This window comes from Rhizobium sp. 01L419 (assembly GCF_056400025.1).
This window is the reverse complement of the sequence record NZ_JBFTSM010000001.1, coordinates 501956-559626: the sequence shown is the minus strand read 5'-3', so window position 1 is coordinate 559626 and position 57671 is coordinate 501956. Positions and strand designations below refer to the sequence as shown.

At 60.4% G+C, this 57671-nt stretch carries 52 protein-coding genes and 1 other RNA gene (2 of these 53 running past the window's edge); 21 read left to right on the top strand and 32 right to left on the bottom strand.

What is annotated here, in order from left to right:
* A protein-coding gene (locus AC1DUP_RS02780) for a UDP-glucose 4-epimerase family protein (RefSeq protein ID WP_477832019.1) crosses the window boundary here: on the top strand, positions 1-895 show its 3' portion. It extends 56 nt beyond the left edge of the window; 895 of the gene's 951 nt are visible here — the last part of the coding sequence; the start codon falls outside the window, past its left edge; it ends in the stop codon at positions 893-895.
* Positions 896-974: 79 nt separating this feature from the next.
* Here the strand turns inward: AC1DUP_RS02780 and murB are convergent, their stop codons facing one another.
* From murB to AC1DUP_RS02695, 17 genes are all read right to left on the bottom strand, one after another.
* The gene (gene murB, locus AC1DUP_RS02775; protein WP_477832018.1) at positions 975-1949 is read right to left on the bottom strand and encodes a UDP-N-acetylmuramate dehydrogenase; all 975 of its coding nucleotides are present in this window, start codon (positions 1947-1949) and stop codon (positions 975-977) included.
* Positions 1946-3361, bottom strand: a complete 1416-nt coding sequence (murC, locus tag AC1DUP_RS02770; RefSeq protein WP_113300105.1) for a UDP-N-acetylmuramate--L-alanine ligase — start codon at positions 3359-3361, stop codon at positions 1946-1948. Before murC ends, murB begins: the two co-directional genes overlap by 4 nt.
* Positions 3358-4482: an undecaprenyldiphospho-muramoylpentapeptide beta-N-acetylglucosaminyltransferase gene (gene murG, locus AC1DUP_RS02765; protein WP_113300104.1), complete on the bottom strand. Its 1125-nt coding sequence runs from the start codon at positions 4480-4482 to the stop codon at positions 3358-3360. The genes murC and murG overlap by 4 nt, the downstream gene beginning before the upstream one ends.
* Before the next feature lie 7 nt (positions 4483-4489).
* On the bottom strand, positions 4490-5644 hold the full coding sequence (gene ftsW / locus AC1DUP_RS02760) for a putative lipid II flippase FtsW (protein ID WP_113300103.1): 1155 nt from the start codon (positions 5642-5644) through the stop codon (positions 4490-4492).
* A 1-nt stretch (position 5645) separates the two neighbouring features.
* Positions 5646-7058 (bottom strand): UDP-N-acetylmuramoyl-L-alanine--D-glutamate ligase, encoded by a 1413-nt coding sequence (murD, locus tag AC1DUP_RS02755; protein WP_477832017.1) that lies wholly within the window; start codon positions 7056-7058, stop codon positions 5646-5648.
* Between the two features lie 7 nt (positions 7059-7065).
* Positions 7066-8166: a phospho-N-acetylmuramoyl-pentapeptide-transferase gene (gene mraY / locus AC1DUP_RS02750; RefSeq protein ID WP_113300101.1), complete on the bottom strand. Its 1101-nt coding sequence runs from the start codon at positions 8164-8166 to the stop codon at positions 7066-7068.
* Between the two features lie 20 nt (positions 8167-8186).
* Positions 8187-9620: a UDP-N-acetylmuramoylalanyl-D-glutamyl-2,6-diaminopimelate--D-alanyl-D-alanine ligase gene (locus tag AC1DUP_RS02745; protein ID WP_477832016.1), complete on the bottom strand. Its 1434-nt coding sequence runs from the start codon at positions 9618-9620 to the stop codon at positions 8187-8189.
* Positions 9617-11077, bottom strand: coding sequence for a UDP-N-acetylmuramoyl-L-alanyl-D-glutamate--2,6-diaminopimelate ligase (locus AC1DUP_RS02740; protein ID WP_477832015.1), 1461 nt, complete (start codon positions 11075-11077; stop codon positions 9617-9619). The genes AC1DUP_RS02745 and AC1DUP_RS02740 overlap by 4 nt, the downstream gene beginning before the upstream one ends.
* Positions 11078-11141: 64 nt before the next feature.
* Entirely contained in the window at positions 11142-12890 is a 1749-nt protein-coding gene (locus AC1DUP_RS02735) for a peptidoglycan D,D-transpeptidase FtsI family protein (protein ID WP_113300098.1), read from the bottom strand.
* Positions 12890-13345: a cell division protein FtsL gene (gene ftsL / locus AC1DUP_RS02730; protein WP_113308064.1), complete on the bottom strand. Its 456-nt coding sequence runs from the start codon at positions 13343-13345 to the stop codon at positions 12890-12892. Before ftsL ends, AC1DUP_RS02735 begins: the two co-directional genes overlap by 1 nt.
* Before the next feature lies 1 nt (position 13346).
* Positions 13347-14372, bottom strand: coding sequence for a 16S rRNA (cytosine(1402)-N(4))-methyltransferase RsmH (rsmH, locus tag AC1DUP_RS02725; RefSeq protein ID WP_477832014.1), 1026 nt, complete (start codon positions 14370-14372; stop codon positions 13347-13349).
* A 17-nt stretch (positions 14373-14389) separates the two neighbouring features.
* Complete coding sequence (gene mraZ / locus AC1DUP_RS02720) at positions 14390-14827, bottom strand: division/cell wall cluster transcriptional repressor MraZ (RefSeq protein WP_113300170.1); 438 nt, start codon at positions 14825-14827, stop codon at positions 14390-14392.
* Positions 14828-15258: 431 nt separating this feature from the next.
* Positions 15259-15652, bottom strand: an RNA gene (rnpB, locus tag AC1DUP_RS02715) — RNase P RNA component class A.
* 57 nt (positions 15653-15709) lie between these two features.
* The gene (locus AC1DUP_RS02710; RefSeq protein ID WP_477832013.1) at positions 15710-16885 is read right to left on the bottom strand and encodes an NAD(P)/FAD-dependent oxidoreductase; all 1176 of its coding nucleotides are present in this window, start codon (positions 16883-16885) and stop codon (positions 15710-15712) included.
* Positions 16886-16966: 81 nt separating this feature from the next.
* A complete protein-coding gene (locus AC1DUP_RS02705) occupies positions 16967-17584 on the bottom strand; it encodes a lytic transglycosylase domain-containing protein (RefSeq protein ID WP_113300094.1) in 618 nt (205 codons plus the stop codon).
* Between the two features lie 262 nt (positions 17585-17846).
* Positions 17847-18608 (bottom strand): N-acetylmuramoyl-L-alanine amidase, encoded by a 762-nt coding sequence (locus tag AC1DUP_RS02700; protein ID WP_113300093.1) that lies wholly within the window; start codon positions 18606-18608, stop codon positions 17847-17849.
* Complete coding sequence (locus tag AC1DUP_RS02695) at positions 18605-19312, bottom strand: J domain-containing protein (protein ID WP_113300092.1); 708 nt, start codon at positions 19310-19312, stop codon at positions 18605-18607. Before AC1DUP_RS02695 ends, AC1DUP_RS02700 begins: the two co-directional genes overlap by 4 nt.
* A 470-nt stretch (positions 19313-19782) precedes the next feature.
* On the opposite strand from AC1DUP_RS02695, the gene AC1DUP_RS02690 reads away from it, so the two are divergent.
* From AC1DUP_RS02690 to AC1DUP_RS02680, 3 genes are all read left to right on the top strand, one after another.
* A complete protein-coding gene (locus AC1DUP_RS02690) occupies positions 19783-20994 on the top strand; it encodes a pyrophosphate--fructose-6-phosphate 1-phosphotransferase (RefSeq protein WP_477832012.1) in 1212 nt (403 codons plus the stop codon).
* Between the two features lie 58 nt (positions 20995-21052).
* The gene (locus AC1DUP_RS02685; RefSeq protein ID WP_477832011.1) at positions 21053-21688 is read left to right on the top strand and encodes a LysE family translocator; all 636 of its coding nucleotides are present in this window, start codon (positions 21053-21055) and stop codon (positions 21686-21688) included.
* 114 nt (positions 21689-21802) lie between these two features.
* Positions 21803-22771, top strand: coding sequence for a transglycosylase SLT domain-containing protein (locus AC1DUP_RS02680; RefSeq protein ID WP_477832010.1), 969 nt, complete (start codon positions 21803-21805; stop codon positions 22769-22771).
* 37 nt (positions 22772-22808) lie between these two features.
* Here AC1DUP_RS02680 and AC1DUP_RS02675 read toward each other — a convergent pair whose 3' ends face one another.
* Positions 22809-24203 carry a serine hydrolase domain-containing protein gene (locus tag AC1DUP_RS02675; protein WP_477832009.1) on the bottom strand — a complete coding sequence of 465 codons (1395 nt, stop codon included), beginning with the start codon at positions 24201-24203 and terminating at the stop codon, positions 22809-22811.
* A 196-nt stretch (positions 24204-24399) separates the two neighbouring features.
* Between AC1DUP_RS02675 and AC1DUP_RS02670 the strand changes: the two genes are divergently transcribed.
* From AC1DUP_RS02670 to AC1DUP_RS02650, 5 genes are all read left to right on the top strand, one after another.
* Positions 24400-25644: a BtaA family protein gene (locus AC1DUP_RS02670; protein ID WP_477832008.1), complete on the top strand. Its 1245-nt coding sequence runs from the start codon at positions 24400-24402 to the stop codon at positions 25642-25644.
* 14 nt (positions 25645-25658) lie between these two features.
* Entirely contained in the window at positions 25659-26312 is a 654-nt protein-coding gene (locus tag AC1DUP_RS02665; protein ID WP_477832137.1) for a class I SAM-dependent methyltransferase, read from the top strand.
* A 120-nt stretch (positions 26313-26432) separates the two neighbouring features.
* Positions 26433-27230 carry a glycoside hydrolase family 25 protein gene (locus AC1DUP_RS02660; RefSeq protein ID WP_113300085.1) on the top strand — a complete coding sequence of 266 codons (798 nt, stop codon included), beginning with the start codon at positions 26433-26435 and terminating at the stop codon, positions 27228-27230.
* Positions 27231-27313: 83 nt separating this feature from the next.
* A complete protein-coding gene (locus AC1DUP_RS02655) occupies positions 27314-28540 on the top strand; it encodes a lytic murein transglycosylase (RefSeq protein ID WP_113308096.1) in 1227 nt (408 codons plus the stop codon).
* Between the two features lie 96 nt (positions 28541-28636).
* Entirely contained in the window at positions 28637-29542 is a 906-nt protein-coding gene (locus tag AC1DUP_RS02650) for a DMT family transporter (protein ID WP_477832007.1), read from the top strand.
* A 425-nt stretch (positions 29543-29967) separates the two neighbouring features.
* On the opposite strand, the gene metF is transcribed toward AC1DUP_RS02650, so the two are convergent.
* From metF to AC1DUP_RS02630, 4 genes are all read right to left on the bottom strand, one after another.
* Complete coding sequence (gene metF, locus AC1DUP_RS02645; protein WP_113300083.1) at positions 29968-30870, bottom strand: methylenetetrahydrofolate reductase [NAD(P)H]; 903 nt, start codon at positions 30868-30870, stop codon at positions 29968-29970.
* Positions 30871-31896, bottom strand: coding sequence for a metalloregulator ArsR/SmtB family transcription factor (locus AC1DUP_RS02640; protein ID WP_113506934.1), 1026 nt, complete (start codon positions 31894-31896; stop codon positions 30871-30873).
* 160 nt (positions 31897-32056) lie between these two features.
* Positions 32057-33706 carry an energy-dependent translational throttle protein EttA gene (ettA, locus tag AC1DUP_RS02635; protein WP_113300081.1) on the bottom strand — a complete coding sequence of 550 codons (1650 nt, stop codon included), beginning with the start codon at positions 33704-33706 and terminating at the stop codon, positions 32057-32059.
* 108 nt (positions 33707-33814) lie between these two features.
* Entirely contained in the window at positions 33815-34552 is a 738-nt protein-coding gene (locus AC1DUP_RS02630; RefSeq protein WP_115034385.1) for a ribonuclease T2 family protein, read from the bottom strand.
* Positions 34553-34710: 158 nt separating this feature from the next.
* Between AC1DUP_RS02630 and AC1DUP_RS02625 the strand changes: the two genes are divergently transcribed.
* The 4 genes from AC1DUP_RS02625 to AC1DUP_RS02610 are packed head-to-tail and all read left to right on the top strand — an operon-like array spanning position 34711 to position 39530.
* Complete coding sequence (locus AC1DUP_RS02625; RefSeq protein ID WP_477832006.1) at positions 34711-35655, top strand: alpha/beta fold hydrolase; 945 nt, start codon at positions 34711-34713, stop codon at positions 35653-35655.
* Between the two features lies 1 nt (position 35656).
* Positions 35657-36613: a DMT family transporter gene (locus tag AC1DUP_RS02620; protein ID WP_477832005.1), complete on the top strand. Its 957-nt coding sequence runs from the start codon at positions 35657-35659 to the stop codon at positions 36611-36613.
* A gap of 45 nt (positions 36614-36658) precedes the next feature.
* The gene (gene caiB, locus AC1DUP_RS02615) at positions 36659-37858 is read left to right on the top strand and encodes a succinate--glutarate CoA-transferase (protein WP_113308050.1); all 1200 of its coding nucleotides are present in this window, start codon (positions 36659-36661) and stop codon (positions 37856-37858) included.
* Positions 37859-37871: 13 nt separating this feature from the next.
* On the top strand, positions 37872-39530 hold the full coding sequence (locus AC1DUP_RS02610; protein WP_477832004.1) for a thiamine pyrophosphate-binding protein: 1659 nt from the start codon (positions 37872-37874) through the stop codon (positions 39528-39530).
* 59 nt (positions 39531-39589) lie between these two features.
* Here AC1DUP_RS02610 and AC1DUP_RS02605 read toward each other — a convergent pair whose 3' ends face one another.
* From AC1DUP_RS02605 to AC1DUP_RS02595, 3 genes are all read right to left on the bottom strand, one after another.
* Entirely contained in the window at positions 39590-39934 is a 345-nt protein-coding gene (locus AC1DUP_RS02605; protein WP_477832003.1) for a RidA family protein, read from the bottom strand.
* Between the two features lie 70 nt (positions 39935-40004).
* Positions 40005-40343 carry a protein tyrosine phosphatase family protein gene (locus AC1DUP_RS02600; protein WP_477832002.1) on the bottom strand — a complete coding sequence of 113 codons (339 nt, stop codon included), beginning with the start codon at positions 40341-40343 and terminating at the stop codon, positions 40005-40007.
* Positions 40344-40429: 86 nt separating this feature from the next.
* A complete protein-coding gene (locus AC1DUP_RS02595; protein WP_477832001.1) occupies positions 40430-41266 on the bottom strand; it encodes a DUF4432 family protein in 837 nt (278 codons plus the stop codon).
* Between the two features lie 255 nt (positions 41267-41521).
* On the opposite strand from AC1DUP_RS02595, the gene AC1DUP_RS02590 reads away from it, so the two are divergent.
* The gene (locus tag AC1DUP_RS02590) at positions 41522-42904 is read left to right on the top strand and encodes a L,D-transpeptidase (RefSeq protein WP_477832000.1); all 1383 of its coding nucleotides are present in this window, start codon (positions 41522-41524) and stop codon (positions 42902-42904) included.
* A 6-nt stretch (positions 42905-42910) separates the two neighbouring features.
* Here the strand turns inward: AC1DUP_RS02590 and AC1DUP_RS02585 are convergent, their stop codons facing one another.
* The 7 genes from AC1DUP_RS02585 to AC1DUP_RS02555 all read right to left on the bottom strand — a co-directional run bounded on the left by AC1DUP_RS02585 (position 42911) and on the right by AC1DUP_RS02555 (position 51693).
* Positions 42911-44026 (bottom strand): helix-turn-helix transcriptional regulator, encoded by a 1116-nt coding sequence (locus tag AC1DUP_RS02585; RefSeq protein ID WP_477831999.1) that lies wholly within the window; start codon positions 44024-44026, stop codon positions 42911-42913.
* Positions 44027-44153: 127 nt separating this feature from the next.
* Positions 44154-44864, bottom strand: coding sequence for a ParA family protein (locus AC1DUP_RS02580; RefSeq protein WP_113300070.1), 711 nt, complete (start codon positions 44862-44864; stop codon positions 44154-44156).
* 247 nt (positions 44865-45111) lie between these two features.
* Positions 45112-46266, bottom strand: coding sequence for an iron-containing alcohol dehydrogenase (locus AC1DUP_RS02575; RefSeq protein ID WP_113506942.1), 1155 nt, complete (start codon positions 46264-46266; stop codon positions 45112-45114).
* Positions 46263-47648, bottom strand: a complete 1386-nt coding sequence (locus tag AC1DUP_RS02570; RefSeq protein ID WP_477831998.1) for an aldehyde dehydrogenase family protein — start codon at positions 47646-47648, stop codon at positions 46263-46265. Before AC1DUP_RS02570 ends, AC1DUP_RS02575 begins: the two co-directional genes overlap by 4 nt.
* Positions 47649-47746: 98 nt before the next feature.
* On the bottom strand, positions 47747-49111 hold the full coding sequence (locus tag AC1DUP_RS02565) for a glutamine synthetase family protein (protein WP_477831997.1): 1365 nt from the start codon (positions 49109-49111) through the stop codon (positions 47747-47749).
* Between the two features lie 146 nt (positions 49112-49257).
* The gene (locus AC1DUP_RS02560; protein WP_113308044.1) at positions 49258-50805 is read right to left on the bottom strand and encodes an amino acid permease; all 1548 of its coding nucleotides are present in this window, start codon (positions 50803-50805) and stop codon (positions 49258-49260) included.
* 117 nt (positions 50806-50922) lie between these two features.
* Positions 50923-51693: an N-formylglutamate amidohydrolase gene (locus tag AC1DUP_RS02555; RefSeq protein ID WP_113506944.1), complete on the bottom strand. Its 771-nt coding sequence runs from the start codon at positions 51691-51693 to the stop codon at positions 50923-50925.
* A gap of 176 nt (positions 51694-51869) precedes the next feature.
* Between AC1DUP_RS02555 and AC1DUP_RS02550 the strand changes: the two genes are divergently transcribed.
* The 7 genes from AC1DUP_RS02550 to AC1DUP_RS02520 all read left to right on the top strand — a co-directional run.
* Positions 51870-52742 (top strand): MurR/RpiR family transcriptional regulator, encoded by an 873-nt coding sequence (locus AC1DUP_RS02550; protein ID WP_113300065.1) that lies wholly within the window; start codon positions 51870-51872, stop codon positions 52740-52742.
* Between the two features lie 188 nt (positions 52743-52930).
* A complete protein-coding gene (locus tag AC1DUP_RS02545; RefSeq protein WP_113300064.1) occupies positions 52931-54034 on the top strand; it encodes an ABC transporter substrate-binding protein in 1104 nt (367 codons plus the stop codon).
* Positions 54035-54108: 74 nt separating this feature from the next.
* The gene (locus AC1DUP_RS02540; protein ID WP_113300063.1) at positions 54109-55002 is read left to right on the top strand and encodes an ABC transporter permease; all 894 of its coding nucleotides are present in this window, start codon (positions 54109-54111) and stop codon (positions 55000-55002) included.
* Positions 54999-55787, top strand: coding sequence for an ABC transporter permease (locus AC1DUP_RS02535; RefSeq protein ID WP_113300062.1), 789 nt, complete (start codon positions 54999-55001; stop codon positions 55785-55787). The genes AC1DUP_RS02540 and AC1DUP_RS02535 overlap by 4 nt, the downstream gene beginning before the upstream one ends.
* 12 nt (positions 55788-55799) lie before the next feature.
* A complete protein-coding gene (locus tag AC1DUP_RS02530; protein WP_113300061.1) occupies positions 55800-56861 on the top strand; it encodes an ABC transporter ATP-binding protein in 1062 nt (353 codons plus the stop codon).
* 224 nt (positions 56862-57085) lie between these two features.
* Positions 57086-57391, top strand: a complete 306-nt coding sequence (locus AC1DUP_RS02525) for an NIPSNAP family protein (RefSeq protein ID WP_477831996.1) — start codon at positions 57086-57088, stop codon at positions 57389-57391.
* 186 nt (positions 57392-57577) lie between these two features.
* Positions 57578-57671, top strand: partial view of a DMT family transporter gene (locus AC1DUP_RS02520; RefSeq protein ID WP_477831995.1) — the 5' end (the start) only. It continues 785 nt past the right edge of the window; only the first 94 of its 879 coding nucleotides appear in the window; it begins with the start codon at positions 57578-57580; its stop codon lies off the right edge, out of view.

Here is a 57671-nt window from a genome sequence, read left to right as displayed (position 1 = left end):
GCTGCACAGGGAGCGGATTTGCGACGTAACGGTTACGACACGATCCGCGACATCAGCCTTCCCGCCGGATATCAGGCATTTCCCTGTTGATATCACCGAGACGACCGACTGGACGTCAGCACTCGAAGGCGTCGATGTCATCGTTCATCTCGCCGCCCGCGTTCACATCATGAACGATCGCTCGACCGATCCGCTGGCGGATTTCCGTCGGGCCAACACCGCCTCGACGCTCAATCTTGCCGAACAGGCAGCCCGCGTGGGCGTCAAGAGGTTCGTCTTCGTCAGCACCATCAAGGTCAACGGCGAAGAGAACGACCGGCCATTTCGGCACGACGACGCACCGAACCCGATCGATCCCTACGGCATCTCCAAGATGGAAAGTGAAATCGGCCTTCGGGAGATCGCAGCCCGCACCGGCATGGATGTTGTCATCATCCGCCCGCCCCTGGTCTACGGTCCCGGCGCGCGCGGCAACTTCGCGCTGCTTGTCGGGCTCGTGCGCAGGAAACTGCCGCTGCCTTTCGCCTCGCTAAAAAACCGCCGCACGCTGGTCGCGGTGCAAAACCTCATCGACCTAATCATCACCTGCATGCAGCATCCTGCCGCCGCAGGCGAAACCTTCCTTGCAGGAGATGGTGAGGATCTTTCAACGCCCGCGCTGATCGAGGGCATCGCCGCAGGCGTCGGCGTCAAACCGATGCTTCTGCCCTTCCCGCCGTCCCTCATGCATATGGCAGCGAGGATCACCGGAAAGGAAGCCGTCTATCAGCGCCTTTGCGGCTCGCTGCGGGTCGATATATCCCACGCCCGCGACGTACTGGGCTGGTCGCCCGTTGTCACGCCGCGCGAAGGCCTGAGGCTTGCGGTAAATAGAGCAATTCCAGCAAAAGTGTGAAGCGGTTTTGCGTCCGGAACTGCGTAAAGCAGAGATAAGGCATTTCCGGAATTCGAAGAAAACGGAAATGCCTTAGCATTTACTCGGTGGTCACACCCTGAAAGGGGCGAACGTCGCGGTCGGGCATGAAAAGGCCGAGACGCTTGATTTCCCATTCGAGCTTGATGCCTGCCATTTCGAAAACCTTTCGGCGCACTTCCTCGCCGAGATATTCGAGATCGTAGCCCGTCGCCTGCCCCATGTTGATCATGAAATTACAGTGAAGCGACGACATCTGCGCGCTGCCGATGACGAGACCGCGGCAATCCGCTTCATCGATCAGCTTCCAGGCCGAATGACCCTCGGGATTCTTGAAAGTCGAGCCGCCGGTCTTTTCGCGGATCGGCTGTACCGTCTCGCGGTGATTGCGCACGGCATCCATCTCCGCGCGGATCTTGGCGCGGTCGTCGGCATAGCCCTCGAAAAGCACCGAGGTGAAGATCAGATCGTCGGCGGCATCGGAGTGGCGATAGGAATAGCCCATCTCGGCATTCGACAGCACATGCTTGTTGCCCTTGCGGTCGATCGCTCGCACCTCGACGACACGGTCCTTGGTCTCGGCGCCATTGGCGCCGGCATTCATGCGGGCCGCGCCGCCAACACCGCCCGGAATGCCGTAATAGAAGGCGAAACCGCCGATACCGTTATCCATCGCCATGGCGGCCACATGCTTGTCCGGGCAGATGGCTCCGGCGAGGATGCGGTTTTCACCGGCGAGTTCGACAAAGCCGAACCCCTTGGCCGACAGACGCAGCACGACGCCTGGAATGCCACCGTCGCGCACCAGGATGTTCGAGCCGACGCCAACGACGGTCAGCGGCACCTCGTCCGGCAGGATCTTCAGGAAGGCGATGAGGTCGTCTTCGTCATGCGGCTGGAACATCAACTCGGCAAGACCGCCGGCGCGAAACCAGGTGACGCGATCCATGGGGGCATCCGGCGTCAGTCGGCCGCGAATGTCCTTTACGCCTTCTCCGAGAGAGGCAAGAAGCTTTTCCCCATTAACCTGTTTCATGCCGACTTTCCTGAAAGGTCTTGCAACTGCTTCGGCAGCGCTGCTGCCCAATATGTAATGCTACCAGCACCCAACAGAACCACAAAGTCCCCGGGTTTTGCAATCTCTGCTACCATCTGCGGTAGAACTTCCGCTGATGGCAGGAAACGCGCATCGCGATGACCGCCGGATTTGATGCGCGAAATGAGCGATTCCGAATCCGCTCCCTCGATGGCATCCTCGCCCGCGGCATAAACAGGTGCGATGAAGATGCTGTCGGCATCGTTGAAGCAGGCTGCGAATTCCTCGAACAGGCTCGACAGACGCGTGTAGCGGTGCGGCTGATGCACCGCGATGATACGGCCCTTGCAGGACTCGCGGGCAGCACGCAACACCGCCTTGATCTCGACCGGGTGGTGACCGTAATCGTCGAAGATCTGCACGCCGTTCCATTCGCCGGTCAGCGTGAAGCGGCGCTTGACGCCGCCGAAGGAGGCGAGCCCCTTGGCGATATCCTCGCGGGACATACCGAGCCGGTTAGCGACGGCAACGGCCGCCGTGGCGTTCGAAATATTGTGACGGCCGGGCATCGGCAGGACGAGATCGTCGAGCCTGATAACCTCACCCGTGCGGCGGCGGCGAATTTCGACGTCGAAGATCGAACGCGTGCCGTCAATGCGCACATTCATGAAGCGCACATCGGCCTGCGGGTTTTCGCCGTATGTAATGACCTTGCGGTCCTCGATGCGGGCGACCAGCGATTGAACCTCGGGATGGTCGAGGCACATGACGCCAAAGCCGTAGAAGGGCACGTTCTCGACGAACTGCCGGAAGGCGGCGCGAACCGCATCGAAATTGCCGTAGTGATCCAGATGCTCAGGATCGATATTGGTGACGACTGCCACATCGGCCGGCAGCTTCAGGAAGGTGCCGTCGGATTCGTCCGCCTCGACCACCATCCACTCGCCCTCGCCCATGCGGGCATTCGTGCCGTAGGCATTGATGATGCCGCCATTGATGACGGTCGGGTCCAGCCCGCCGGCTTCGAGCAGCGTGGCGACGAGCGAGGTGGTCGTTGTCTTGCCGTGCGTGCCGCCGATGGCGATCGCATTGCGGAAGCGCATCAGCTCGGCCAGCATTTCGGCGCGGCGCACCACCGGCAGCAGCTTTTCCCGCGCGGCGATGAGCTCCGGATTGCTCTTCTTGATCGCGGTCGAAACGACGACGACCTCGGCATCGCCGAGGTTTTCCGCCTTGTGGCCGACGAAGACCTCGATGCCCTTGTCGCGCAGGCGCTGGACATTGGCGCTGTCGGACTGGTCCGATCCCTGCACCCTGTGGCCGAGATTATGCAGCACCTCTGCGATACCGCTCATGCCGATACCGCCAATGCCGATGAAATGGACGAGGCCGATCGCCTTCGGCAGCTTCATGCGCGTGCCCCCTTGAATTCTGCAACTGTCTGACCGGCGGCAATAGCCTCAACCATGTCGGCAAGCAAGTTCGCAGCATCAGGTTTTCCCGCAAGCTTGGCTGCGGCTGCCATGCCGGCAAGCTTTTCGGGGTCGTTCATCACATGCGTCAGGATGGAGGCAATACGCTCAGGCGAAAGCTCCGACTGGGCAATCACCTTGGCTCCGCCAGTCGCCTCAAGTGCCGCGGCATTGGCCGCCTGATCATGGTCGAGCGCATGCGGATAAGGCACCAGCACCGCCGGGCGGCCGATGACGGATATTTCCGACACCGTCGAGGCGCCGGAGCGGCAGATCACCAGATGTGCCTTGGCAAGACGCTCTGCCATGTCATTGAAAAACGGCGCGATATCGGCGCCCATCTGCAGCTGCACCACACAGTCGCGCACCATCTCCATATCCTCGGAGCGAACCTGCTGCGTCACCCTGAGCCGGGCGCGCAGCCCATCGTCCAGCAGGCTGATCGCCGTGGGCATTGCCTTGGAGAAATATTGCGCGCCCTGGCTACCGCCGAACACCACGAGATTGAAGTCCTCGCCGGGATGCGAGGGCACGTAAGGCTGCTCGGCCGCAGCAAGGATAGCCGGCCGCACGGGATTGCCGGTCGCAATGGTCTTGTCGGAAAAAGGTCCGCCGCTCTCGGGCAGGAAGCCACCGGCAATCGCCCGCACGCGCGGCGCCAGCGCCTTGTTGGCGCGGCCCATCACCGCATTCTGTTCGTGCAGCATCGAGGGTACGCCGAGGCGCGTGGCGGCAAGCAGCGGCGGCACGGTCGGATAACCGCCGAAGCCGACGACGATGACAGGCTTCAGTCGCTGGATCAGCCGCTTTGCGGCGCGCATGCCGGTCCAGAGCTTCCAGAGCGAACGGCCGACCGCGACCGGATTTTTGGACGCGATCGTTGCCGACGGCACGACATGGATTTCGTCGGCCGGAAACTTGCCGGCATAACGCTCGGCGCGGCTATCGGTAACGAGGTGCACGGAATAGCCGCGTTCCCTCAGCTTGAAGGCGAGCGCCTCTGCCGGAAAGACGTGGCCGCCGGTTCCGCCGGCGGCAAGAAGGACGATGCCCTTGCTCATAATTCCCCTACTCCGCCGGCATGCCGTGCGGCACGCGGAAGAGGCTCCGGTCCTGCGCACGTTTTTCCGGGCGATGGCGCGTCAGCGCCAGAATGAAGCCGGCCGTCACGCAGATCGCCACCATCGACGAACCGCCGTAGGAAATCAGCGGCAGCGTCATGCCCTTGGCCGGCAGCAGTTCGAGATTGACGCCGATATTGATGATCGACTGGATGCCCATCTGCAGCACGAGGCCGGCGACGGCAAAACGGTTGAAGTCGTTGCGTTCGCGATAGGCATGCGACAACCCGCGCAGCACCAGAACGGTGAAGATGGCGACGAGCGCGATACAGAAGACGATGCCGAATTCCTCGGCTGCAACGGAGAAGATGAAGTCGGTATGGGCGTCCGGAATGATGCGCTTGACGATGCCTTCGCCCGGCCCTTGTCCGAACCAGTCACCACGGATGATCGCTTCGCGGGCGGTATCGATCTGGAACGTATCGCCCTCGCCGGTCAGGAACTTGTCTATTCGGCCCGCTACGTGCGGGAAGACGTAATAGGCGCTCACCAGGCCACCCGCACCACCGGCACCGAGCACGATGATCCAGAGCCACGGCATGCCGGCCATGAAGAACATGCCGCCCCAGACCGCCGTCGTCAGGATGGTCTGGCCAAGGTCCGGCTGTGCGACGAGAAGGGCAGCGACAATGCCGAACAGGATGATGGCAAAGAGATTGCCTGGAATTTCCGGCTGGCGCGCATGTTCGGCAAAGAGCCAGGCGCAGACCACGACGAAGGCCGGCTTCATGAATTCCGACGGCTGGATCGAAACACCCGCAAGCGTGACCCAGCGGCGGGAACCCTTGACCTCGATGCCGAAGAACAACGCCAGCAGCATCATGGCAAGAGCCACGATCAGCAGGATGATTGCGGTGCGTCGCACCTGACGTGGCGTCAGGAAGGAAAGGCCGAGCATAACGCCGATCGACGGGATCATGAAGGCCGCGTGGCGCTTGACGAAGTGGAAGGGCTCCAGGCCGATACGCTCGGCGACCGCCGGCGAGGCAGCAAACGAGAGCATGAAGCCGATGCCCATCAGGAACAGGAACAAGGCCAGGAAAAAGCGGTCGATGGTCCAGAACCAATCGGCCAATGCTCCACGTTCCGCGCGGCTCACCATGTCATTTGCCTCCTGTTGCCGAATTGATCAGCATCGTCACGCCGTCAAGGGCAGCCACATGGCCGACAAAGGCATCGCCCCTGACTTCAAAATTCTTGTATTGGTCGAAGCTTGCGCAAGCCGGGGACAACATCACGGCCAGAGGGCCGGTCTCATCCTTTTCGGCATCGACAGCAGCATGCGCCACGGCCCGATCCAGCGTACCGGAAATTTCGTAAGGCACCGCCTCGCCGAGCGCCGCGGCAAATTCCGCCGCCGCCTCGCCGATCAGATAGGCCCTGGCGATGCGCGGGAAATAGGGTGCAAGCGTCGTGATGCCACCCGCCTTCGGCAGTCCGCCGGCAATCCAGTATATGCGATCGTAGCTCGAAAGCGCCGGTGCTGCGGCATCCGCGTTCGTCGCCTTGGAATCGTTGACGAAGACGACATTGCCGCGCCGGCCGACCGGCTGCATGCGGTGTTTCAAGCCGGGGAAGGATGCAAGACCCGCACGAATTTCCTCGGCGGAGACGCCGACGGCAAGGCAGGCTGCGACCGCCGCAGCGGCATTCTGCGCATTGTGACTGCCGCGCAGTGTCTGGATACCATCGAGATCGACAAAGGGCAGCATCGCCCCGCTTGTCGCCTGGATGAGCTTCGTGCCTTCGGCATAGATGCCGTCGGCCAACACGTTGCGGCGGGAAATCCTGGTCACCTTCACCCCTGCCCGCTCGATGCGGTCGGCGATCAGCACGGAAAAGCTGTCATCGACGCCGACAACAGCGACATCACTGCCGGCGACCAGCCGTTCCTTGACGTCGGCATAATGCTGCATCGTGCCATGGCGATCGAGGTGATCGGGTGTCAGGTTGAGCAGTATCCCGGCCGACGGATTGAGCGTCGGCGCAAGGTCGATCTGGTAGGACGAGCATTCGACGACGAAATAGCGCTCGCTCTTCGGCGGATCGAGCGTCAGCACCGCCGTGCCGATATTGCCACCGAGCTGCGTATCGCGGCCGCTCGATTTCAGGATATGGGCAATCAGCGCCGTCGTGGTGGATTTGCCGTTGGTTCCGGTGATCGCGATGAAGGGGCAATCGGGAGCATGGGCCCGGCGCTCGCGAACAAAGAGTTCGACATCACCGACGATATCGACGCCGGCCGCACGCGCCAGATCCACCGACCAGTGAGGCTTCGGATGCGTCAGCGGCACACCGGGCGAAAGCACGAAGAGCGCCTGCGCGCTCCAGTCGATTGTATGCAGGTCGGCGGTAGTGATGCCTTCAGATGCAGCCTTGGCGACGCTGTCAGGATTGTCGTCCCAGGCCGTGATCTCCGCACCGCCGGCGACAAGCGCTTTGGCGGTGGCCAAACCGGAGCCGCCGAGACCGAAGAGGGCAACCTTCTTTCCTGCGAGCGTCGTGACCGGGATCATGACCGCCTCACCGCAGCTTCAGGGTGGAAAGGCCGAGCATGGCAAGGCCGACGGCAACGATCCAGAAGCGGATCACGACCTGGCTTTCTGTCCAGCCCTTCTTTTCGAAGTGATGGTGGATCGGCGCCATGAGGAAGACGCGCCGGCCTGTCATCTTGAAGAAGCCGACCTGAATGATGACCGACAGCGTCTCGATGACGAAGAGACCACCGACGATCGCCATGACGATTTCATGCTTGGTGGCAACGGCAACGGTGCCGATCGTGCCGCCGAGTGCCAGCGACCCGGTATCGCCCATGAAGATTGCAGCCGGCGGCGCGTTGAACCAGAGGAAACCGAGGCCCGCCCCGATGACGGCGCCGAGCACCACGGCAAGCTCGCCGGTACCCAGCACGAAATTGATCTGCAGATAGTTTGCAAACACGGCATTACCGGCAAGATAGGCGATGATGCCGAAGGCGGCAGCGGCAATCATGACCGGCACGATGGCAAGACCGTCGAGACCGTCGGTGAGGTTTACCGCATTGCCGGCGCCGACGATGACGAAACCGCCGAAGACGACGAACAGGATGCCGATATTGATCAGGAAGTCCTTGAAGAAGGGGAATGCTATTGAGGAACCGAAGGTCGAGCCGGCAGGACCCGAGGCAAGCGCCGTGCGCATCATGAAATAGACGGCGATGCCGGCGATGATGAACTCGATGCCAAGGCGCGCCTTGCCCGAGAAGCCCTTGTGGCTCTGCTTGGTGACCTTGAGATAATCGTCATAGAAGCCGATGGCGCCGAAGCCGAGCGTCACCAGCAGCGTCGCCACGACGTAGACGTTGGAAAGATCGGCCCAAAGCAACGATGCGCCGACGATGCCGGCGAGTATCATCAGGCCGCCCATGGTCGGCGTACCGGCCTTCTTGAAATGCGTCTGCGGTCCATCGGCACGGATCGGCTGGCCCTTGCCCTGCCGGATGCGCAGCGAGTTGATGATGGCAGGCCCGAAGAGGAAGACGATAAGAGCGGAGGTGAAAAGAGCAGCACCCGCCCGGAAGGTAATATATCTGAACAGATTCAGAAATTTGAAATATTCCGACAGTTCGACTAGCCAAATCAGCATTCAGGGCCCCTTTTACCCGATCATAGTTCGCGTTGCGTGTCTGAAACTGGCGGGTACTTGTCAAGGAGCGCGGCGACAATCTTGCCAAAACCGATCCCCAGAGACGACTTCACCATCAACACGTCGCCAAGTGCGACCGAGTTCAATACGAATTCCAACAATTCTTCCGTCGTCTCGCGATGCTCGACCGTGACGCTGTCGGGAAGCGATTCCTTCAGCGCCACCATCTCGGGCCCCGCGAGCCAGACATGTTCGAGACCGGCCGCCAGCAGCGAACCGGCAAGGTCCGCATGGACCTGCTCGGCAAATTCGCCCATTTCCAGCATGTCGCCGAGCACGGCGACGCGGCGTCCGCGTCCGGTCGGCTCGGCCGCCGCCAGCAGCGCGATCGCCGCGCGCATGGAGGCCGGATTGGCGTTATAGCTTTCATCGATCAGCGTGAAGCTGCCATTGCCGATCGGCAGCTTGTGGCGCTTGCCCCTGCCCTTCTCCGGCTTCAGGGTCGCAAGCCCCTCGATCGCCTTGTCGAGATTGGCCCCGACGATCGTTACCACGCCGAGCGCGGCCAGCGCATTTTCGGCAATGTGGCGGCCCGGCGCACCGATAGCCACTTCCTTGGTGTCGCCTCCAACAGTCATCCAGAGCGTCGAGCTTTCATCCGAGCCGTTGAATTCGGCAAGACGGAATTCCGCCTTGGCATGTTGGCCGAAGGAATGGATCCGCGTGATACCGAGCGCCTGGGCGGCCTGCTCCAGGAAATTGAACTGCTCATTGTCGCGGTTGAGAACGACATCCCCGCCCGGCTCCAGACCTTCGAAGATCTCCGCTTTGGCGGCAGCGATTTCCTGGAGGTTCTGGAAATTGCCGAGATGGGCCGGTGCGATCGTCGTGATGACGGCAACATGCGGGCGGATCATCTTCACCAGCGGCCGGATTTCATCCGGATGGTTCATGCCGACTTCGAAGACGCCGAAATAGGTATCGATCGGCATGCGCGCCAAGGTCAGCGGCACGCCCCAGTGATTGTTGAAGGATGCAACTGACGCATGCACCTTGCCCGAGGGCGACAGCACATGGCGCAACATCTCCTTGGTCGTCGTCTTGCCGACCGAGCCGGTAACGGCGATGATCTTCGCCCGCGAACGCTCACGCGAAGCAAGTCCCAGACGGGCGAGCGCGGCAAGCACATCCTCGACCACGATCATCGGCACTGTCAGCCGTCCCATGGCCGGCAGGCGCGCCTCGCTGACAACCAGCAGAGACGCGCCGTTTGCCATCGCCATCGAAGCATAATCGTGACCATCCACGCGGTCGCCCTTGATCGCGAAGAAGGCTTCACCGGCCGCGATCGAGCGGCTGTCGATGGAAATGCCGGTAATGCCCTGTGGCAGCGAGCCGAACGGACGGCCCGCCATCGCAGCGATCATGTCTTCGGTGGTCCAGAGCCAGTTCATGGTACCCGCTCCTCCAAAGCCTTGCGCACTTCGGCATGATCGGAAAACGGCAGCGTGACGCTACCGACCGTCTGCCCTTCTTCATGTCCCTTGCCGGCAACGATCAGCGTATCGCCGGATTTCAGCTGCAGAACCGCCTCGCGGATCGCCTGGGCGCGGTCGCCGATCTCCGAGGCGCACTTGGCAGCCGCCATGATCTCGGCACGGATCGCGGAAGGCTCCTCCGAGCGCGGATTGTCATCGGTGACGATAACGACATCGGCCAGCCGGCAGGCGATCTCGCCCATGATCGGCCGTTTACCGCGGTCACGATCGCCGCCGCAGCCGAACACGACGATGACACGGCCAGTCGTGAACGGACGCACCGAGTTTAACACATTTTCCAGCGCATCCGGCTTATGGGCATAATCGACATAGGCAAGCGCGCCATCCTTTGTATGGCCGACCAGTTCCAGGCGGCCGGATGCGCCCTGCAGCTTTTCGAGCGCGGCCATCGCAACCTTCACCGGAACGCCTGTCGACGTGGCGAGCGCTGCGGCAACCAGCGCGTTGGCAATCTGGAAATCGCCGGCAAGCGGAATATCGACCTCGAAGATCTCACCTTCCGCATGGATTTCCGCGACCTGCTTGTGACGGAAATGTTCGACGCGCTTCAGCGTCAGATAATTACCTTTGCGCCCGACAGTGCGCACATCATGGCCCGCAGCCGTCGCCGCCTTGATCGCCTGCTCCGACCACGGATCGTCGGCGAAGATGATGGCTGGCGAGCCCTTCGGCAGCACCCGGTCGAAGAGATGCATCTTGGCAGCCATATAGTCTTCGACCGTCGGATGGTAATCCATGTGGTCGCGGCCGAGATTGGTGAAGGCGGCGGCCGCGAGCTTCACGCCGTCGAGGCGATACTGGTCGAGGCCGTGGCTGGAAGCCTCCATCGAGGCATGCGTGACGCCTTCATCGGCGAGTTCGGCGAGCAGCTTGTGCAGCGATACGGTATCGGGGGTCGTCAGCGAGCCATACTCATTGCGAGTCGGCGAAACGACGCCGGTCGTGCCGATCATCGCGGCCGCATGGCCGGCATGCGCCCAGATCTGCCTGACGAAGGAAGCAACCGAGGTCTTGCCGGCCGTACCGGTCACCGCAACCATCGTCGTCGGCTGGCGGCCATAGAAATGCGAAGCGGCAACTGAGAGGAAACGACGCGGTTCGGAAACGACCAGAACCGGTACGGAAGTCTCAACTGCATGCGATGCGATGACGACGGCAGTGCCCTTGGCAACAGCATCGGCGATGAAACCCGCGCCGTCGGCCTTGGTGCCGGCAACCGCCACGAAAGCCATGCCGGGCACGATCTTGCGGCTGTCGGAAGACAGGCCGGAAATCTCCAGCGCGCCGGCCGGCCCTTCGAGTTCAGCTTTGAGTTCCGGAAACGCATTTCCGGCAAGTTCCCGCAATTTCATCGACTGCACTTTTCTGATTCAGGTCGACCGCCCCTTACGAATCGACACCGACATTGATTCACACTCAATAAGACACCAACAAGGCCGAGCCGTCTTCGCCGAATTCCGGTTCGACACCGAGGATGGGTGCTGCACGGCGCACGATGTTCTTGACCATGGGTGCTGCCGTATAGGCAGCGATGCGCTGATGCTGCTCGCCATCAAGCGGCTCGTCGCAGAAGGTCAGCACCACATAGCGCGGATTGTCGATCGGGAAAGCGGCAAGGAAAGCATTGAAATTCAAGTTGCTGGCATAGCGGCCGTTGACGACCTTGTCAGCCGTACCGGTCTTGCCGCCGACATTGAAGCCCGGCACGTCGGCGTTGCGGCCGGAGCCCTTTTTGCCGTTGAGCTTGAATAGATAGCGAATATCGTCGCTCGTGCTCTTCTTGACGACGACCTCGGCCGCTTCATCGGCCTGCTCGCGGCTGCGCGGCAGAAAAGTCGGCTCGATCAACTTGCCGCCATTGATGAGAGCGGCACCGGCAACCGCCGTCTGCAGCGGCGTCGTGGCGACACCATGGCCGAAGGAGATCGTGATAGAGTTGATCTTCTTCCATACACGCGGCTGGCTCGGCATCTTCACCTCGGGCAGTTCGGTCTGCATTCGGGTGAGCAGGCCAAGGCGCGTCAGATAGTCCTTCTGCAGATCCATACCGACGATATCGATCATTTTCGCCGTGCCGATATTCGAGGAATATTCGAAGATTTCCGGAACCGTCAGCCAGCGGCGCTGGCCGTGGAAGTCGTGAATGGTGAAGCCCCCGATACGGATCGGGTTGGTGGCGTCGAAACTGTCCTTCAGGGAAACCTTGCCGCTGTCGATCGCCATGGCGGTCGTGAAGGTCTTGAAGGTCGAACCCATCTCGAACGTGCCGTTCGACATGCGGTTCAGCCAGCCGTCCTTGGAACCTTCTTGCGGGTTGTTCGGATCGAAATCCGGCGCAGACGCCATGGCAAGCACTTCGCCGGTATGGGCATCGAGCACGACGGCCCCGGCGCCCTTGGCCTTGTAGTTGACGACGGCATTGGCAACGACATCGCGCACGATCGCCTGCACGCGCACATCGATTGAAAGGCGCACCGGCTCCAGCGACTGGTTGCTCGTCATGCCGACTGAGGCAAGATCGGCAAGCCCCTGATCGTCTATATATTTCTCCATGCCGGCAACGCCGCGGTTGTCGATATTGACGTAGCCGAGAATATGCGCGGCCGTCGCGCCGCCCGGATAGAAGCGGCGCTTTTCAGGGCGAAAGCCAACACCGGGAATGCCGAGCGCCAGGATCTGGCTCTGCTGCTTCGGCGTCAGCTGACGGCGCAGCCAGGCGAAATGCGAGGTGCGGCTGGAGAGCTTCTTATAAGTGTCCTTGACGTCGAGATCCGAAAGCACCGTCTGCAGCTTCTCGACGGCTTCGTCGGTATCGACGATCTTGTTGGGCTCGGCAAACAGCGAAACGGTGCGGATATCTGTCGCCAGCACTTCGCCGTTGCGGTCGATAATATCGGGGCGCGACGCCATCAGCCGATCGGGCGGCAGGATGGACGAGACCGATTCCGGCTCTTTCATCGCATATTCGACCATACGGCCGCCGATGATGGCGTAGACAGCGGTGAAGCCGATGATGAGCAGGCCGACGCGGCTCTTGGCCTGCCCCGCCTTGCGCTTGCGCGAACCTTCGATCGCCATGCCAGAGGGGGCACCGAAACGGTTATAGACGCCGGCGGAAAAGTGCGCCTGGCTTTTCAGAACCATGATGCGGGAAAGAAAGGACATTATTCCACCGCTCCCGTTTCGATGTCGTCCGGCTCCTCAGCTTCGCGCGGCGCCCGCATCGGGATCGGTTGGACCTTGGCTGCAGCAATCGACTTGGCGCCAGCCTTGACGGCCCCAACCTTGGCGTCCCCGGCCTTGGCTTCAGTAACATCAGGTTGAGGAACCTGCGATTTCAGCATCGGAAGCTCGCGCGCATGGGCAAGTGCGGTCGAATCCGTCGGCTGCAGCTGCAGCTCGCCATTATAGGTCGTGACCAGACGCTCAAGCCGGTTCGGCTGCGATTGCAGCGCCCAGTCGGCCTTCAGCAGATCGATCGTGTCTTTTTCCAGCTTGATCTCCGCTTCAAGGCGGTGAACCTCCTCGAGCTTCAGCTCAGCGCGGTGCTTGATCGTATAGGTGACGGCGGCTGCCGCCGTCATGATGCCGATGAGTACAAGATCGAACGTTCTCAGCATATCAAGCTCCAAGCTTTCCGAGGCTGGCAAGATTGGGGAACCCGAAGAGCGACATGTCTTCGGATTCAGCGGGAGCGGTGGTACGCTGGCCGGCGCGCAGCTTGGCGGACCGAGCGCGCGGATTGGCCTGAGCTTCTTCTTCGCTGGCAGAAACCATCGACTTGCCGACAGGCTCGAAGGTCGCGGCTCGCTCATGCGCAACAGGCAGATGGCGGGAACCCGCTGCCTTGCCGGCACGATCGGAGAAGAATTTCTTGACGATGCGGTCTTCCAGCGAATGGAAGGTGACGACGACGAGGCGACCGCCTGGCTTCAGCGCCCGCTCAGCGGCAAACAGCGCCTGCGCGAGCTCGCCGAGTTCGTCATTGACGAAGATACGCAGCGCCTGGAAGACGCGCGTCGCAGGATGGATCTTGTCTTTCATCTTGCGCGGCGTCACCAGCTCGATCAGGCCGGCGAGATCGCGCGTCGTCTCGAAGGGCTTTTCGACGCGGCGCTTTTCGATGGCATGGGCAATGCGCGGCGCCTGGCTCTCTTCGCCGAGATAATGGAAGATGCGGATGAGATCGGCCACTTTGGCGCGATTGACGACATCGGCGGCAGAAACGCCCGCGGCCGACATACGCATGTCGAGCGGGCCGCTCTTCTGGAAGGAGAAGCCGCGCTCGGCCTCATCGATCTGCATGGAGGAAACGCCGATATCCAGCACCACGCCATCAAGCCCGCCATCAGGTACATGATCGGCAAGCTGCGAAAACTGCGAATGGATGAGCTTGAGATGACCGCCATGCGCCGCAACGAGCGCCTGGCCGGCCGCGATCGCCGTCGGATCGCGATCAAGCGCGATCACATCGGCACCAGCACCGAGAATGGCGGAGGCATAGCCACCCGCACCAAAGGTACCGTCGAGGATGACCTTGCCGGAAAAAGGCTCCAGCGCCGCAAGCACCTCGTCGAGAAGAACCGGAATGTGGCGAACCGGTCCGCCACCGGCTTCAGTTGAACCTCCGCCAGGATTCGCCGCCATTCCGTTCCCTCGTTCGTTCAGGAACGCTTGCCCGCCAGCTTGCGCTCCCCTCGTGCCTGCGCCTGTGCGGCCGCGAATGCTTGCGGCTGCCAGAGCTGAAAGTGATCCGCCCGACCCACGAAGGTCACTTCGTCCGAAATACCGGTGAAGTCGCGAATGAAATCCGTGACCATCAACCGCCCCTCGGCGTCGAGCTTCATGAAGACCCCGCCCCCATGAATGAGAAGCGACATCTCGTTTGCCTCCGGCGAAAACGGATCTTCCGCCGCAATCTGCCGCTCGAACCTTTCCAGAAGATCCGGGCCGCCGATGCTGATCGCCGGAAACACAAAGTCCTGAAAGCAGTAAAGCTCCTGGACGTTGCGCTGCGCCAGCACGGAACGAAACGCCGCAGGCACGGAAACCCGGCCCTTGGTGTCGATCCTGTTGGTCGCATTCGAAAGGAAGCGGCTCATGACACGAAACATCCGTTTCCGAAAGAGCCCGGAAAGCATTTTGCCGCCCGAAACCCTCAAAGTCAGGCACAGCTTCGCAAGCCGAAAGAACCAAGGTCCTCCCGACGCTTCCGATCCGGAAGGCGTCTTTGCTTTGCGATTGATGGGCAGATGATTGCCCTGATGCAGTGCGCATTTGGGATAGCATGGGACCATATGGGCGTCAATGGGATGAGCCCATTTTGAGGCGGGCGCAGTATCAAACATTTATAAGCTGTTAAGTTTAACAAAGGGTTAGGAAAGCGATTCTCAAACGCCACCTGAAGCACCCGCGGGGAACAGGAAATCCGGCCGGGCAAGATCCGTGGGACCTTGCCTCGATTTCAGTTATTTCAATGACTTGACAGGAAGAAAATCGGGCTTTGCAGCAAAGCGTATGCTGCAGGAGGTTAATCGCCAGTTGGCCTGTAAGCCGGGTTCTGTATGGCTCCGGCGAACCGGAACGTGGCAGCCATTCATCTGGGACAGCGCTTGCACGCTGCCTCACGCAACCCACCCGGATGACTGACCCAGAAACAGGCCGGAAGGCTTTCGCCAACCGCGTCATCCCTATTCGGTTTTGCTCCCGGTGGGGTTTACCGTGCCATATCCGTTGCCGGAGATGCGGTGGGCTCTTACCCCACCCTTTCACCCTTACCTGTCAAGACAGGCGGTTTGCTTTCTGTGGCACTTTCCCTGAGGTCGCCCTCGCCGGACGTTATCCGGCACCGTGTTTCCGTGGAGCCCGGACTTTCCTCACCCTACCGCCTTTCGGCATTGGTAAAGCGCGGCTGCCCGGCCAACTGGCAGGGGCTCCCTTAAACGAGGAAGCCCGCAAAAGCCAACGAAATATGGGGGACAGGCTTAACGGAAATAAGGTGCGAAATCCGTGGCGTAGCCCTGATCCTTGATTCTGCCTGCAAGAAGCAGTTCGGCCCCCAGCCTGCCGATTTCATCGGAGCTCTTGGCGGACGTTCCCATGCAGCCGGTCAGAACAGCGATATGCGGCGAGGACGTATAGCCGATCATCGGATAACGGCTCTTCGTATAGGAGACGGCGCAGGATGCGGAGGAAATGGACTGCGCCTCCAGATCCGGCACAATACGATCAACGATGCCCTTTAGATGCTCGCGCGCAACCTCGCGTCCATCCGTACGAAACCAGGCGCGCATGTCCGCATCGTTGCTCAGCACCAGATTGTCGGGATCGCCACCGATCTTCAGATAGAGCTTGCCGTCGGGATAACGGATCGGCGGCAGTAGGTAGATGTCGATGCCGGGCGCTTCGAGGATGAGCGACGGCATATCGGCAAGGCGCGGAGCATCCTCGTCCGCCACCTCGAACAGGTTCACGGTGCGGCCGTAAACCGTCATGTCAACGGATTGCCGCAAGAGATTCTGCGAAATGGAAAAACCGCCGGCCGCCAGCAGCACCTTCTCGGAGCGATAAACCCTGCCGCCCGCCGTGGTGACGACGGCCGCCCCGCCCTCCTCGCGGATGGAAGTGGCATGGTCGCGGATCACGCTCGCACCCGCCTTTCCGGCGAGCAGCGACTGCGCCTTCACGAGCTTCCGCGGGCTGATATGCCCTGCTCCCTTCGCTTCGAAAATGCCGGCACCGCCGGCAGGAAAAGCGAAATAGGGAAACCGTCGTTTCAGTTCAGCCTGATCGAAAGATGTCGTTTCGACGCCGAGCGAAACCGCGGCCTGCCTTGTACCGGCGAGGTAAGCACTCTCGGGCGGCGCGACTGCGAGGCAGCCCACTTCCGTGTAGAAATCGACACCGCTCTCTTTTGCGATCTCGCCATAGCGTGCGATCGAGCGATTGGCGAGCAATGCCCAGTCGCAATCGGGATCGATGGTACGCGTGATGCGGCCTTCATCGTAATGGCTGGCGAAAACGCCCTCATGCGCCTTGCGATCAGCCGGCTCGTCCGGACCGATGACGGCAACGCCATCCGTCTGGCGTGCCAGATATTTAGCGGCCGCGGCACCCATCATGCCGCGACCGATGACGATGAACCTGAAATCGACTGCCATACCACACCTCGCTAAAGGCTAGCGATAACATGGCAATCGCGCTGAATCATCCGACGTTTGCCAGAGAAAAGCGCTTCCGGCTCAGAGCATCGCAAGAACCTTGCCGCAATAGGACTTGGAGACCGGGTTCATGCGTGTGGCGCCATGGCCGGCATTGTATTTGAGGATCGTATTGCAGGTCTGCCCGCCGCCGAGATCGTGGGCGGCCGCCAGGTACTTCATGCCATACTTGATGTTGGTTTCCGGATCGAACAGGCCCTTGGCACCGCCGGAATAACCCATCATGCGGGCCGTCGCCGGCTTGATCTGCATCAGGCCGATTTCGCCATGGCTGCCGCGCGCCATCGGATTGAAATTGCTTTCAACACGGATGACAGCAGTCGCAAGAGCCACCGGCACATCATATTGATTGGCATATTTGCTAATCAATGCGGAATAGGAATTGCCGGAAACATCGGCGACGGGATAGCCACTCTGGCGCTCGACCGTCTTCAGCGGACGCTCCGTTTTCTTCTGCGCACGCTGCGCCGTCCTCTGCGGGCGTTCCTTCTTATTCACGCGCTCCGCTGTCTTCTGCGGACGCTCCACTTTCTTCACGGGCGCATCGGCTCGCACGCCCCAGTCATTCGCAAAGGCAAAGTTATTTCCCGCCAGCACCATGCCAACGCATGCTGCAGCAACAACAATCAGTTTTCTCATGTAGTCTTGATCACTCCGACCCAAAGAATTACCGGACTGCGCGCCTCGCCGTCATGGAGAATTCTGACCAAATACTGATCAGGTTTCGCAGCAATTCTTATCGTTTCACATGACGCCTCAGATTTAACTTGGGAATACCCTTAGGCGCCGCTTAGCGGAAGTTCTTAGACCATCGCAATGAGGAGATAATAGGGAAATGATGTGGCAGTCCGAATTTCGCATCCGAACATGGAAAATCGGTAATGTCGAAAATTATGTACGATCAGGAATAACGCGGCAGCGATGACAGCAGCCGGTGCAGCGTATCGATCGTCGAAAAATCGGCGATTCCGTCCACTCGCTCGGGGCGAAAATGCCGCTGGAAGGCTTCCACGTCGCCTGCCGTCTTGTCGCTGAATTCGCCTGTGATCTCAGTGCCGTAACCATAGAGCGACAGCATGGATTGCAGCGCTTCGATAGGCTGTCCGCGGTCGCCGCGCTGGAAGAAGCGCCCGCCGGTGATGGCGGCCGGTTCCACCCAGTGGCCAACGCCGGCCTGATGCAGTTCGTGCCACGGGAATTTCTCGCCTGGATCGACCTTGCGCACGGGGGCGACATCGGAGTGGCCGAGCACTCTTTCAGGCGCGATCGACCAACGAACGCCGCAATCGCGACATAATTCGATCACCGCAGCGACCTGCTCTCTCGGATAGTCGGGAAGCCCGCCCGGATGGCCGGCATTGGCGATCTCGATGCCGATCGACAGCGAATTGATATCCGTTTCGCCATGCCAGAAGCTCTTGCCAGCATGCCATGCGCGGCGGATCTCCTGCACGAGCTGCACGACCTCGCCGTTCGGCTGCACGAAATAATGGCTGGAAACCTGGCTTTCGTCCCGACAGAGCCAGTCGAGCGCGCCCTCGGCGCTCGGCATGCCTGTATAATGCAGCAGGATCATATCGGGCTTGCGGCCATCAGCCCGTTCGCCATGGTTCGGCGAGGGCTGGACGCGCGCCTTGCCGTAGTCTGCCTCGAATGAGGTCATGCGGCGCGACGTTCCTTTTCGATCGCCGCATAGGCGTCGTTCAGCGCCGCCATACGTTCATTGGCGATCGCATGGAACTCTTCCGGCACGCCGCGCGAGATCAGCCGGTCCGGATGATGCTCGCTGACGAGCACATGGTAATGGCGGCGGATCGTCGGGAAATCATCCGCCGGCGAAACCCCGAGAATCTTGTAGGGGTCGCGGCCAGCAGAGACGTGACGCGCAGCAATCTGATCGAAGCGGGCCTCGCTCATCTGGAAGATTTCGGCGACATGGCGCAGGAAATTCATTTCCTTCTCGTGGATCAGCCCATCCGCCTTGGCGATATGGAACAGACCGTCGAGCACATCTTCCAGAACCGGGCAATTGGCGGCGCAGGTCGAGCAAAGCGTGGACAGCTTTGCTGCGTAGGCCTCGTAACCCGCAACGTCCTGGCGGGCGAGATTATAGAGGCGCGCGACATTCTTCGCCTCGCTCGGAGGAAACTCGAAGATGTCGCGGAAGGCTTGCACTTCCTTCTCGCTCACAATACCGTCGGCCTTGGCCATCTTGGCAGACAGCGCAATGACGGCCACCGAAAAGGCAACCTTGCGGCGCGTCTCCGGATCGCCTTCGAAAACCGTGCGAATAGCCTCGACCACCGCGGAGAGCGCATTGCCCGCGGTATTGCCAATGGCATTCACCAGTTTTTCCCAGAAAGACATCGTAATCTTCTCGCAATGCAGCAAGTTCTAGAAGAAACACCTTGACCAAATAATCGTTGCCATTGCAAGGCGGCTATTGGTCGTAGATTTGAAAACAGTTTTCACGATTTGGTAATTGTCGCGGCAGCCGCCATCACCAACCGTGTCAGCCATTTCCCGCATTATCGGCACAACGGCCGGCGATTTCCACAACACTTATGGATAGGTCGATCGGCATTGAACCGATTATATCGGCGCTTCCCGCACCCAGCTTGCACAAAGCCGCGTTTTTCGTAAATTCTTTACTTTACAGGCCACTTTCCCTGTCGCATCCATGCGTTACCTAGAGCGTGTCGAGCAAAAGTGTGCCGCGGTTTTGCGATAACGACATGCGGAAAACGAAGGCTTAAAACGTAGCAAGCGGATCTGAAAAGAACGCAATACGCTTTAGGCTGCACGCCGTCGCGCACCAATGCGCCCAAGGAGGGATTATGGCCAAACAGAAAGTCGCAATGCTGACCGCCGGAGGCCTGGCGCCCTGCCTTTCGTCCGCCGTCGGCGGCCTTATCGAGCGCTATAGCGATGTCGCTCCCGATATCGAGCTGATCGCCTACAAGTCCGGCTATCAGGGCGTGCTGCTCGGCGACAGCGTTCAGATCAATACCCAGATGCGCGAGAAGGCGCCGCTCCTGCACCGCTATGGCGGTTCGCCGATCGGCAATAGCCGCGTCAAGCTCACCAATGCCGCCGACTGCGTGAAGCGAGGCCTCGTCAAGGAAGGCGAAAATCCGCTGCGGGTCGCCGCCGAACGCCTCGCCAATGACGGCGTCACCATCCTGCACACGATCGGCGGCGATGACACGAATACGACGGCTGCCGACCTCGCCGCTTATCTTGCGGCAAACGGTTATGACCTCACGGTCGTCGGCCTGCCGAAGACTGTAGATAACGACGTTGTGCCGATCCGCCAGTCGCTGGGCGCCTGGACGGCTGCCGAGGTCGGCGCGCACTTCTTCGACAATGTCAGCAACGAACAGACCGCCGCCCCGCGCACCCTCGTCATCCACGAGGTCATGGGCCGCCATTGCGGCTGGCTGACGGCTGCCACCGCCCGCGCCTATCTCCAGCGCACCAAAGGCAATGAATATGTCGATGGCCTGATGATGAATGAGCATATGAAGAGCATCGACGCAGTCTACCTGCCGGAAATGGCCTTCGACCTCGATGCCGAAGCCGCCCGACTCAAGGAGATCATGGACCGCACCGGCCATGCCACGGTCTTCGTATCGGAAGGCGCCTGCCTCGACGCCATTGTTGCCGAGCGCGAAGCCGCGGGCGAGAAGGTCAAGCGCGATGCTTTCGGCCATGTGAAGATCGACACGATCAATGTCGGCGCATGGTTCCAGAAGCAGTTCGCAAGCCTGCTCGACGCCGAGCGCTCGCTTGTCCAGAAATCCGGGTATTTCGCCCGGTCCGCACCGGCAAACGGCGAAGATCTGCGCCTGATCCACAGCATGGTCGACCTCGCGGTCGAAAGCGCCCTCAACAAGGTTTCGGGCGTAACCGGCCACGACGAAGCGCAGAATGGCAAGTTGCGCACAATAGAATTCCCCCGCATCAAGGGTGGTAAGCCGTTTGATCTTTCAACCGTATGGTTTGGCGAAGTAATGAACCAGATCGGGCAAAAATACAGGTCCGCATGATTGACGGATGGCTAATATGGTGTCTTTGCTGGTTCTCTAAGGAATAGGAGGAGATTCCATGTCGCTCGAAGCCTGGCTCGCTTTTGCTGCCGCGTCCGCCATCATGCTCGCCATACCGGGGCCGACCATTCTTCTGGTTGTCTCCTATGCGCTTGGTCATGGCCGGAAAACGGCGCTTGCGACCGTTTCGGGTGTGGCCCTCGGCGATTTCACCGCCATGACAGCCTCACTGTTCGGCCTTGGCGCCCTGCTTGCCGCATCGGCGACGTTGTTCACCGTGCTGAAGTGGGTCGGCGGCGCCTATCTGATATGGCTGGGAATCAAGCTCTGGCGGGCTCCGATCGTCGGCGAACACATTGCTGACAATGATAATCTGCCGGAAGAAAGGTCTCTGCAGATCTTCCTGCATGCCTATGTCGTGACGGCGCTGAACCCGAAGAGCATCGTCTTCTTCGTCGCCTTCGTGCCGCAGTTCCTCAACCCAGCCCGTCCCTTCCTCGATCAGATGCTGATCATGGAAGCGACATTCCTCGTGCTCGCCACCATCAACGCCTCCTGCTACGCCTTGGCCGCACACACCGCCCGCGGCTTGATTCGCAAGGCCAGCGTGCAGCGCGCGGTCAACCGCTCCGGCGGCACCCTGCTCATCGCAGCAGGCGCCGTAACGGCCGGGTATCGCCGTATTGCAGCCTAGTAATATTCCGTGGTTGCTGGAAAGACACGAATAGGTTAATGCCTTCCCCCACGCTTAAGGTATTTGATAACTTTTAGACGCTGCCGGCGCGGCGTGATTCACGAAAGTGACAGAATGGTAGCGATCGGATTTTCCGGCCTGAAACGCAGTCTCGTGGTCTCGACCATGCTCTGCGGCGTCATGTCAGGATGCGCGAGCGTCGAATATACCTCTCAGGCGGAACTGACCGCCGCACAGACCGTGATTCCCATGCCGAAGCCCGGCGAAGATGCAACGCTGGCTGCCGTGCCGACCGCTGAAGGCGCAACCGGCCAGACCGTCGCCACACTCAATCCACAGGTATCGACCACAGCACCCGCCCTCACCGCAACGGCGATGCCGAATGTGGTTTCGCCCGTCCAGCAGCAGGCCGGCGATTTCGCCATGCAGGGCGGCGTCCAGCCGGTAGCCGTCAACGGCTATGCTCCCATTCCGCTGACGCCCGAGATGACGGCGATCCAGTCCGTCGTTCCGACGCCGCGGCCGGGCTCGCCTGCCAGTCCCTCGACGCAGCTCGCCTTCGCGGCCACGACGCCGCAGAACGGCGCGCTCGCGGCTCTTGCCGCTGTCGGTACCACACCGCGCTTCACCATGGATTACGGCTTCGACGAGTCCGGCCCGATCGACCCGCCGGCAGCCCCGCCGATGTTCAGCGACGACGACAGCGATGATGCGCCGACTGTCGAAAAGAGCCTCGTCAGCAAGCTCATCAGTAAATATTCCAAGCTCTATGAAATCCCGGAATCACTGCTCCACCGCGTCGTTCATCGCGAGAGCCGCTACAATTCCAAGGCCTACAACAAGCGCGGCTACTTCGGTCTCATGCAGATCAAGTACAATACCGCAAAGTCGATGGGTTACGACGGCAACGCTGCCGGCCTTTTCGATGCTGAAACCAATATCAAATATGCGGGCAAATACCTGCAGGGCGCCTGGCAGGTTGCCGACAGGAAGGAAGACGATGCCGTTCGTCTCTATGCCCGCGGCTACTATTACGACGCCAAGCGCAAGGGCATGACTGACATCGCCCAAGGCAATTACTGATATCAACGACCGATACCAGACATCTCGGTGACGACGTTCAGTCGGCTTTTGCCGACTGAAGCGTATTGAGAATTTCCTTCAGCACGACCTGCGGCCTGTAGCGCAGCCAGCTCGGCGTCAATCCCATGCGGACGAAGACGAGATTGGCTGACGGCACGATCGCGACCGCCTGGCCGTCATGACCCTGCAACCAGAATGTGTCCTGCGGCAGCCCGAACTCGGCGCTCGTGCCGCCGCCGCCCGGTCCCGCAAGCCACGCTTGGCCTTGCGTATATTTGCCGCCGGAACTTGATGTCGGCGTCCGCATCATCGCTACGAATCCCTCCGGCAGAAGCCTCTGCCCGTTCCATACGCCATCCTGCAGCAGGAATTGGCCGAAGCGCGCCCAGTCATGTCCCGTCGCATAGAGATAGGAGCTGCCGGCAAATGTGCCGCGCTCATCGGCCTCGAAAACGGCGCTCGTCATTCCGAGCGGACCGAATAGCGCATCGCGCGGATAGTCGAAGGCCGCGCGCGGATCGCCGACCTTGTTCATCCAGATGCGAGACAGGAGCAAGGCCGTGCCACTCGAATAATGGAAATCCGTGCCCGGAGCAGCCATGAGAGACGCATTCGCCGGCAGGGAAACCATATCAGGATCGAGATAGAGCATGCGCGTCACATCGGCGACGGCACCGTAATCCTCATTGAAGGCGAGCCCGCTTTCCATGCCCATCAGGTCGGAAAGCTTGATGTCGCCGCGCGTATCATTCGCCCATTGCGGCAAAAGATGTGTGTCGTCATAGGAGATCTTGCCTGACAGCATCAACCGGCCGATCAGCGCCGCGTTGACCGTCTTCGTCATCGACCAGCCGACGAGCGGCGTGCTGACGCTGAAGCCCGGCCCGTAGCTTTCAGCAATGATGCGGCCATCCTGCACGACGACCATCGCCCGCATCGCCGGCCCGGCCAGCTTGGCATCGGCCAGAAGCGCCGCGATTTTCGCATTTCCGGCCGCGGCATCGACGCCCTCGCCGTCCGGCCAGACTGCGTCGTTTTCAGCTGTCCGCGGCGCCGGTACGAGCGGCGTAGCCTTGGAGGCGGCATCGAAATCACCGTCGGGCACGCTCGTGCAGCCGAAGGCGCCACGATAAAGCGCGTAGTTCGGCGCAAACAGGCCCATGAAGCGCGAGGTCACCCGCCCGGCGTCACGATCGACCTCGACGCGCATCAGCCGCAGCAGCGGGTTTCCAGGCGCCTGCACGTCGTCATAAAGCACGGCGTCGGGATCGCGGCCGGCGATGAAGACATTGGAACAGACGATCTTGGCGGCGTAGCCATTGCCCACTTTCAGAAGCTCCGGCGGGCTTAAGGAGAGCCACGCGGCTGCGCCTGCGACAGCGAGAATGACAAGCAGGCCCAAGCCCTTGACGATACGCGGAACAACTCGCATGCAATCCTCCACGGAACGGAGAGAAGCAGGAAACTTGGCTCACGGAAAGAGAGAAGCGAAAAGAAGCGCTTCAATCGACTTCAAATTTCGAGGAGGTCTTCACAGAGCTTCACGGAAGCCTTGGCCCACAGGGCTCGTCATCAAACTGTAGCAGAGGCGCGTTACACGCCCTGAACGCTAAAAAGGTGACAGACTCATGTCGGAATTTGCACCGGATACCGGCTTCCGCAAGAACCGGAAACTCAAGGCAGCGCTTCTCCGCCACAAGGCTTTTTCCAAGGACGGCTTCTCCGAGCGACTCTTCGGCCTTCTCTTTTCCGGCCTCGTTTATCCGCAGATCTGGGAAGACCCGGATCTCGATATGCAGGCGATGGAGCTGAAGCCTAATCACCGTATCGTCACGATCGGTTCCGGTGGCTGCAACATGCTCGCCTACCTTTCCAAGGCGCCGGCTTCGATCGACGTGGTGGATCTCAATCCGCACCATATCGCGCTGAACAGGCTGAAGCTTGCCGCTTTCAAGAACCTGCCGAACCATTCCGATCTCGTCCGTTTCCTGGCGATGCCGAACGAGAAATCGAACAGCCGGGTTTTCGACAGTGTCCTGTCGTCCAATCTCGATGAGACCACCCGCGCTTACTGGAACAGCCGCAAGTTCGGCCGTCGTCGCGTCACCGTCTTTAATCGTAATATCTATGAAACCGGCCTGCTCGGGCGCTTCATCGGCGCCGCTCACCTGCTCGCCCGCCTGCACGGCGTGAAGCTGCAGGAAATGACCAAGACCCGGTCGATCCGGGAGCAGCGCCAGTTCTTCGAAGACCAGATCGCTCCCCTCTTCGAAAAGCCCGTCGTACGCTGGATCACCAACCGCAAGAGCTCGCTCTTCGGCCTTGGCATCCCGCCACAGCAATATGACGAGCTGGCAAGCCTTGCCGCCGACAATTCCATCGCACCGGTTCTCAAGCACCGCCTCGAAAAGCTCGCCTGTCATTTCCCGATGCGCGACAACTATTTCGCCTGGCAGGCTTTCGCACGCCGCTATGCCGATGGCGAGGAAGGCCCGCTGCCGACCTATCTGAAGCCGGAGCATTACGAAGTGATCCGCGCCAATGTCGAACGCGTCAACGTCCATCACGCAAGCTTCACGGAGCTTCTGGCGGGCGAGCCCGCCGCCTCGCGCGACCGCTACATCCTGCTCGATGCACAGGACTGGATGACCGATCAGCAGCTCAACGATGTCTGGCGCGAGATCACCCGCACGGCGCGCGAAGGCGCCCGGGTGATTTTCCGCACGGCAGCCGAAAAGAGCATTATCGAAGGCCGCCTCGCCCCTGAAATTCGCGACCAGTGGCACTATTTCGAAGAGCAGTCGCGTGAGATGACCACCCAGGACCGTTCGGCGATTTACGGCGGTTTCCACATCTACGGGAAAAAGGCGTGAGCAAAGTCGACGAGATGACCGTCAAGAGCGAGGAACATGCCGACCTGATGGACGGCATGTATCGCTACCAGCGCCATTTCTACGACCTGACCCGCAAATACTATCTTCTCGGCCGCGACCGCACGATCCGCAATCTCGACGTTCCCGAGGGCGGCACGCTCTTGGAAGTCGGCTGCGGCACCGGCCGCAACATGGCCTTTGCCCACAAGCACTTCCCGACGGCCAAACTCTACGGTCTCGACATCTCCCAGGAAATGCTGATCTCGGCGCGCAAGACCTTTGCCACCAAGGCGACGATCCCTGACTTTCGCGTGGCGGACGCCACCGCCTATACGCCGCGCGAATTCGGCACTGTCGGGTTCGACCGCATCCTCATTTCCTATGCGCTGTCGATGATCCCGGATTGGGAACGCGCGGTGGATGCATCGATTGCCGCGCTCAATCCCGGCGGCGAGCTCCACATCGTCGATTTCGGCCAACAGGAAGGCCTGCCGACTTGGTTCCGCAGCCTGCTGCAGGCCTGGCTCGCCAAATTCCATGTCACCCCACGCGCCAATCTGCGCGAGGTTCTGGAAGCGCAAGCTGCTGAAAATAACGCGAGATTGTCGTTCGAGGCGATCGGCGGCGGTTATGCCTGGCGAGCCGCGATTATCAGCAAGCGCTCATAATTCGCTTGTAAATAACCATTTTTTTACGTTGATATTAGAAAAGAGGGTTATACCCTCTGCTAGGCGCGTGTTTTCGAAGGTCAAGCTGTGGGGCAGATCCATCATCACGACGGAACATTCATGCGTCGGCTTCTGTTTTGCGTCCTGCCGCTTGCCCTGCTGCTCGCCGGTTGCAGCTCCACGGGTTACGATTATCTCGAAACCGCTTCCATAAAGCCGAAGATCCGCTTTCAGGATACCGATCCCCAGGATTTCGGCACCAAGCACCCGCAGCAAAATGCGGTCCACGGCATCGATATCTCCAAATGGCAGGGTGATATCGACTGGCAGACGGTGCGCAAGTCCGGCGTCGCCTTCGCGTTCATCAAGGCAACCGAAGGCAAGGACAGAGTTGACTCGCGCTTTGACGAATACTGGCGCGAAGCGGCCGCTGCCGGCATTCCGCATGCGCCTTACCACTTCTATTACTTCTGCTCTTCCGCCGATGATCAGGCCGACTGGTTCATCCGCAACGTTCCCAGGGAATCCATGCGCCTGCCGCCGGTGCTGGATGTGGAATGGAATGCAGAATCGAAGACCTGTCGCTTGCGCCCCGACGCGGCCACGGTGCGCTCCGAAATGAAGCGTTTCATGGATCGCCTGGAAGCCTATTACGGCAAGCGGCCGATCATCTACACCTCAGTCGACTTCCACCGCGACAATCTCGACGGCTATTTCCAAGACTACCATTTCTGGGTCCGCTCGACCGCTAAACATCCAGACGTAACCTATGCCGACCGCCGCTGGGCCTTTTGGCAATATACGTCGACGGGCGTCATTCCCGGCATTCGGGGGCCGACTGATATCAATGTCTTCGCGGGCTCCGCAAAAAACTGGAACAACTGGGTTGCCGACGTTTCCAAGGATAGAAATTCTTAGTAACGTGCCCTAATCTTTCTTGCTTCCGTCACATTCATCTGTGAAGTCGGCGGAATTCTATGTCATTTTACGAGGATCGTTTCATGCACCGCTCGCTCAAAAGCTGCTCTGCACTTGCCCTTCTGTTTGCCTGCGTCCTAGCAACAGGGGCCGCCGCCCAGCAAGCGCCTGATGCGGCGGCTTCGACCCCGGCAGCACCCTGCGGCGGCGATCTCTCCACCTTCCTTCAGGGCGTCAAGAAAGAGGCGATTGCTGCGGGCGCGAGCGCCGAAGCAGCAGACCAGGCGCTGGCCGGCGCTGAGATCGACCCCAAGGTACTGAGCCGCGACCGCGCCCAGGGCGTCTTCCGCCAGACCTTCCTCGAGTTCTCGCAGCGCACCGTTAGCCAGGCTCGTCTCGATATCGGCCGCCAGAAGATGAAGCAGTATGCCGATGTCTTCGCCCGCGCCGAACAGGACTACGGCGTTCCCGCCGGCATCATTACTGCCTTCTGGGCGATGGAAACGGATTTCGGCGCTGTGCAGGGTGATTTCAACACGCGCAATGCGCTGGTGACGCTCTCGCATGACTGCCGCCGCCCGGAACTCTTCCGCCCGCAGCTGATCGCCCTCATCGAGATGGTCCAGCATGGCGATCTCGATCCGCAGACCAATACCGGCGCCTGGGCCGGAGAAATCGGCCAGGTTCAGATGCTGCCGCGCGATATCATAGCCTATGGCATGGATGGCGATGGTGACGGCCATGTGCGCCTCAAGCAGAGCAGCCCGGACGCGATCCTGACGGCCGCCAAGTTTATCCAGCATCTCGGTTTCGAGCGCGGCCAGCCCTGGCTGCAGGAAGTCACCCTGCCCGACACCCTCCCCTGGGACAAATCCGGCCTCGGCGGCACGATGACGGCAGGCGAATGGTTCAACCTCGGCGTCAAGCCGCGCGACGGCAATACCGGTTTTGCCAACCTCGAAGGCGATCTCGTGCTGCCGCAGGGCCGGCTCGGACCGGCCTTCATCGCCTACCCGAACTTCAAGATCTATCTGGAATGGAACAAGTCGTTCATCTACACAACTTCTGCCGCCTATTTCGCGACCCGCCTTTCGGGCGCCCAGACCTATCTCAAGGGTACGCCTGAACAGGGCCTTTCCAACGACCAGATGAAGCAGCTGCAGACGAAGCTGGATTCACTCGGCCACGATGTCGGCGAAATCGACGGCATCCTTGGTTCCGGCACCCGTGTCGCGATCCAGAAGGAACAGCTCCGCCTCGGTATGCCGGCTGACGGCTGGGCGACGCCGACCCTGCTCAACGCGCTCTGATCCGTCACCATTGCCTCTCGCCACCCGGCTGCATGAATCGGGTGGCGGCTCCTTGTCGATAGGATAGAACTTTCGTCTGGAGCGGGAGGAATCGGCATGGAACAGAGAATGAGCGCATTGACCTGGGGGCTCCTTGCCCTGCTTGGTCTGATCTGGGGCGGCTCCTTCTTCTTCGCGCGCATCGCTGTTTCCGAAGTGCCGCCGCTTACCCTCGTCTTCCTGCGCCTATCCATCGCGGCCCTTGCGCTTCATGTCTATATCGGCGGCCGCTTCGGCATCTATCCGCTCCTGAAGAGACGCTGGCGCGAATTCCTCGTTCTCGGCATCCTCAACAACGCCTTGCCCCATGCGCTGATCTTCTTCGGCCAGACGCGCATCGGCGCCGGCCTGGCCTCCATCCTCAACGCCACGACGCCGATCTGGACGGTGCTGATCGCCAATTACCTGACATCGGACGAGAAGCTCTCCTCGGCCAAGATCATCGGCTGCCTCACCGGCCTGCTGGGCACGGTCGTCCTCATCGGCCCGAGCGTCGCTGATGGCAGTGACCTGCCCCTCTGGGCGCTCCTTCTGCCTGTGATCGCCGCGGTCTCCTACGGATTTGCCGCCACCTACAGCAAGCGCTTCAAGGGCGTCGCGCCGCCGGTCATTGCGGCCGGCCAGATGACGGCATCCTCGCTCGTGGCCCTGCCGCTATCGCTCGCCCTGGACCACCCCTGGGCGCTTGCCATGCCTTCAATCAATTCCATCGCCGCCATTCTGGCGATTGCCCTGGTGTCCACCGCCTTCGGCTATATCCTCTATTTTCGCATCATGGCGGCGGCAGGCGCCACCAATACCTCGCTGGTGACGCTGCTCGTACCGCCGAGCGCGATACTGCTCGGCTTCCTCTTCCTCGGCGAGCGGCTGGAAATGACCGACATTGCCGGCATGGCGCTGATCGGCGCTGGGCTCGTCATACTCGACGGCCGCGTCTACCGGCGCTCAGGCGCGGTAGCCTGAAAGTATTATGCTGCAGCGCGCCATTCTTCCGCCAAAAGTATGAATCGAGACTACCGAATTGTAACGGATCGTTAAATTTTGAGAGCGGAATTTTCCGATTAAATATCAGCAACTTGCAGAATGGTGGTTAGACTTATCCACTGCCTTCTTCGGCAGTGCAGCACAAGAAGCGCTTTCCAATCGACACTTTTCCGACATATTATTAGCCTGTTAACGCGAGGAGGCAGACATGGGACTTACGCAATCCTTGAATGTCCTGTTGGTCAGTGCAGCGTTCGCATTCGTCGTATCCATGCTCTTCATTTGAGCCGATGCGAAGCGTCAGAAACTGAAATACCTACACTCCTGAAGAACAAACAACACCGAAAAGCGCATGCCCCGCCCGGCCATGCGCTTTTCCTTTGTCTGCAAAAGCGTGTGTCGGTTTAAGCTGCCGCGCCCGCGCTTCTTGCCGTCTGGCGCGAGAGGCCGAGATTGTCGAGAACGGCCGAAACCAGCGGCGCACGGTTCATCGTGTAGAGATGGAACTCGTGCAGCCCGCGACGGATAAGATCCTCGATCTGTTCCGCGGCAACCTCGGCTGCGACCTTGGCACGCTCTTCCGGCTTGTCATCATATCCGGCAAAACGCGCATCGAGGAAATCAGGGATGACCGTGCCGCAGGCACCGGCAAAACGCTTCAGCTGCGTCAGATTCTGGATCGGCATGATACCAGGCACAACGGGGATCTTGACGCCGGCGGCGCGCACCTTCTCGAGATAGCGCTCGAAATTGTCGTTGTCGAAGAAGAACTGCGTCAGCGCGCGGTCGGCGCCATTCTCGGCCTTCTGCCTCAGCATGTCGATGTCGGCCACCTGGTCGCGGCTTTCGGGATGCTTTTCCGGGTAGGCAGAGACGGAAATCTCGAAATCGCCGATCTGCTTGAGGCCGGCCACCAGTTCCGCCGCATTGGCATAACCGCCCGGATGCGGCTGATAGGGCGCACCGACGCCGCCGGGCGCATCGCCGCGCAACGCCACGAAATGCGTCACACCCGCCTTGCGGAAGCTGTCGACGACCTGATGCGTCTCTTCCTTCGTAGCGCTGACGCAGGTGAGGTGCGAGGCGGTTGCGAGCGGAGTGTCAGCCAGAAACCGCGTGACGGTCGAGAGCGTCGGCGCCTTGGTGGTGCCACCGGCACCATAAGTCACGGAGACGAATTCCGGGTTCCAGTCCTGCAAATCGCGGACGGTGTTCCACAGCTGACCTTCCATCTCCTCGGACTTCGGCGGGAAAAACTCGAAGGAGATCGCAATATCGCGGCGGCGGGCGTCGTTTTTCTGGGTCATTTATTCTCTCCCGGCAAATGTAGGTACGGCGCCTTCGCTCTCCAGCGAGGCCATGAGGCGCCTCGGGTCACGCGCGAGCCAGATCGTGACCGTAAGGCCCTGCCCACCCTGCTGACCCGGATGAAGATCGACGACCTGCTCGACATCGAGCCCGGCTTTACGCACCCATTCCGACATGGCCTGATGCGAAAAGCCGAGACGGACATGGGCATGTTCATCGCGAAGGTATTCGAGATTGTGCGGCGCCAGATCGATGATGACGAGACGTCCGCCCGGCCGCAGCATGCGCGCGGCTTCGGTGATCGCGATATCAGGCTGATCGAAGAAATGCAGCACTTGATGGATGGTCACCAGATCGAAATCCTGTCCCTCGAAAGGCAGGTTCAGGATATCGGCATGGCGCACCGAAGCCGTCGTGATACGTGACTTGTCGAGATTGGCGCGCGCCACGCTCAGCATGTCACGGCTGGCATCGACGCCGATTGCGTGGCGATAACGACCGGACAGAAGCTCCAGCATCCGGCCGGTGCCGGTGCCGAGATCGAGCAGGGAATCGATCGGATTGCCGCCGAGCAACTTGATGACGGCCGCATCCACCTCTTCGTCAGCGGCGTGCAGACGGCGAAGCTCGTCCCATTCGGCGGCGTTGCGGCTGAAATAGGCCTGTGCCCGCTCGGCGCGCTGCCGCTTGACGGTGGCGAGACGCTCGCCGTCGCGCTGGACGACGGGGTCGTTTTCGGAGACATGCTTCAGCAAAGCCCGCACCAACGCGGCAGCCTTGCCCTCATGCGCCAGCCGGAAATAGGCCCAGGCACCCTCCTGATAGCGGTCGATCAGTTCCGCCTCACCGAGCAGCTTCAGATGCCGTGAGATACGAGGCTGGGATTGGCCGAGAATTTCCGTAAGATCGGTCACGGTCAGGTCACCCGCCGCCAGCAGCGCCAGCAGTCGCAGGCGCGTCGGTTCGCCGGCCGCCTTCAAGACGTCCACCAGCGCATCCAGTCCAAGCCTTAGGGGTTCGCTCATATTCTACCCAATCAAGATATAAAGATATCTTTATGTGATTTGGGTAGCTGAGGCAAGCGGCATTTCACCGATTTGCGAAATTGCCTTTGGTGATAACGACAATAAAAACAAGAAAGCCCCGGCCAAACCGGGGCTTTCCGAAAGCGTAAATGATCGCTGATCAGCGGGTCAGGCGCTTGTGAGCCTGGCTGCCGGGGTTGAGGGCATCGGGGCCGAGACGACGGACCTTGTCCTGCTCGTAATCCTCGAAGTTGCCTTCGAACCATTCAACATGGCCATCGCCTTCGAAGGCGAGGATATGCGTCGCCAGACGGTCGAGGAACATGCGATCGTGGCTGATGATGATCGCGCAGCCTGCAAATGCTTCCAGCGCGCTTTCCAGAGCGCCGAGCGTTTCCGTATCGAGGTCGTTGGTCGGTTCGTCGAGCAGCAGAACATTGCCGCCGGCCTTCAGCATCTTGGCAAGGTGAACGCGGTTGCGCTGGCCGCCCGAGAGATTGCCGACCTTCTGCTGCTGGTCGCCGCCCTTGAAGTTGAAGGCGCCGCAATAGGCACGCGAGTTCATGTCGAACTTGCCGAGCTTGATGATTTCCGCGCCGCCCGAGATTTCTTCCCAGACCGTCTTGTTGCCGTCGAGCGCGTCGCGGCTCTGGTCGACATAACCGAGATGCACAGTCTCGCCGACGCGGACCGATCCCGCATCCGGCTTTTCCTGGCCGGTGATCATCTTGAACAGCGTCGTCTTGCCGGCGCCGTTCGGGCCGATAATGCCGACGATGCCGCCCGGCGGCAGCTTGATCGACAGATCGCTGATCAGCGTGCGGCCCTCGAAGCCCTTGGTGATGCCTTCCATCTCGATGACCACCTGGCCGAGACGCTCGCTGACCGGGATGATGATCTGCGCGTCACCGGGACGCTGCTTCTCGGCGGCTTCCACCAGCTGTTCGTAAGACTTGATACGCGCCTTGGACTTCGCCTGACGGGCCTTCGGGCTGGAAGCGATCCATTCCTGTTCGCGGCTGATCGCCTTCTGGCGGCCTGCCTCTTCGCGGTTTTCCTGCAGCATGCGCTTGGCCTTGGCGAGCAGGTAAGCCGAGTAGTTGCCTTCGTAGGGGATGCCACGGCCGCGATCGAGTTCGAGGATCCAGCCGGTGACGTTGTCCAGGAAGTAACGATCGTGGGTGATCATCATCACGGCGCCCGGATAGTCGCGCAGATGCTTTTCAAGCCAGGCGATCGTCTCGGCGTCCAGGTGGTTGGTCGGTTCGTCGAGCAGCAGCAGATCCGGCTGCGACAGCAGCAGGCGGCAAAGTGCGATACGGCGGCGCTCACCACCCGAAAGGCTGGTGACTTCGGCATCGCGCGGCGGGCAACGCAGGGCTTCCATTGCCATCTCGACCTGGCTTTCCAGATCCCAGAGGTTCTGGCTGTCGATGATGTCCTGGAGCTTCGCACCCTCATCCGCCGTCTCGTCGGAATAGTTCATCATCAATTCGTTGTAGCGCTCGAGCACAGCCGTCTTGGAGGCGACGCCTTCCATGACATTCTCAAACACTGTCTTGTTCGGATCGAGTTTCGGTTCCTGTTCCAGGTATCCGACCGTCGCGCCTTCGGCGAGCCAGGCTTCACCGGTATATTCCTTGTCCTGACCGGCGATGATGCGCAGCACGGTGGACTTACCGGCGCCGTTCGGGCCGAGGATACCGATCTTGGCGTCGGGGTAGAAAGAAAGATGGATATTCTCGAGGATCTTCTTGTTGCCATAGGCCTTGTTGAGGCCGGACATGTGATAGATGAACTGGCGTGCCATGCTGGGATGCTCCGGGCGGAAACTTGAAATCGTGGCCGCTATGTAGGCGAAACCACGCCCGCGGGCAACGCCGAAACCCTGTTTCGTCAGGATTTCGGCATGTTTCCATCAGAAGCCTGCAGCATCCACAAGGCCTTCGTCACAGCCGAAGGACGTCTGCCCTGCCCCCTGGATGAGGCCGCCAAGACCCTTCTCCTTTGCCTGAGCAGAAACGGCATCCTGCGAAAGGCCGATCGTCAACTCGCTGATCACGCGCTTGTTGCCGACGCGCCGGCAGCTCATCTTCACCCGGTCGCTGGCGCCTGCGCCGAAGCTCTTGTCGAAGGCCGCCTTGATTGCATCGGCCTTCAGCGTCTTGCCGACATTGGCGGCAAAGAGATCACGCACGGCAGAAGCATTGAGATCGCCCATCAGATGAATGGCGGTGGTGAAATAATCGTCGGCACTCATTTTCGTGCAGGTGCCGTGCTTGATCCATTCATGCCGATCAAGACCCGACTGCGTGCCGGGCATCGCCTTGTCGAGTGCCGCCTTCGTCTCAGCCGAAAGGCTCACGGCCGGCAGGCTCGTCCAATTACTGTCCTTATCTGCAGCCTTCTGATCGGTGGGTACGCCACAATAGTCCTGCCGCATTGGCCACAGACCGTGGAGAGAAAAGTTGGTCGCGTCGTAGCGGTCGCCGCTTTGGTTGGCGCATTCCGCCTTCTTCTGGTTGGTCTGGCAGAACGCCGGCTGCCAGCTTGCCGCCAGGATGAAGCGCGTGCGCCCGCTTTCCTGCGCGGATGCGGAGCCGACTGACGATAACGAAAGAAACAGGATGGAAACTGAAAGGAAAAACTTGCCCATTGATAGCCCCGACAAAGAACAATACAGGAACAAAAAAGCATGAAGACGGAGTTTGCGCAACCCTGAATCGCAACGAAAACCATGCTTTCTCATGTATGAGCCAAACCGCAATATTGCATTTGCCTTGATATCTGGTCTTTTGAGCGCGGGAGGAATGCATGTTTTCCGAGACATTGCGGCTTCAGAATGCCGGGGCTTCGCTTGCCTATCATCATCAGCCAGCGGAGGGACAAGCGCGGGCTATCCTGATGATTTCTCACGGGCTTGCCGAACACTCGCGCCGCTACCGGCGCTTTGCCGAGGCCATGGCCGCAAGAGGCTATCACGTCTACGCACACGACCATCGCGGCCACGGCGAGACCACCGCGCCCGATGGACCGCTGGGCCGTTTCGCAAGACGGGGCGGCATCGAACACGTCATCGACGACATCGCCGCCATACACGGCTTTGCCACGAACCGCCATCCCGGCCTGCCGGTCATCCTGTTCGGTCATTCGATGGGTGGCCTGATCGCGCTGAACGCTGCCGCCGCTCTTCCCGGCCATTTCGCAGCCTTTGCTATCTGGAATTCGAATTTCGACGTCGGTCTTTCCGGCCGCGCCGCGCAAGCGATCCTGCTTGCCGAGCGCGCATTGAAAGGCTCCGACGTGCCGAGCGACATGCTGCCGAGGCTGACATTTGCCGCCTGGGGCAAATCCATTCCCGATCACCGGACGGAATTCGACTGGCTATCGCGCGATCGGGCCGAGGTCGACGCCTATATTGCCGATCCACTTTGCGGCTTCGATGCCTCCGTATCGCTTTGGCTGGACGTCTTCGCCCTCACCTTCCGCGGCATAGAAGACCGGCAGCTTGGGAAGCTGCCGAAGGACCTGCCGATCCATCTTGTCGGCGGCGGCGGTGACCCGGCGACCAACAATGGAAAAGCCGTGCTCTGGTTGTCAAAGCATTTGAAAAGCCAAGGCTTCTCCCGTATCAGCACTGAGATATATCAGGACATGCGGCATGAAACGCTGAACGAGATCGGCGCGGAAACGGCAATTGCGGATTTCGCCAATTGGTGCGACGAGGCAATCCGCACGGTCCCGAGCGAAAGGACCTGAGATGACGAGCCTGAGTTCCACCCGCCATCCCGCCTCATCCGAGGTGACGCTCGGCTTGCTCTTCATGCTGCTCTCGGTGCTGATCTCGCCGCTGATCGACATCTTCTCGAAGCTGGCGACGACAACGATCTCCTCGACGGAAGTTGCCGCCTTCCGTTTCGTCATCCAGTCGCTCACCATGCTGCCTTTCATCTTCCTGCGCGGTGCAAAGATTCAGGTCTCGCTGAAGCAGAGCTGGTATCATGCGATCCGCGGCGCGATGGTCACCATCTCGATGATCAGCTTCGTCACAACGCTGAAGGTCATGGCGGTTGCCGATGCGATCGCCATCTTCTTCGTCGAGCCGATCATCCTGACGATCCTCAGCAGCATCTTTCTGAAAGAGACCATCGGCTGGCGGCGCTACAGCGCCTGCGCCGTGGGCTTCCTCGGCGCCATGCTGATCATCCAGCCAAGCTTCGAGCAGGTCGGCTACATCGCCCTGCTGCCCGTCGTCAGTGCCTTCTGCATCGCCGTCTTCGCACTGATGACACGCGTGCTGTCGCATCGGGAAGATCCCTGGGCCATGCAGTTCCAGACCGGCCTCTGGGGCATTTTCTTCTGCGCCGTCATCCTGTTCTTCGGTTATGGCAGCGGCTCCGACATCATCGACACGACCATGCCCGATCTTCCCGCCTTCGGCCACCTGCTCGGCACAGGCATCGCCGCGGCGATCACCGGCATCCTTGCCGCCTATGCCTATCGCGCCGCCCCGGCTTCCACGCTGGCACCCCTGCAATACCTGGAAATCGTCTCGGCCACGGTCTTTGCCTGGCTGGTTTTCGCCGATTTTCCGGATGCCTTGAAATGGGTCGGTATCCTGATCGTCATCGCGTCGGGTCTCTACATCATCTGGCGCGAGCGGCGCTTTGCTTCCAAACCCGTATCCGATACATCTGAGGCAACGCGGGCGCCCTGAAATCCGCCGCCCACGGAAGGAGTTTGGGAGGAACCCGGGAGGAACATGACGGAAGACGTGAAGAAGAAGCCGCCGCTTGCCGGGATCAGGGTCATCGAGCTTGCACGCGTGCTGGCCGGTCCCTGGGCGGGTCAGATGCTGGCCGACCTCGGCGCCGATGTCATAAAGGTGGAAAATCCTGATGGCGGCGACGACACGAGGCACTGGGGGCCGCCCTTCGTCGAGGGCGCGGATGGAGAAAACCTCTCTGCCGCCTATTACCACTCCGCCAATCGCGGCAAACGGTCCGTCACCGCCGATCTCAAAAGCGCGGAAGGCCAGTCGCTGGTGCGCCGCCTCGTCGCCACCGCCGATGTGCTGATCGAGAATTTCAAGCTCGGCGGCCTTGTCAAATACGGGCTCGATTTCGAAAGCCTGAAGGCGATCAACCCGCGCCTCGTCTATTGCTCCATCACCGGCTTCGGCCAGACCGGCCCCTACGCCAATCTCGCCGGCTACGATTACATCGTCCAGGGCATGTCCGGCTTCATGTCGATCACAGGCGAGCCTGAGGGACAGCCGATGAAGGCGGGTGTGGCCATCGCCGATATCTTTACCGGCATCTATGCCGTCTCGGCGATCGAGGCCGCCCTCATCCATGCCCTGAAATCAGGCGAAGGCCAGTTGATCGACATGGCGCTGCTCGATGTGCAATCGGCAGTCCTCGCAAACCAGAACATGAATTATCTGGTCTCCGGCCGCGCCCCCGTGCGCCTCGGCAATGCCCATCCTAATATCTCCCCCTATGAGGTCGTGCCGACGGCTGACGGCTATCTCATCCTTGCCATCGGCAATGACGGCCAGTTCCGCCGCCTCTGCACCATCCTTGGCCTCGTCATCGCCGATGACGAAAACTTCGCGACCAACAAGGCCCGCGTCGCCAACAGAGATGCAGTCCGCCGGATGGTCTCAACCGAAACGCTTAGATGGCAAAAAGCGGATCTGCTCAAGGCCTGCGAAGACAATGCCGTGCCGGCCGGTGCCATCAACACGATCGAGGAAATGTTTGCCGATCCGCAGATTGCGGCACGCGGCCTACGTGTCGATCTACCGGATGCTGCGGGCACAATGATCCCGGGCGTACGTACGCCGGTCGTGCTGTCTGAAACGCCGCTGCGATATGAACGGCCGAGCCCGCGTCTCGGCGAACACAATGCCGAAGTACTGGCCGAACTTGTGGAATGGGAGAGGAAGACATCGCCATGAGAAGGAAGGGGCCATGAAAAGGACAGGCGGACAACTGATCGTCGAAGCACTGAAGGCGAATGGCGTAAAACGCCTCTCCTGCGTCCCGGGCGAAAGCTTCCTTGCCGTGCTCGACGCCCTGCACGACAGCGATATCGATGTGATCGTCTGCCGTCAGGAAGGCGGCGCGGCGATGATGGCGGATTGCTGGGGCCGGCTGACCGGGGAGCCCGGCATCTGCATGGTCACCCGCGGCCCGGGCGCCACCAATGCCTCTGCCGGCCTGCATATCGCGAAGCAGGATTCCATCCCGATGATCCTCTTCATCGGTCAGGTGCAGCGGGAGGCGCGCGAGCGGGAGGCCTTCCAGGAGGTCGAGTTCCGCCGCGCCTTCACGGAATTTGCCAAATGGGTCGGCGAGATCGACGATGCCGCCCGCATCCCTGAATTTGTCACCCGTGCCTTTGCGATCGCCACCTCCGGCCGTCCAGGTCCGGTCGTGCTGACGCTGCCCGAGGATATGCTGCGCGACGAGGTCGAAGCACCCCGCGCCAAGCGCTACACCGGCGTCGAAGCCCATCCCGGCCGCAGCCAGATCGACGATCTCTACCTGCGCCTGTTGAAGACCGAGCGGCCGATGGTCATCCTCGGCGGCACCCGCTGGGATGCCGATGCGGTCGCCGATTTCCAGGCTTTCGCCCAGCGCTTCAGCCTGCCGGTCGGCTGTTCCTTCCGCCGCCAGATGCTGTTCGATCACCTGCATCCCTCCTATGCCGGCGATGTCGGCATCGGTATCAATCCGGCGCTGGCGAAAGAGATCAAGGAAAGCGACCTGCTTATACTGCTCGGCAGCCGCATGTCGGAAATGCCTTCTTCGGGCTATACGCTACTCGATATCCCCTACCCGGCCCAATCGCTCGTCCACATTTATCCAGATCCGTCCGAGCTCGGCCGCGTCTATCGCCCCGATCTTGCGATTTGTGCGAGCCCAGCCGATTTCGTCGAAGCGCTCGCCGATCTCGAAGCCCCGCCTGAGCCGCGCTGGGCCCAACGCACCGAGCGCATGCATCAGGCCTATCTCTCCTGGTCGAAGCCGCCGGCGACAGGTCCCGGCGCCGTCCACATGGGGCCGATCATGGAGTGGCTTGAGGCCAATACGAAACCGGACACTATCTTCACCAATGGCGCCGGCAACTACGCCACCTGGGTGCACCGTTTCCACCGCTTCCGCCACTTCAACACACAGGCGGCACCAACGTCAGGCTCCATGGGCTATGGCCTGCCGGCCGCGGTTGCCGCCAAGCAGCTCTTCCCCGAGAGGCAAGTCATCTGCTTTGCCGGCGATGGCTGCTTTCTGATGCACGGGCAGGAATTTGCGACCGCTGTACGCTATGGCCTGCCGATCATATCGGTCGTCGTCAATAACGGCATCTACGGTACGATCCGCATGCACCAGGAGCGTGATTATCCGGGCCGCGTCAGCGCTACCGACCTTACCAATCCGGATTTTGCAGCACTAGCCCGCGCCTATGGCGGCCATGGCGAGACGGTGGAAAAGACCGAGGACTTTGCGTCGGCCTTCGAGCGAGCACGCGACAGCGGCAAGCCGTCGATCATCGAGATCAAGCTCGATCCCGAGGCGATTACGCCAACCAGAACACTTTCGGAAATCTCTCAAACAAAAAGCCGGTAAGTACGTGAACTGATCCAGTTCACACCTCACCGGCCTCTAATAGCAATCTCGTGACGCCTTTAGTCGAGAGCGGCTGTAACGATGAACTCGACCTTGTACTTCGGCGCAGCGAGCTTGGCTTCGCTGGTGGCGCGGGCCGGCGGGTTTGCCGGGTCGATCCAGCCTTCCCAGACGGCGTTCATCTCTGCGAAATAGGCGATGTCTGAGAGATAGATGATCGTCTGCAGGATCTTCGACTTGCTGCTGCCGGCAGCAGCCAGCAGGCGGTCGACTTCGCCGAACGCGGACTTGCACTGATCGGCAACGCTTTCGCCTTCGCCGACCTGGCCTGCGAGATAGACGGTGTTGCCGTGAATGACGGCGCCGCTCATGCGGGTGCCGATGTCGATACGCTTGATGCTCATCGTGTTCTCCTGTTCATCAAATGAAAGACGCCGCGCTCAGGCGGCGTCGGATTGGTCCGGTTCGGCCGGATCAGGCGCGGATGTGATGCGTCTTCTGATAGATCGCCGTGGAGCGTGCGCCGGAGCGGCAGTAGCCGAGCATCGGGCGTTCGAATTCGTCGAGCGCATCGACCATGCCCTGCACGGCTTCCTCGGTCACGCCCATCGGGCCGACCGGCACATGGGTGATCTCAAGGCCGATCTCCTTGGCGCGGGCCTCGATGACGGTAAAGGGCGTTTGATCAGGGCTTTCGTCGTCCGGACGATGGCAGACGATAGACTTGAAGCCGAGAGCCTTGATCTGGTCGAGATCCTCGACCGTGATCTGGCCGGAAACGGAGTATTCATCGTCGATCTGGCGGATATCCATCGTCTCAATCTCCTCGAAAATGGTGGGCTGAAGGTCTACGACGCACTCCCGTAGGCGTCAACACGTCTTCGCTGAACAGCCCTTCATTAGACAAAGGCGAAACGTAGCCCGTAGCTGCGGCTTTCACCTGGCTTCAACAAGTTGAACTCGCCCGCCGCTTCCAGCTCGTGGCGCAGCACCCAGCGGTGCGACACGGGCTCGATACCAACGATATGGGCCGGCGCTTTCTGGTTACGCCAGATCTGCAGATACGGCAGCGTATCGGCGCGGAACCGCACCCTCAGCGTCTTGCCACCAACGGCTGCGATTGGCCCGAGCCGGATTTCGGCAAAACCGTCCTCGGTGGCGGGGGCCTCGACACAAAAGATGCCGCCCGGCTCCTCGCCGAAGGTCCAGGGAAAGCCACCAGCATCAAGCATCCGGCCTTCGAGCCGCGTTCCGCCATCAAGCCATTTGCCGCCGGTGTTCATGTGGTACATGAGAAAGGTCGGCACGGTCTCATCGCTTGTGTTAACGACGCGATCTTCCAGCGAAACTTCGCCGGTCGCTCCGTCGATCTGCCACAGACGCTCGATGCGCTGCGGCAGGCCCTCGACCGTGGTGATGTCGATATCGGCGCGGCATTCGGCATTGCCATTCTCAAACGTCGTCCACAGCACCTTCGCCGGATGGCCGGAAGCCGAGCCGTGCAGCGGATAGATCTTACCATCAGTGCCGGGAATTGGCTGGCGATGACGGATATGATCAGGGCCGCAGGTAAAGAGGAAGCCTTCCAGCGAGTGATCGATTCGCGGGTCGCCATCATCAGGGATCGCCCGCTTCGGCGCGATATCGATGCCTTCGACGATGCAGCCGCCGATATCCAGCACCGATGTTTCGTCCAGCATCAGGCGCGGCCCTCTTGCTGCGGCAAATTCGATCATCGGCTTGTCCTCCCGGGAATCTTGGCTGCGGTAGGGTTAGGTCGTGCGATCACCCTCGTCAATCGGGACCGCTGAAATGGCCCCGGCAGCCCCGCAACCGGCGACTTCACGGAAACGTCATCTTCACGCAAGCGTTCATGGGTAAACGCGAAACACGGGTACTTTTATGTTTTGTTCAGCACGGCTTAAGAAATTCCACACTAGCGTCAAAATTGGCAGGTGTGTGTTGCCGAGCCACTGATCGAGGTGTGAGACGTGAATCGCTTTATGAAATCGGCCCTTTCCCTTTCGGCCGCGCTATTGGCGCTCGCTGCTGTCGTGCCGCAGGCCGGTGCCCAGCAATTCGGCCGAAACCAGAGCGATATCGTGCTGGTGACGCCAGGCGGCGAAATTCTCGACTACGTCCCGCCCGGCCGCGGCTTCGTCTATGCCCATGACTACCGCGGCAATCGCGTGCTGGTCGACCGCTACGGCAACATCATCGCCACCGAGATGCGCGCCCGCGGCTATTATTCGCCGCGCACATCGCGTGAGGCCGCCAACGATCCTTATAACAACGATCCTTACGCCGACGACAACCGCTACGGCGATACACGTTATTCCGAGCGAGGCCCGGTAACCGGCTCCATCCCGCAGGACGCCGCTATTGAGCGCCAGCCGCTTGACGATCAACCCTACCCCGGCGATCAGCAGGGTCAGGACGACTACGCAGCGGTCGAGCCCGGTCAGCAGATCCCCCCAGCCGACGAGCCACGCCAGGCGCCGCAGGAGCCCGTGATCACGCTCAAGGACAAGTCCAAGCCCGAGATCGTGGCGCTTCAGGTGTTTCTGGATCGATCCGGCGTTTCGCCCGGCGTCATTGACGGCCACATGGGCTCCAATGTCACCAAGGCAATTTACGCCTATGAGCAGATGACCGGCACCAAGCTCGATCCGAACAATACCGATGCGATCCTTGAAGAGCTGCGCATGAATGGCGGCCTGCCGGTCGTCAACTACACGATCACCGATGCGGATGCCGCCGGTCCTTACGTGGCGCAGATCCCGGAAGATTATTCGCAGAAGGCGCTTCTGCCGTCCCTCGCCTACACCTCTGTCACCGAAGCGCTCGCCGAACGTTTCCACATGGATGAAAACTTCCTGAAGGAAATGAATCCCAGCGCGGATTTCACGATGCCGGGCACCGTCATCAAGGTCGTCAATCCCGGCGGGAACAAGGCCGGCACTGTTGCAAAGATCCTTGCGGACAAGGGCCGCAAGCAGGTCTTCGCCTATGATGATGCCGGCAACCTCGTTGCCGCCTACCCCGCCTCGATCGGCTCCACCGATACGCCCTCGCCATCAGGCACGGTGACGGTCGAGCGTGTCGCCTTCAATCCCGGCTATACCTATAATCCGAAGGTCAATTTCCAGCAGGGTACCAACGACAAGATCCTCGACATTCCGCCCGGCCCGAACGGTCCCGTCGGCACGGTCTGGATGGCGCTTTCCAAGCCGACTTACGGCATTCACGGCACGCCCGATCCCTCCAGAATCGGCCGCACCCAGAGCCACGGCTGCATTCGTCTGACGAACTGGGATGCGACAGAGCTTGCCAAGATGGTCAAGGCCGGCGTGACGGTCGAATTCGTCGATTGAGAAAGTCTATTCGCTCGGCGTCTCCGCCGGGCGCTCGCCGAACTGAATGAGACGCAAGAGTTCCACCTGCTTCCTGGCGCCCGTCTTCATGTAGACGGACCGCACCTGCGAGCGGATCGTCTCACGCGAACGGCTGGTTTCGGCAGCCAGGCCAGGAATCGAGCCTCCCAAAACCAGCGCCCTGACGACCCTGATCTCAGCTTGGGTCAGACCGAAATCGTTACGCAGTTTCTCATCGCTCAGCCCCGCCGAGCTTTGTTTCGGCTCGATCATGATGGCAACGACAGGCCGTTCGAAGAAGCGTGGCTGATGGCCCTTTTCAAGCTTGAGCAAGGTGATCTTCCGGCCATCGGTCAGAACCGTCTGCTGACGCTCCACCTCCTCGCCATGGCGCAGCATCAGTGTGAGACGGTCATCGGCATCCTTGTCGGCAAGATGCAGCGTTCCGAGCGGTGAAAGCCAAACACCTGTTCCCTGTTCAAGCACCGCCTCTCCGAAGACGGAAGCGGACGCCAGTCGCCGCTCTGAATTGAGGAGCAACACACCGATCCCAATGGCATCGAACAGCCGCCCGTTGATCTCCGAATGGTTCTTTTGCCGGCCGCCGGATTCGACCGCGATAAAGGCGCGCCTCAGATGCGGCCCGAGCCGTGTCAAGAGCGCAGCGCAGTCCCGGCTCTCGTCCGGATCGGTCCAGCGCGTCGTGGTGATCGACAGATTGAACGATCGTCCGCTCTCCCGCAGGATCGCCATGCCAACGGCGCCCTGGCCCTCCTGCCGATGCCAGAAGTCATTGAAGAACTCGGTCCTGGAGAGATCGGCATAGGATATGAAATCCTCGCCGATTGCGCCTTGCCCTGCGGGTATCTTGTCGAGGCCCGATATCCAGGGATTCAGCCGGCAGTAATACTGCGTGTAAGTATCGATCCAGGACTGATCCATGTTGACATGGAATTGCGACGAACCTTCCGAACGCGCAGCGTCATGATGGAAAAGGCTGGTGCCCGCCCCCGGCAACAGCCCGTTCAGCTCCGTCAGGAATGTATCCCACCGCGCTTCGCCGAAAACGACTCCATAGATGGAATCGATAAGCCTGTCGTCAACTTGCCCTGTAATGCTCATGCGTTACTTCGCGGATAACGGGATTTTCTCAGCTTGAGAGGCCAGCATCTCAGCGAGCAACTGTAATCGCAAATAGAAAATGCCCCGACACAGGCCGGGGCATCAATTTTTTCATCGAATGTTATGATCAGGCAGCGCTGCGCATCGCGTTTGCCAGCCGCACCGCGACCGGGAGCCGGCCCGGCACCTTGCGGGTGATTTCTTCAGCGAAACAGTGGGCGTTTTCACGAGCCTTGTCGAGGTTGCTGACGCGCATCGGATCCATCGTATGCAGCGTGCCGCCGCAATCGAAGATGTCGCGGAATGCCGACCGTTCGATGATCGCCGTATCGAGAACCGGCACGTGACGCTCATTCAGCAGCGCCTTGACGAGTTGCAGCGCGCGGGTGGTGACCATGGAATTGACGCGGGTGAGCACGACCGAATGGCCGATCTTGATACCTGCCTTCTCCTCCAGATATTGCAGGAGTTCGAGAACCTGGGCGCCGCCGCGGGCGTCCATAGCGCAGCCCTGGATTGGGATCAGCACATGGTCGGAGAGGCCGACGGCCGTTGCCAGCAGCGGATTGCGCGCGCCCGGCAGGTCGATGATGAAGTAATCGGTATTCTGCTTGTTTTCGCTGATGTGTAGCGGCAGCGAGGCAGTCGTTACGAAATCGATGACGCTGATATTTGCCACATGGCCGGAGATTTCGTGCCAGCGCGAAATCCAGTGCTGCGGATCAGCATCGAGAATGGTGACGCGGTAGCCCTGACGGGCAAGTTCAGTGGCGAGCAGCAATACCGCTGTGGTCTTGCCGGCGCCGCCCTTGGTATTTGCGAATGTGATGACTGGCATATTCTTAGTCCTCGAAGGGAAATGGCGCGAGCCGGCATCGCTCGTTGTTAATCGCACTGTCGGAGCATCGTGCGGTTAACCCATCCTTGCCAATCGTGGTTAACAAACTGTTAAACGGACCCGCTGAAATTGCGGCCTGCATTTTTCGCATCATCAGAAATAAGGATGCCCTGAAGCCCGCAAAACAAGAAAAAAGCCCGGAAAGCCAAGGCTTTCCGGGCGAGTTTAAAGGTCCGCCTTTATCTGATCAGAAGCAATCCGCAAACAGGGTCTTGGTATTTTCAAGCGTCAATGCAACCGGATTACCGCCGGCGCTCGGGTCTTCGATCGCCATCGCCGCCAATTCATCGATCCGGTCGGAGGTGATTCCCATCGCCGTCAGATTGTCAGGAACGTTGAGTTCGGAACGCAGCTTCAGGACGTAATCGTAGAAACCATCGAAACCGCCTGATATCCCAAGATAGGCCGCGGCACGCGCAATCTTCTCTTCGATGGCCGAGCGGTTAAAGCGCAGGACAGCCGGCATGACGACGGCGTTGGTCATGCCGTGATGGGTGTTGTAGACGGCGCCGATCGGGTGCGAGAGCGCATGGATTGCGCCAAGCCCCTTCTGGAAGGCGACAGCGCCCATGGCGGCTGCCGACATCATGTTGGCGCGGGCTTCCAGATCCGTACCTTCCTTATAGGCGCGGGGCAGGAATTCTTTGACAAGCCGCATGCCTTCCAGAGCGATGCCAGCCGACATCGGATGGTAGAACGGCGAAGAGTAAGCCTCCAGGCAATGCGCGAAAGCATCCATGCCGGTGCCGGCGGTGATGATCTTCGGCATGCCGACCGTCAGTTCCGGATCGGCGATCACGACACCCGGCAGGAACTTCGGATGGAAGATGATCTTCTTCACATGGGTCGCCGAATTGGTGATGACGCTTGCACGGCCGACTTCAGAGCCGGTGCCGGCTGTCGTCGGCACGGCAACGATCGGCGCTATGCCGTCGACGCTGGCGCGTGTCCACCAGTCGCCGATATCCTCGAAATCCCAGACCGGACGCGACTGGCCGACCATGAAGGCTACGCACTTGCCGAGATCGAGGCCGGAACCGCCGCCGAAGGCGACGACGCCATCGTGGCCGCCGTCGCGGAAGGCCTTGATGCCGGCTTCAAGGTTCTTTTCGTTCGGGTTCGGATCGACATCGGCAAAGATCGCCCGGCCGAGGCCTGCATCTTCGAGAATGTCGAGCGCGTTCTTGGTGATCGCCATCGACGCGAGGCCGCGGTCGGTGACGAGCAGCGGCTTCTTCATGCCGAGGCTCTTGCAGGCGTCGGCCAGTTCCTTGATGCGGCCCCGGCCGAGCTTGACTGATGTCGGGTAGCTCCAGTTGGCGGTAATGTTGGCGCTGCTCATGCTGTGACCTTCTTGAGATGGTAGGATTTCGGGCGCGTCAGATTGTGGAAGCCGATGATCGACAGCGAGCCGCCGCGGCCGGTTTCCTTGACACCGGTCCAGCACAGAGCCGGATCGAGATAGTCGGCGCGGTTCATGAAGACGGTGCCGGTTTCGATTTCGCGGCCGAGCCGCCCTGCCCGCTCGGCATCCTTGGTCCAGAGCGAAGCCGTCAGCCCGTACTGGCTGTCATTCATCAGCGCCAGCGCTTCGTCGTCATTCCTGACCTTCATGATGCCGACGGCCGGGCCGAAGGTCTCTTCGCGCATGAAAGCCATGGAATGGTCAACATTGACGAGGACCTGCGGAGCGAGATAGGCGCCGCCATCATCAGTCGGGAAGAGCTTGGGATCGACCAGCGCCTTGGCGCCCTTGGCAACGGCCTCGGCGATCTGGTCGCGCACCACCTTGGCAAAGCGCTTGTGCGCCATCGGGCCAAGCGAGGTCTCCGGATCGAGCGGGTTGCCGAGCTTGTAGTTCGAAACCCAGGCGACCGACTTCTCGACGAAGGMGTCATAGAGCGATTCATGCACATAGATGCGCTCGATACCGCAGCAGCACTGGCCGGAATTATAGGTCGCGCCATCCATCAAAGTGTCGACGGCGGCGTCGAGGTCGGCATCCTCCATCACATAGCCCGGGTCCTTGCCGCCGAGCTCGAGGCCGAGACCGGTAAAAGTGCCGGCCGCAGCGCGCTCCATGGAGCGACCGCCTTCGACCGAGCCGGTGAAATTGACGAAGTTGAAGCTGCCGGCGGCAATCAGCGCCGAGGTCGTCTCGTGATCAAGGAAGACGTTCTGGAACACGTCCTCGGGAACGCCTGCCTCAACGAAGGCCTGTACCAGACGTTCACCGACGAGCAGCGTCTGTGAGGCATGCTTGAGCACGACGCTATTGCCCGCCATCAGCGCCGGGGCAATCGTGTTGATCGCCGTCATGTAAGGGTAGTTCCAGGGCGCCACGACGAAGACGACGCCATGCGCTTCACGCTCGATGCGGCGTTCGAACTTGTCGCTCTCTTCGACGACGAGCGGTGCCAGCGCATCCGCCGCAATCGACGCGACGTAATTAGAACGCTCGTTGAAGCCGCGATATTCGCCGCCATACTTGATGGGCCGGCCCATCTGCCAGGCAAGCTCGGGCACGACGACGTCGGACATCTCGTTGAGACGGGCGACACCCTTCAGCACCAGTTGAACGCGATCTTCGAGCGGGCGCCTGGCCCAGGCCTTCTGCGCCTTGCGCGCACGCGCCACGGCTTCCTTTGCCGCTTCCAGCGAAAGCGCCGGACGCTCCGCATAAACAGAGCCGTCGACCGGCGAAATGCATTGGATCATCGTCATGATCTGAATCCTGTTTTCTCTGAGCCGCAGGGAAAGACCCAACGACTGATCCTCCGCAGGATACACAAGTCGGGCGGCTTTCCGCTTCGGTTACGTTCTTAAGCTCTCTCGAAGCCGCGCGCCACTTCCCAATCCGTTATGCGGCGGTCGTATTCTTCCTGCTCCCATTCGGCAGCGCGGGTGTAGTGGTCGATGACCTCGTCGCCGAAGGCTGCGCGCAGCATCTCCGATTCGGTCATGGCCTTCGTCGCAGCGCGCAGCGTGCGCGGGATTTCGCGGATATCCTTGCCGAAATAGGCGTCACCCTCATAGGGCGCTTCCAGTTCCAACTTCTTCTCGATGCCGTCGATGCCGGCGGCAATCAGCGCTGCGAAGGCGAGATAGGGATTGAGATCGGATCCGCCGACGCGGCATTCGATGCGGATCGCCTTGGTCTCCTCGCCGCAAAGGCGATAGCCGGCCGTGCGGTTATCCTTGCTCCAAATAGCCTTGGTCGGCGCGAAAGTGCCGGCCATGAAGCGCTTGTAGGAGTTGATATAGGGTGCCAGGAAATAGGTGATCTCGCTCGCGTGGCTGAGCAGCCCGGCAATATAGTTCTGCATCAGCGGCGTCATGCCATAATGGCCGGCATGATCGAAGAAGAGCGGCTTTTCTTCCAGGCTCCAGAGAGACTGGTGGATATGCGAAGAGCTGCCCGCGGCATTGTAGTGCCACTTGGCGAGGAAAGTGATCGCCTTGCCCTTCGACCAGGCGATCTCCTTGCAGCCGTTCTTGATGATCGCATGCCGGTCGGCCATGGTCAGTGCGTCGGCATAACGCACATTGATTTCTTCCTGGCCGGCGGACGCCTCGCCCTTGGAATTTTCGACCGGGATGCCGGCGCCCTGCAGACCCTTGCGGATCGCCCGCATGACCTCTTCTTCCTTGGTCGTCTGGAAGATGTGGTAATCCTCGTTATAGGCGCTGGTGAGCTTCAGGTTGCGGTAGCCGGAAGCCTGCGCTGCCTCATAGCTTTGGTCGAAGAGGAAGAATTCGAGTTCGGAGGCCATGTAGGCCTTCATGCCCATGTCCTCCAGGCGCTTCACCTGCTTCTTCAGGATCGCGCGCGGCGAATGTGCCACTTCCTCATGCGTATGGTGGTCCAGCACGTCGCAGAGAACGAGCGCGGTGCCTTCGAGCCAGGGAATGACGCGCAGCGTCGAAAGGTCCGGCTTCATCGTATAGTCGCCGTAGCCCTTTTCCCAGCTCGTCGCCTTGTAGCCGGAGACGGTCTCCATCTCCATGTCGGTCGCCTGCAGGTAGTTGCAACTATGCGTTTCCTTCCAGGCGCTTTCGAGGAAGAATTCTGCTTGGAAACGCTTGCCCATCAGGCGCCCCTGCATGTCCACCTGACAGGCCAGCACCGTATCGATGCGCCCGTCGGCGACGTCCTGTCTGAGATCGTCGAGAGTATAGCTGCTCATGATTTATCCGCCTGAAATTGAAACCGGGAAATCGGGACAACGAAACGGCATGCGACCACCGGGATCAACCCGCCCGATGCCTTTTCGTTGAACCGTGAGGGGGCCGCGTGATGCGGCCCCGCCAGTTGAGAGGGAAGCCTCGTTTCTTAGTGTTCGCCGACAGCCTTTTCGGCCGCTGCGATTTCGGCCTGGCGTTTTGCCACTTCGTCGCCGATCGGCGGCCCCTTGAAGCGGCGGCTTTCGAAGCCGAACCAGACGATGCCGGTCAGGACGAGGAAGCCCACGGTCACATAAAGCGCCGGTCCGTTCGGCGGCTGAATGCCGAGAACGAAAATCAGGATCATCGCGAGGATGGAAAGAACCGCGAAGAGCTTGAACACGCCCTCGCCCAGGTTCCATGGCCCCATCTTGTCCCACTTCGAAGTGCCCCAGGCAAAGAGGCCAAGCGCGATCGGGATCGCGAAGGAGAAGAACAGGAAGATGACCGTGCAGGATACGACGATCGTATAAACCGGCGTCTCGCCGATCGAAACCAGCGACGAGCCCCAGACGAAGAGCACCGAGAGGATCGAGCCCGTCCAGATGGCGGCAACCGGCGTGCGGTAGTTCGGGCTGACCTTCGACAGTCCCTTCGAAGCCGGCAGGCCGCCGTCACGCGAAAAGGCGAAGATCATGCGCGAGACCGACGTGACGGTCGCCAGACCGCACAGCCACTGGCTGATGAGGATCGCGAAGTAGAGAATGTCCTTCACCGTCGAGTTGACCTGCGTGTCCATCGCCCAGAAGAACACGTTCCAGCCCTGCTTTGCCGCATCGTCCATGTTTGGCAGCATGAGCACGAAGGAGCACAGCATGATGTAGCCGAAGAGCGCCGACCAGAGCACGGAAGAGACCATTCCGCGCGGAACGGAATGCGCCGCCTTGACCGTTTCTTCCGACGTGTGGGCCGAAGCGTCATAGCCGGTGATCGTGTAGATCGGCAGCAGCAGGCCGAGCAGGAAGACCCAGAGACCCGACGTCGAGGGCCAGACATTGCCGCCCGCTTCGCCGGAATAGTTGGCGAAGGTGAAGAGCCGGCCGAATTCGTAGGATGGAGCCGAAATCAGGCACACGGCGGCAAGCGCGATCGCGGTCGCGAAGATGAGGTAGCCCGAGAAGTCGGTGAGTTTGGCCGTGAGACCGATACCCATATGGTTCACGAGCGCCTGCGCACCGGTGATGATAACGAGGAAGACGATGCGTACCGTCGTCGTGTCCGCCAGGCCGAAATAGCTCGTGCCGAACGTGCCCATGAAGAAATAATAGGTGCCGACATTGATGGCGCCGAGAACGGTGACGAGACCGAGCAGGTTGAACCAGGCGGTCACCCAGCCGGTGAAGCGGTTGCCGAGGATCGAGCCCCAGTGATAGAGGCCGCCTGCCGTCGGATAGGCGGAGCTGATCTGGGCCATGGCCACGGCAAAGACGAGTGAAACGAAGCAGCCAAGCGGCCAGCCGATGCCGATCGCCGCACCGCCCGCACCTGCGGTTGCCTGCGCCAGCGAGTTGATGCCGCCCGACAGGATGCAGATGATCGAGAAGGAGACGGCAAAGTTCGAGAACGAGCTCATCCGCCGTTCGAGTTCCTGGGCATAGCCCATGGAATGCAGGATGCTCATATCCTGCTTCTTATCATTTTCGGAATAGTCCGACATGACTTCCCCCTGTTGACAATCGCCCGCGGAATTGCGGCCGATCTGTGCCAATAGTGCCCGTGGCTTTCGCCTTGCGGGCTGTCGCAGTTAAACTGCTCCCCGGGGTCTTGTTTTTATTCAGGCATCCAGACTTTGCTGGATAAGCCCTGTTAGATAGTCGGCCACGACCCCTTGACCGGTATCTTCTGAAATGAGGTCGTTTCTGACCTCGATCATGACATTGCGAAGCCCGTTGGACGTGCCGTGCAGGATCAGCGTATGCGTCACGCCGTCTTCAGGCCCATAGGGTTCGTTGCGTTCGGTGCGGTAGAGCGGCGCCTCGGCCGCTGATGCCAGCATGCGATCGGCAAACCGGCTGTCCTCATCATGGAGGATGCCGAGCTCGACGGCGCGCTGCTTGCCATTGTAGACCGGAGTGAAGCTATGGATCGTCACGATGACGCAATCCTGCCCCCTCGCCTGCCGGTCGCGGATCAGCGCGCGAACGGCATCATGGAACGGCTGGTAAAGTGCTTCGGCGCGCGCGCGGCGCTCTTCGCCGGTCAAATCCTTGTTCCCGGGGATCGTGTAGATCTCGCTGACCTCGGGCATGGCGCCGGGCGAACTCGGCGGCCGGTTGCAGTCATAGATCAGCCGGGAAAAGCGCTGGTAGATCAGCGTCGCATCGAGACCCGCCGAAATGCCGCGGGCAACGGCAAGCGCGCCGGGATCCCAGGCGATGTGGCTGGAAAGCGCCTCTTGCGAAAGACCGAGATCGCCAAAATTTTCAGGAAGCGTGCGGGATGCGTGCTCGCAGATGATGAGCACGGGACTCTTGCCGTGAACGCGTTCGATTGCGACGCAATCGCCGTCCGCTTCGCTGAGAATTCGGGGCTGAGCCAGCACCAACCGCACCTCTCCATCGCTTAATGAAATCTTTACAAGAAAAGAATTCTTCAGGTTCACGGCAGTGTCAAGCGTACTCTGAAAATTTCTTTTCATGACAGTTATTGACATGGATTGTGACAGCGTTGTTAACTTTCAGTGGGAAAGTGGCATCAGACCATCCCGGGGAGCAAAATCACGTGAGTGTCGCGGCTAAGACCGTTTCGGACGTCATTCATTCACATCTCGGCGTGCTCACACGCGCCGAAAAGCAGTTGGCCGAAAGCCTCCTCGACAACTACCCCGTCTCCGGCCTCGGCAGCATCACCACGATTGCCGAAAATGCTGGCGTCTCCACGCCGACAGTCGTGCGCATGGTCCAGAAACTCGGCTACAAGGGTTATCCGGACTTCCAGCAGCATCTGCATCAGGAGGTCGAGGCGACGATTTCCAACCCGATCGCCAAGCACGACCGCTGGGCCCAGAACGCGCCGGGCACGCATATATTGAATCGCTTTGCCGATGCCATCATAGGCAATCTGCGCCAGACGCTCTCCGATCTCGATACGGCAACCTTCGACAGCGTCGCTGCCCTGCTCTCGGACCGCAAGCGCACGCTCTATTTCGTCGGCGGACGCATCACCGGTGCACTCGCCGAATACTTCTTCACCCATATGCAGGTCATTCGCCCGAACACGGCGCTGCTCTCTTCCAATTCATCGAGCTGGCCGCAATACGTCCTCAATATGAATCCGGGCGACCTGCTCATCATTTTCGATATCCGTCGCTACGAGCAGGAAATGGTGAGCCTCGCCACCGCCGCCCGCAAGCGCGGTGCCGAAATCATCATCTTCACCGACCAGTGGGCGTCGCCTGCAGCCAAGCTCGCCCGTCACGCCTTTCGCGTGCAGATCGAGGCACCGTCGGCCTGGGATTCCTCCGTCGTCACACTCTTTATCGTCGAGGCGCTCATCGAGGCGGTGCAGAACTCGACCTGGGACGAGACGAAGGAGCGCATGAAAACGCTGGAAGGCCTGTTCGAACAGACCAGGCTGTTCCGCAAACCCGGTTAGGAGGGACAACTAAAAAAAAGCAAAAACAATGACGGGATTTCGCGGAAACAGGACAGCCTGTCGCAAATGAAACATTGCCGCAAGCGCCTGCTATTCATGACAAAATTAACGTCATTCAACTGTCATACAAGCTTCATCTAACGCCAGTAACAGCACATCGGACACTGAAAACCTGAAGGAGAACAACAGTGATCTCTAACATTTCTCGACTGCTCTCGCTTTCTACTGCGATGATCGTTGCTTCGACTGCGATCGCAGCAGCTGAGCCGAGCGCTGATCTTATCGCTGCCGCCAAGAAGGAAGGCACGCTGACCACGATCGCTCTCCCGCATAGCTGGTGCGGCTACGGCGACGTCATCGCAGGCTTCAAGGCCAAGTACGGCCTCGAAATCAACGAATTGAACCCGGATGCAGGTTCGGGCGACGAAATCGAAGCAATCAAGGCCAACAAGGGCAATACCGGCCCGCAGGCACCTGACGTCATCGACGTCGGCCTCTCCTTCGGCCCGTCCGCCAAGAAGGACGGCCTGATCCAGCCTTACAAGGTCTCCACCTGGGATTCCATTCCGGATAGCGCCAAGGATGCCGAAGGCTACTGGTATGGCGATTACTACGGCGTTCTTTCCTTCGTCGTGAATACCGATATCGTCAAGAACGTACCGAAGGACTGGGCTGACCTCAAGAAGCCGGAATACGCCAACACCGTTTCGCTCGCGGGCGACCCGCGTGCTTCGAACCAGGCTGTTCAGGCCGTTTACGCTGCCGGCCTCGCAACCGGTGAAAAGGACGCGACGAAGGCTGGTGAAGCTGGTCTCGCTTACTTCGCAGAGCTGAACAAGGCCGGCGCGCTCGTTCCGGTTATCGGCAAGTCCGCTTCGCTCGCTCAGGGCTCGACCCCGATCGTCGTCGCATGGGACTACAACGGTCTTGCATGGCGCGACAGCCTTGCCGGCAACCCGCCGGTTGAAGTCGTCGTTCCGTCGACCGGCGTTGTCGCAGGCGTTTACGTTCAGGCGATCTCCGCTTTCGCTCCGCATCCGAACGCTGCCAAGCTCTGGATGGAATATCTCTATTCGGACGAAGGCCAGCTCGCATGGCTGAAGGGCTACTGCCATCCGATCCGCTTCAACGACCTCGCTCAGAAGGGCAAGGTTCCGAAGGAACTGCTCGACAAGTTGCCGCCGGCTGAAGGCTATGCAAAGGCCGTCTTCCCGACGCTCGACGAGCAGGACAAGGGCAAGACCGCAATCACCACCAAGTGGGATAGCGTCGTCGGCGCCAACGTTCAGTAATATTTGCTCCGGCCTCCCCGCCTACCAAGGCGGGGAGGCTTTTCTCACTCCGACGCCCCAGGATGAGTTTTTCCATGAGCATTGTTTCAACGCCTATGGTTAGCAGCGCCCCCTTGATCAACAAAGATCGTGTGATCGACTGGCTGGGCATTGCCCCCTTCATTATTTTCTCTCTGCTATTTCTGATCATCCCTACTCTGTATCTTGTCGCGGGCGCGTTTCTGACACCCGATGGCGATTTCACGCTGCAAAATATCAGAGATCTTTTCACGCCATCCATTATGAGCGCCTACTGGATCAGTATCCGCGTCTCGGTCGCGTCCGCTCTTGGCGGCGCGCTCATCGGCTTCTTTCTCGCCTGGGCCGTCGTGCTCGGCGGCCTGCCGAGCGGGGTCCGCGCAACACTGCTGACATTCTCGGGCGTCGCATCGAACTTTGCCGGCGTGCCGCTTGCCTTCGCCTTCCTGGCGACACTCGGCCGCACCGGCCTCGTCACCCTCTTCCTGCGCGACTGGTTCGGCTTCAACCTCTATGGCACCGGCTTCAACCTTCTCTCCTTCTTCGGCCTCACCATCACCTACATGTATTTCCAGATCCCGCTGATGGTGCTGATCCTGACGCCGGCGCTCGACGGCATGAAGAAGGAATGGCGCGAAGCTTCGCAGATCCTTGGCGCCACCAACCGCCAATACTGGACCATGGTTGCCCTGCCGATCCTCTGGCCGAGCCTGCTCGGCACGACGCTGCTTCTGTTTGCGAATGCTTTCGGCGCTATTGCAACTGCCTATGCGCTGACCGGCTCGTCGCTCAACATCGTCCCGATTCTGCTCTACGCGCAGATCCAGGGCGACGTGCTTCACAACGCCAATCTCGGCTATGCGATTGCGCTCGGCATGATCGTCATCACCGGCGTTTCGAATGTTCTCTATCTCATGCTGCGCATGCGCGCTGAACGGTGGCAAAAATGAAGGGACAACGTATCGGCGCCTGGATCGCCATCATCATCGGTGCAACCTATTTCATCGTACCACTTCTCGGCACGCTGGAATTCTCCCTGCGCAAGCGTCGTGATGCCTATTCGTTCGACGCCTATCAGTCTGTCTTTTCAGACATCAGTTTCCGCGAGACGTTCAGCTACTCCATGATGATGGCCGCGCTGACCATCGTCTTCGGCATGCTGCTCGTCGTACCGACCGCCTACTGGGTGCGCCTGCGCCTGCCACAGATGCGTCAAGTCGTCGAATTCATCACGCTGCTGCCGCTCGTCATCCCGGCGATCGTCATCGTCTTCGGCTATATCCAGATGTACAAGTCGTCTTCGTACCTGCCGCTGACCGGCTCCACGACGGGCACCAACATCCTGCTGATGTTCTCCTACATCACGCTCTCGCTGCCCTACATGTACCGCGCCGTCGATACCGCCATGCGCGCCATCGACGTCCGCACGCTGACGGAAGCAGCCGAAAGCCTGGGTGCAAGCTGGACGACGATCATGTTCAAGTGCATTTTTCCAAACGTCATGAGCGGCGTGCTTTCGGGCGCCTTCATCACGCTCGCGATCGTCATGGGCGAATTCACCATGGCAGCTTTGCTCGGCCGCCCTGCTTTCGGCCCCTACCTGCAGCGTGTCGGCGCCAACCAGGCCTATGAACCTTCCGCGCTCGCCGTCATCGCCTTCTCGATCACCTGGCTCAGCATGGGCCTGCTCAATCTCGTTTCCCGCTTTGGCAAAGCCCGCCCGGCTAGGGTATAAGGTATTTGGCTCATGTCCTTTCTTACGCTGACCAACATTCAGAAATCCTTCGGCCAGACCCAGGTCGTCAAGAACTTCAACATGAACATCGAGAAAGGAGAATTCGTCTCCTTCCTCGGCCCGTCAGGCTGCGGCAAGACGACCGTTCTGCGCATGATCGCCGGCTTCGAAACGCCGACCGGTGGCACGCTGACGATCAACGGCAAGGACCAGCGCGCGCTGAAGCCGAACCAGCGCAACATCGGCATGGTCTTCCAGGCCTACGCGCTGTTTCCGAACATGACTGTGCATGACAACGTCGCCTTCGGCATGAAGGTCGCGGGTGCTCCGAAGCCCGAGATCGACAAACGCGTCAAGGAAATGCTCGGCCTCATCAAGCTCGATCATCTGGCAGACCGCTTTCCCTACCAGATGTCCGGCGGCCAGCAGCAGCGCGTTGCTCTTGCCCGCGCCCTTGCCGTCAAGCCGCAGGTCCTGCTGCTCGACGAGCCGCTCTCGGCACTTGATGCCAAGATCCGCGTGTCACTGCGCGAAGAAATCCGCCAGATCCAGCAGTCGCTCGGCATCACCACGGTTTTCGTCACGCACGACCAGGAAGAAGCGCTTTCGATCTCCGACCGTATCGTCGTCATGAACGGCGGCAAGGCGGACCAGATCGGCACGCCTTTCGAGATCTACAACACGCCGGCAACGCGCTTCGTCGCCTCCTTCGTCGGCACGCTGAACCTCATCGAAGCCAAGGTGATCGATCCGGATAGCAACCGCATCCAAATCGGCGATCAGGGTGTGACGCTGAAACAATCCGTCCAGACCTACAAGGCCGGCGACACCGTTCAGCTTGCGCTCCGTCCGGAAGCCGGTTCGCTCGCCGAAGGCACCCAGAGCGACACCGCCCTGACCGGTGAGGTCGTCTCCGCCCACTTCCTCGGTTCGGTCATCCGCACCCGCATGAATGTCGGCGGCAACGTCATCTCCTTCGACATGTTCAACAGCCCCGGTGTTACTCCGCCGGCCGCTGGCGAAACAGTGACGCTCCGCTTCATGGCCGCCGACCTGCTCGTTATCCGCGACTGATCGAAAGAAACCAAAATCAAATAAAGGCGCCGTCAACGCGGCGCCTTTTGCATGCCTGATACCTAATTTTCATGAGCCCCTGCCCCTCAGAATACTCAGGCCAGGGAGATAGCATCGAAACGGAAGGCAGCGTAAGGGAACTGACCAAACGGCTTGCCTCGAATCCTGGCAAGCAATACAGACCGGACGGTCATCCGCTCGGTCGTTCAACAACGGGGTTTTCAATGATTACCTGCCATCTGCGATACGTCATCGACCCCTACAAGCTTGCCGAATTCGAACAATACGCCCGCCTCTGGATCCCCATCGTCAACAGGATGGGCGGCGCCCATCACGGCTATTTCCTGCCGTCCGAAGGCGCAAGCAATATTGCCGTTGCGCTGTTTTCCTTCCCGAGCCTTGCTGCCTACGAGGATTATCGCACTCGCATGGCAAGCGACCCGGAGTGCCGGGCCGCCTACGAACTCGACAAGCGCAACCGCAGCATCATCAGCTATGAACGCAGCTTCATGAGGCCCGTTCTCGGCTGATTACGCTGGAACTCGGTCGAGACATATCGATCCGGCTGATAGGGATAAGACAGCACCAAATTCCATCGAATTCAGATATATGGATCGTTCCGTTGCTGTAGGCCGCGAGCGCCAGGGATAGAGTGCAAGGCAGAATTCCATTTTCATGGGACAACGGCTTTGCGCACCGAAGCGATGCCACAATCAATGTCGGCGAAGGATTGGGGCCAACTTGTGCTCCTGGGCGCATTTTGGGGCGGGTCCTTCTTCTTCGCCCGCATCGCCGTGTCCGAAATTCCGC

Bases quoted from the DNA above. Each gene is read 5' to 3' on its own strand.
- murB (WP_477832018.1), bottom strand. From the start codon at position 1,949: ATGAAACAGGTTAATGGGGAAAAGCTTCTTGCCTCTCTCGGAGAAGGC.
- murC (WP_113300105.1), bottom strand. From the start codon at position 3,361: ATGAAGCTGCCGAAGGCGATCGGCCTCGTCCATTTCATCGGCATTGGC.
- murG (WP_113300104.1), bottom strand. From the start codon at position 4,482: ATGAGCAAGGGCATCGTCCTTCTTGCCGCCGGCGGAACCGGCGGCCAC.
- ftsW (WP_113300103.1), bottom strand. From the start codon at position 5,644: ATGGTGAGCCGCGCGGAACGTGGAGCATTGGCCGATTGGTTCTGGACC.
- murD (WP_477832017.1), bottom strand. From the start codon at position 7,058: ATGATCCCGGTCACGACGCTCGCAGGAAAGAAGGTTGCCCTCTTCGGT.
- mraY (WP_113300101.1), bottom strand. From the start codon at position 8,166: ATGCTGATTTGGCTAGTCGAACTGTCGGAATATTTCAAATTTCTGAAT.
- AC1DUP_RS02745 (WP_477832016.1), bottom strand. From the start codon at position 9,620: ATGAACTGGCTCTGGACCACCGAAGACATGATCGCTGCGATGGCGGGC.
- AC1DUP_RS02740 (WP_477832015.1), bottom strand. From the start codon at position 11,077: ATGAAATTGCGGGAACTTGCCGGAAATGCGTTTCCGGAACTCAAAGCT.
- AC1DUP_RS02735 (WP_113300098.1), bottom strand. From the start codon at position 12,890: ATGTCCTTTCTTTCCCGCATCATGGTTCTGAAAAGCCAGGCGCACTTT.
- ftsL (WP_113308064.1), bottom strand. From the start codon at position 13,345: ATGCTGAGAACGTTCGATCTTGTACTCATCGGCATCATGACGGCGGCA.
- rsmH (WP_477832014.1), bottom strand. From the start codon at position 14,372: ATGGCGGCGAATCCTGGCGGAGGTTCAACTGAAGCCGGTGGCGGACCG.
- mraZ (WP_113300170.1), bottom strand. From the start codon at position 14,827: ATGAGCCGCTTCCTTTCGAATGCGACCAACAGGATCGACACCAAGGGC.
- AC1DUP_RS02710 (WP_477832013.1), bottom strand. From the start codon at position 16,885: ATGGCAGTCGATTTCAGGTTCATCGTCATCGGTCGCGGCATGATGGGT.
- AC1DUP_RS02705 (WP_113300094.1), bottom strand. From the start codon at position 17,584: ATGAGAAAACTGATTGTTGTTGCTGCAGCATGCGTTGGCATGGTGCTG.
- AC1DUP_RS02700 (WP_113300093.1), bottom strand. From the start codon at position 18,608: ATGACCTCATTCGAGGCAGACTACGGCAAGGCGCGCGTCCAGCCCTCG.
- AC1DUP_RS02695 (WP_113300092.1), bottom strand. From the start codon at position 19,312: ATGTCTTTCTGGGAAAAACTGGTGAATGCCATTGGCAATACCGCGGGC.
- AC1DUP_RS02690 (WP_477832012.1), top strand. From the start codon at position 19,783: ATGGCCAAACAGAAAGTCGCAATGCTGACCGCCGGAGGCCTGGCGCCC.
- AC1DUP_RS02685 (WP_477832011.1), top strand. From the start codon at position 21,053: ATGTCGCTCGAAGCCTGGCTCGCTTTTGCTGCCGCGTCCGCCATCATG.
- AC1DUP_RS02680 (WP_477832010.1), top strand. From the start codon at position 21,803: ATGGTAGCGATCGGATTTTCCGGCCTGAAACGCAGTCTCGTGGTCTCG.
- AC1DUP_RS02675 (WP_477832009.1), bottom strand. From the start codon at position 24,203: ATGCGAGTTGTTCCGCGTATCGTCAAGGGCTTGGGCCTGCTTGTCATT.
- AC1DUP_RS02670 (WP_477832008.1), top strand. From the start codon at position 24,400: ATGTCGGAATTTGCACCGGATACCGGCTTCCGCAAGAACCGGAAACTC.
- AC1DUP_RS02665 (WP_477832137.1), top strand. From the start codon at position 25,659: ATGACCGTCAAGAGCGAGGAACATGCCGACCTGATGGACGGCATGTAT.
- AC1DUP_RS02660 (WP_113300085.1), top strand. From the start codon at position 26,433: ATGCGTCGGCTTCTGTTTTGCGTCCTGCCGCTTGCCCTGCTGCTCGCC.
- AC1DUP_RS02655 (WP_113308096.1), top strand. From the start codon at position 27,314: ATGCACCGCTCGCTCAAAAGCTGCTCTGCACTTGCCCTTCTGTTTGCC.
- AC1DUP_RS02650 (WP_477832007.1), top strand. From the start codon at position 28,637: ATGGAACAGAGAATGAGCGCATTGACCTGGGGGCTCCTTGCCCTGCTT.
- metF (WP_113300083.1), bottom strand. From the start codon at position 30,870: ATGACCCAGAAAAACGACGCCCGCCGCCGCGATATTGCGATCTCCTTC.
- AC1DUP_RS02640 (WP_113506934.1), bottom strand. From the start codon at position 31,896: ATGAGCGAACCCCTAAGGCTTGGACTGGATGCGCTGGTGGACGTCTTG.
- ettA (WP_113300081.1), bottom strand. From the start codon at position 33,706: ATGGCACGCCAGTTCATCTATCACATGTCCGGCCTCAACAAGGCCTAT.
- AC1DUP_RS02630 (WP_115034385.1), bottom strand. From the start codon at position 34,552: ATGGGCAAGTTTTTCCTTTCAGTTTCCATCCTGTTTCTTTCGTTATCG.
- AC1DUP_RS02625 (WP_477832006.1), top strand. From the start codon at position 34,711: ATGTTTTCCGAGACATTGCGGCTTCAGAATGCCGGGGCTTCGCTTGCC.
- AC1DUP_RS02620 (WP_477832005.1), top strand. From the start codon at position 35,657: ATGACGAGCCTGAGTTCCACCCGCCATCCCGCCTCATCCGAGGTGACG.
- caiB (WP_113308050.1), top strand. From the start codon at position 36,659: ATGACGGAAGACGTGAAGAAGAAGCCGCCGCTTGCCGGGATCAGGGTC.
- AC1DUP_RS02610 (WP_477832004.1), top strand. From the start codon at position 37,872: ATGAAAAGGACAGGCGGACAACTGATCGTCGAAGCACTGAAGGCGAAT.
- AC1DUP_RS02605 (WP_477832003.1), bottom strand. From the start codon at position 39,934: ATGAGCATCAAGCGTATCGACATCGGCACCCGCATGAGCGGCGCCGTC.
- AC1DUP_RS02600 (WP_477832002.1), bottom strand. From the start codon at position 40,343: ATGGATATCCGCCAGATCGACGATGAATACTCCGTTTCCGGCCAGATC.
- AC1DUP_RS02595 (WP_477832001.1), bottom strand. From the start codon at position 41,266: ATGATCGAATTTGCCGCAGCAAGAGGGCCGCGCCTGATGCTGGACGAA.
- AC1DUP_RS02585 (WP_477831999.1), bottom strand. From the start codon at position 44,026: ATGAGCATTACAGGGCAAGTTGACGACAGGCTTATCGATTCCATCTAT.
- AC1DUP_RS02580 (WP_113300070.1), bottom strand. From the start codon at position 44,864: ATGCCAGTCATCACATTCGCAAATACCAAGGGCGGCGCCGGCAAGACC.
- AC1DUP_RS02575 (WP_113506942.1), bottom strand. From the start codon at position 46,266: ATGAGCAGCGCCAACATTACCGCCAACTGGAGCTACCCGACATCAGTC.
- AC1DUP_RS02565 (WP_477831997.1), bottom strand. From the start codon at position 49,111: ATGAGCAGCTATACTCTCGACGATCTCAGACAGGACGTCGCCGACGGG.
- AC1DUP_RS02560 (WP_113308044.1), bottom strand. From the start codon at position 50,805: ATGTCGGACTATTCCGAAAATGATAAGAAGCAGGATATGAGCATCCTG.
- AC1DUP_RS02540 (WP_113300063.1), top strand. From the start codon at position 54,109: ATGAGCATTGTTTCAACGCCTATGGTTAGCAGCGCCCCCTTGATCAAC.
- AC1DUP_RS02535 (WP_113300062.1), top strand. From the start codon at position 54,999: ATGAAGGGACAACGTATCGGCGCCTGGATCGCCATCATCATCGGTGCA.
- AC1DUP_RS02530 (WP_113300061.1), top strand. From the start codon at position 55,800: ATGTCCTTTCTTACGCTGACCAACATTCAGAAATCCTTCGGCCAGACC.
- AC1DUP_RS02525 (WP_477831996.1), top strand. From the start codon at position 57,086: ATGATTACCTGCCATCTGCGATACGTCATCGACCCCTACAAGCTTGCC.